The organism is Brevibacillus centrosporus, from assembly GCF_003710815.1.
In the GTDB taxonomy this organism is placed as follows: Bacteria; Bacillota; Bacilli; order Brevibacillales; family Brevibacillaceae; genus Brevibacillus; species Brevibacillus centrosporus.
On record NZ_RHHP01000013.1, the window covers coordinates 112,654 to 169,296 of the forward strand.

The 56,643-nt window shown below is 50.3% G+C and carries 59 protein-coding genes and 1 other RNA gene (2 of these 60 cut by a window edge); 24 read left to right on the forward strand and 36 right to left on the reverse strand.

What is annotated here, in order from left to right:
* From EDM55_RS13170 to EDM55_RS13190, 5 genes are all read right to left on the reverse strand, one after another.
* A protein-coding gene (locus EDM55_RS13170; RefSeq protein ID WP_373863264.1) for a solute symporter family protein crosses the window boundary here: on the reverse strand, positions 1-1,245 show its 5' portion. It extends 345 nt beyond the left edge of the window; 1,245 of the gene's 1,590 nt are visible here — the first part of the coding sequence; it begins with the start codon at positions 1,243-1,245; its stop codon lies beyond the left edge, outside the window.
* A 65-nt stretch (positions 1,246-1,310) separates the two neighbouring features.
* Positions 1,311-2,837 (reverse strand): solute symporter family protein, encoded by a 1,527-nt coding sequence (locus EDM55_RS13175; protein WP_092268007.1) that lies wholly within the window; start codon positions 2,835-2,837, stop codon positions 1,311-1,313.
* Positions 2,834-3,184: a DUF485 domain-containing protein gene (locus EDM55_RS13180; RefSeq protein WP_092268006.1), complete on the reverse strand. Its 351-nt coding sequence runs from the start codon at positions 3,182-3,184 to the stop codon at positions 2,834-2,836. Before EDM55_RS13180 ends, EDM55_RS13175 begins: the two co-directional genes overlap by 4 nt.
* A 145-nt stretch (positions 3,185-3,329) precedes the next feature.
* Positions 3,330-4,061, reverse strand: coding sequence for a LytR/AlgR family response regulator transcription factor (locus EDM55_RS13185; protein WP_092268005.1), 732 nt, complete (start codon positions 4,059-4,061; stop codon positions 3,330-3,332).
* Positions 4,061-5,812 (reverse strand): LytS/YhcK type 5TM receptor domain-containing protein, encoded by a 1,752-nt coding sequence (locus EDM55_RS13190; protein ID WP_092268004.1) that lies wholly within the window; start codon positions 5,810-5,812, stop codon positions 4,061-4,063. The genes EDM55_RS13185 and EDM55_RS13190 overlap by 1 nt, the downstream gene beginning before the upstream one ends.
* 132 nt (positions 5,813-5,944) lie before the next feature.
* Here EDM55_RS13190 and asnB point away from each other — a divergent pair, with 132 nt between their 5' ends.
* Positions 5,945-7,792, forward strand: a complete 1,848-nt coding sequence (gene asnB / locus EDM55_RS13195) for an asparagine synthase (glutamine-hydrolyzing) (protein WP_092268003.1) — start codon at positions 5,945-5,947, stop codon at positions 7,790-7,792.
* A gap of 42 nt (positions 7,793-7,834) precedes the next feature.
* On the opposite strand, the gene EDM55_RS13200 is transcribed toward asnB, so the two are convergent.
* The 3 genes from EDM55_RS13200 to rnpB all read right to left on the reverse strand — a co-directional run bounded on the left by EDM55_RS13200 (position 7,835) and on the right by rnpB (position 11,563).
* On the reverse strand, positions 7,835-8,443 hold the full coding sequence (locus EDM55_RS13200) for an IseA DL-endopeptidase inhibitor family protein (protein ID WP_246070820.1): 609 nt from the start codon (positions 8,441-8,443) through the stop codon (positions 7,835-7,837).
* A gap of 131 nt (positions 8,444-8,574) precedes the next feature.
* The gene (locus EDM55_RS13205) at positions 8,575-10,914 is read right to left on the reverse strand and encodes an S-layer homology domain-containing protein (protein ID WP_246070821.1); all 2,340 of its coding nucleotides are present in this window, start codon (positions 10,912-10,914) and stop codon (positions 8,575-8,577) included.
* 267 nt (positions 10,915-11,181) lie between these two features.
* Positions 11,182-11,563, reverse strand: an RNA gene (rnpB, locus tag EDM55_RS13210) — RNase P RNA component class B.
* A 137-nt stretch (positions 11,564-11,700) separates the two neighbouring features.
* Here rnpB and EDM55_RS13215 point away from each other — a divergent pair.
* Entirely contained in the window at positions 11,701-12,012 is a 312-nt protein-coding gene (locus EDM55_RS13215; RefSeq protein WP_092268000.1) for an iron-sulfur cluster biosynthesis family protein, read from the forward strand.
* 9 nt (positions 12,013-12,021) lie between these two features.
* Positions 12,022-12,555, forward strand: coding sequence for a gamma carbonic anhydrase (locus EDM55_RS13220; protein ID WP_092267999.1), 534 nt, complete (start codon positions 12,022-12,024; stop codon positions 12,553-12,555).
* A gap of 106 nt (positions 12,556-12,661) precedes the next feature.
* Here the strand turns inward: EDM55_RS13220 and EDM55_RS13225 are convergent, their stop codons facing one another.
* Positions 12,662-14,098: an aminotransferase-like domain-containing protein gene (locus tag EDM55_RS13225; protein WP_092267998.1), complete on the reverse strand. Its 1,437-nt coding sequence runs from the start codon at positions 14,096-14,098 to the stop codon at positions 12,662-12,664.
* Positions 14,099-14,210: 112 nt separating this feature from the next.
* On the opposite strand from EDM55_RS13225, the gene EDM55_RS13230 reads away from it, so the two are divergent.
* On the forward strand, positions 14,211-15,140 hold the full coding sequence (locus EDM55_RS13230) for a DMT family transporter (RefSeq protein WP_092267997.1): 930 nt from the start codon (positions 14,211-14,213) through the stop codon (positions 15,138-15,140).
* A gap of 212 nt (positions 15,141-15,352) precedes the next feature.
* Positions 15,353-16,243, forward strand: coding sequence for a GNAT family N-acetyltransferase (locus EDM55_RS13235; protein WP_092267996.1), 891 nt, complete (start codon positions 15,353-15,355; stop codon positions 16,241-16,243).
* 54 nt (positions 16,244-16,297) lie between these two features.
* On the opposite strand, the gene EDM55_RS13240 is transcribed toward EDM55_RS13235, so the two are convergent.
* The 3 genes from EDM55_RS13240 to EDM55_RS13250 all read right to left on the reverse strand — a co-directional run bounded on the left by EDM55_RS13240 (position 16,298) and on the right by EDM55_RS13250 (position 18,027).
* On the reverse strand, positions 16,298-16,813 hold the full coding sequence (locus tag EDM55_RS13240; protein WP_092267995.1) for an SRPBCC domain-containing protein: 516 nt from the start codon (positions 16,811-16,813) through the stop codon (positions 16,298-16,300).
* Between the two features lie 12 nt (positions 16,814-16,825).
* The gene (locus EDM55_RS13245) at positions 16,826-17,185 is read right to left on the reverse strand and encodes an ArsR/SmtB family transcription factor (protein ID WP_092267994.1); all 360 of its coding nucleotides are present in this window, start codon (positions 17,183-17,185) and stop codon (positions 16,826-16,828) included.
* 164 nt (positions 17,186-17,349) lie between these two features.
* Entirely contained in the window at positions 17,350-18,027 is a 678-nt protein-coding gene (locus EDM55_RS13250) for a DUF1385 domain-containing protein (protein WP_092267993.1), read from the reverse strand.
* A gap of 76 nt (positions 18,028-18,103) precedes the next feature.
* On the opposite strand from EDM55_RS13250, the gene yfkAB reads away from it, so the two are divergent.
* Positions 18,104-19,219 carry a radical SAM/CxCxxxxC motif protein YfkAB gene (yfkAB, locus tag EDM55_RS13255; protein ID WP_092267992.1) on the forward strand — a complete coding sequence of 372 codons (1,116 nt, stop codon included), beginning with the start codon at positions 18,104-18,106 and terminating at the stop codon, positions 19,217-19,219.
* Positions 19,220-19,250: 31 nt separating this feature from the next.
* Positions 19,251-19,511 (forward strand): small, acid-soluble spore protein, alpha/beta type, encoded by a 261-nt coding sequence (locus EDM55_RS13260; protein ID WP_092267991.1) that lies wholly within the window; start codon positions 19,251-19,253, stop codon positions 19,509-19,511.
* A gap of 79 nt (positions 19,512-19,590) precedes the next feature.
* Here the strand turns inward: EDM55_RS13260 and EDM55_RS13265 are convergent, their stop codons facing one another.
* The 3 genes from EDM55_RS13265 to EDM55_RS13275 form a co-directional block, all read right to left on the reverse strand.
* A complete protein-coding gene (locus EDM55_RS13265) occupies positions 19,591-19,779 on the reverse strand; it encodes a hypothetical protein (protein WP_092267990.1) in 189 nt (62 codons plus the stop codon).
* A gap of 137 nt (positions 19,780-19,916) precedes the next feature.
* Positions 19,917-20,294, reverse strand: a complete 378-nt coding sequence (locus EDM55_RS13270) for a LysM peptidoglycan-binding domain-containing protein (protein WP_092267989.1) — start codon at positions 20,292-20,294, stop codon at positions 19,917-19,919.
* Positions 20,295-20,490: 196 nt separating this feature from the next.
* Entirely contained in the window at positions 20,491-22,023 is a 1,533-nt protein-coding gene (locus tag EDM55_RS13275) for a fumarate hydratase (protein WP_092267988.1), read from the reverse strand.
* A gap of 179 nt (positions 22,024-22,202) precedes the next feature.
* Between EDM55_RS13275 and EDM55_RS13280 the strand changes: the two genes are divergently transcribed.
* The 3 genes from EDM55_RS13280 to EDM55_RS13290 all read left to right on the forward strand — a co-directional run bounded on the left by EDM55_RS13280 (position 22,203) and on the right by EDM55_RS13290 (position 25,735).
* Entirely contained in the window at positions 22,203-24,131 is a 1,929-nt protein-coding gene (locus EDM55_RS13280; protein WP_092267987.1) for a beta-propeller domain-containing protein, read from the forward strand.
* An 80-nt stretch (positions 24,132-24,211) separates the two neighbouring features.
* On the forward strand, positions 24,212-24,901 hold the full coding sequence (locus EDM55_RS13285; RefSeq protein WP_092267986.1) for a tetratricopeptide repeat protein: 690 nt from the start codon (positions 24,212-24,214) through the stop codon (positions 24,899-24,901).
* A gap of 207 nt (positions 24,902-25,108) precedes the next feature.
* A complete protein-coding gene (locus tag EDM55_RS13290; protein ID WP_092267985.1) occupies positions 25,109-25,735 on the forward strand; it encodes a SurA N-terminal domain-containing protein in 627 nt (208 codons plus the stop codon).
* Positions 25,736-25,797: 62 nt separating this feature from the next.
* Here the strand turns inward: EDM55_RS13290 and EDM55_RS13295 are convergent, their stop codons facing one another.
* The 9 genes from EDM55_RS13295 to EDM55_RS13330 all read right to left on the reverse strand — a co-directional run bounded on the left by EDM55_RS13295 (position 25,798) and on the right by EDM55_RS13330 (position 35,088).
* A complete protein-coding gene (locus EDM55_RS13295) occupies positions 25,798-26,487 on the reverse strand; it encodes an MBL fold metallo-hydrolase (protein WP_092267984.1) in 690 nt (229 codons plus the stop codon).
* An 84-nt stretch (positions 26,488-26,571) separates the two neighbouring features.
* Positions 26,572-27,363, reverse strand: a complete 792-nt coding sequence (locus EDM55_RS13300; RefSeq protein WP_092267983.1) for an ABC transporter ATP-binding protein — start codon at positions 27,361-27,363, stop codon at positions 26,572-26,574.
* A 230-nt stretch (positions 27,364-27,593) separates the two neighbouring features.
* Positions 27,594-28,031 carry a hypothetical protein gene (locus EDM55_RS13305; protein WP_092267982.1) on the reverse strand — a complete coding sequence of 146 codons (438 nt, stop codon included), beginning with the start codon at positions 28,029-28,031 and terminating at the stop codon, positions 27,594-27,596.
* Positions 28,028-28,855, reverse strand: coding sequence for a DUF3100 domain-containing protein (locus EDM55_RS13310; protein WP_092267981.1), 828 nt, complete (start codon positions 28,853-28,855; stop codon positions 28,028-28,030). Before EDM55_RS13310 ends, EDM55_RS13305 begins: the two co-directional genes overlap by 4 nt.
* 28 nt (positions 28,856-28,883) lie before the next feature.
* On the reverse strand, positions 28,884-30,059 hold the full coding sequence (locus EDM55_RS13315) for an amidohydrolase (RefSeq protein ID WP_170184314.1): 1,176 nt from the start codon (positions 30,057-30,059) through the stop codon (positions 28,884-28,886).
* 336 nt (positions 30,060-30,395) lie between these two features.
* Positions 30,396-30,815, reverse strand: coding sequence for a hypothetical protein (locus EDM55_RS13320; RefSeq protein WP_246070826.1), 420 nt, complete (start codon positions 30,813-30,815; stop codon positions 30,396-30,398).
* A 156-nt stretch (positions 30,816-30,971) separates the two neighbouring features.
* Positions 30,972-32,504, reverse strand: coding sequence for an amino acid permease (locus EDM55_RS13325; RefSeq protein WP_092267978.1), 1,533 nt, complete (start codon positions 32,502-32,504; stop codon positions 30,972-30,974).
* A gap of 17 nt (positions 32,505-32,521) precedes the next feature.
* A complete protein-coding gene (locus EDM55_RS30270; protein ID WP_170184315.1) occupies positions 32,522-32,659 on the reverse strand; it encodes a hypothetical protein in 138 nt (45 codons plus the stop codon).
* Between the two features lie 161 nt (positions 32,660-32,820).
* Positions 32,821-35,088 carry a bifunctional diguanylate cyclase/phosphodiesterase gene (locus tag EDM55_RS13330; protein ID WP_246070822.1) on the reverse strand — a complete coding sequence of 756 codons (2,268 nt, stop codon included), beginning with the start codon at positions 35,086-35,088 and terminating at the stop codon, positions 32,821-32,823.
* A gap of 354 nt (positions 35,089-35,442) precedes the next feature.
* On the opposite strand from EDM55_RS13330, the gene uvsE reads away from it, so the two are divergent.
* The 5 genes from uvsE (at position 35,443) to EDM55_RS13355 (ending at position 39,744) form a co-directional block, all read left to right on the forward strand.
* Entirely contained in the window at positions 35,443-36,375 is a 933-nt protein-coding gene (gene uvsE / locus EDM55_RS13335; RefSeq protein WP_092267976.1) for a UV DNA damage repair endonuclease UvsE, read from the forward strand.
* 493 nt (positions 36,376-36,868) lie between these two features.
* Complete coding sequence (locus EDM55_RS13340) at positions 36,869-37,075, forward strand: hypothetical protein (protein WP_141295143.1); 207 nt, start codon at positions 36,869-36,871, stop codon at positions 37,073-37,075.
* Complete coding sequence (locus EDM55_RS13345; protein ID WP_141295146.1) at positions 37,033-37,458, forward strand: hypothetical protein; 426 nt, start codon at positions 37,033-37,035, stop codon at positions 37,456-37,458. The genes EDM55_RS13340 and EDM55_RS13345 overlap by 43 nt, the downstream gene beginning before the upstream one ends.
* 256 nt (positions 37,459-37,714) lie before the next feature.
* A complete protein-coding gene (gene hutH / locus EDM55_RS13350) occupies positions 37,715-39,223 on the forward strand; it encodes a histidine ammonia-lyase (RefSeq protein ID WP_092267973.1) in 1,509 nt (502 codons plus the stop codon).
* Between the two features lie 98 nt (positions 39,224-39,321).
* Positions 39,322-39,744: a thiol-disulfide oxidoreductase DCC family protein gene (locus tag EDM55_RS13355; RefSeq protein ID WP_122960521.1), complete on the forward strand. Its 423-nt coding sequence runs from the start codon at positions 39,322-39,324 to the stop codon at positions 39,742-39,744.
* Between the two features lie 69 nt (positions 39,745-39,813).
* Here EDM55_RS13355 and EDM55_RS13360 read toward each other — a convergent pair whose 3' ends face one another.
* The 9 genes from EDM55_RS13360 to EDM55_RS13400 form a co-directional block, all read right to left on the reverse strand.
* Entirely contained in the window at positions 39,814-40,737 is a 924-nt protein-coding gene (locus tag EDM55_RS13360) for an aldo/keto reductase (RefSeq protein ID WP_092267971.1), read from the reverse strand.
* A 33-nt stretch (positions 40,738-40,770) separates the two neighbouring features.
* Positions 40,771-41,280 (reverse strand): acyl-CoA thioesterase, encoded by a 510-nt coding sequence (locus EDM55_RS13365; protein ID WP_092267970.1) that lies wholly within the window; start codon positions 41,278-41,280, stop codon positions 40,771-40,773.
* Positions 41,281-41,348: 68 nt separating this feature from the next.
* The gene (locus tag EDM55_RS13370; RefSeq protein WP_092267969.1) at positions 41,349-42,116 is read right to left on the reverse strand and encodes a DUF3109 family protein; all 768 of its coding nucleotides are present in this window, start codon (positions 42,114-42,116) and stop codon (positions 41,349-41,351) included.
* On the reverse strand, positions 42,113-42,436 hold the full coding sequence (locus EDM55_RS13375; RefSeq protein ID WP_092267968.1) for a hypothetical protein: 324 nt from the start codon (positions 42,434-42,436) through the stop codon (positions 42,113-42,115). Before EDM55_RS13375 ends, EDM55_RS13370 begins: the two co-directional genes overlap by 4 nt.
* Positions 42,437-42,540: 104 nt before the next feature.
* The gene (locus EDM55_RS13380) at positions 42,541-43,293 is read right to left on the reverse strand and encodes a class I SAM-dependent methyltransferase (RefSeq protein ID WP_092267967.1); all 753 of its coding nucleotides are present in this window, start codon (positions 43,291-43,293) and stop codon (positions 42,541-42,543) included.
* Positions 43,294-43,394: 101 nt separating this feature from the next.
* Entirely contained in the window at positions 43,395-44,081 is a 687-nt protein-coding gene (locus EDM55_RS13385) for a deoxynucleoside kinase (RefSeq protein ID WP_122960522.1), read from the reverse strand.
* Positions 44,082-44,126: 45 nt separating this feature from the next.
* Positions 44,127-44,768, reverse strand: a complete 642-nt coding sequence (locus EDM55_RS13390; RefSeq protein WP_092268205.1) for a deoxynucleoside kinase — start codon at positions 44,766-44,768, stop codon at positions 44,127-44,129.
* Positions 44,769-44,935: 167 nt separating this feature from the next.
* A complete protein-coding gene (gene splB, locus EDM55_RS13395; RefSeq protein ID WP_122960523.1) occupies positions 44,936-46,009 on the reverse strand; it encodes a spore photoproduct lyase in 1,074 nt (357 codons plus the stop codon).
* An 82-nt stretch (positions 46,010-46,091) separates the two neighbouring features.
* Entirely contained in the window at positions 46,092-46,307 is a 216-nt protein-coding gene (locus tag EDM55_RS13400) for a hypothetical protein (protein ID WP_122960524.1), read from the reverse strand.
* Positions 46,308-46,441: 134 nt separating this feature from the next.
* On the opposite strand from EDM55_RS13400, the gene EDM55_RS13405 reads away from it, so the two are divergent.
* Positions 46,442-46,966, forward strand: a complete 525-nt coding sequence (locus EDM55_RS13405; protein WP_092267963.1) for a sigma-70 family RNA polymerase sigma factor — start codon at positions 46,442-46,444, stop codon at positions 46,964-46,966.
* A gap of 3 nt (positions 46,967-46,969) precedes the next feature.
* The gene (locus tag EDM55_RS13410) at positions 46,970-48,370 is read left to right on the forward strand and encodes a DUF4179 domain-containing protein (RefSeq protein ID WP_122960525.1); all 1,401 of its coding nucleotides are present in this window, start codon (positions 46,970-46,972) and stop codon (positions 48,368-48,370) included.
* 31 nt (positions 48,371-48,401) lie between these two features.
* On the opposite strand, the gene thiD is transcribed toward EDM55_RS13410, so the two are convergent.
* Complete coding sequence (gene thiD / locus EDM55_RS13415) at positions 48,402-49,199, reverse strand: bifunctional hydroxymethylpyrimidine kinase/phosphomethylpyrimidine kinase (RefSeq protein WP_122960526.1); 798 nt, start codon at positions 49,197-49,199, stop codon at positions 48,402-48,404.
* A 108-nt stretch (positions 49,200-49,307) separates the two neighbouring features.
* Between thiD and EDM55_RS13420 the strand changes: the two genes are divergently transcribed.
* The 7 genes from EDM55_RS13420 (at position 49,308) to EDM55_RS13450 (ending at position 55,884) form a co-directional block, all read left to right on the forward strand.
* Positions 49,308-50,114, forward strand: coding sequence for a sensor histidine kinase (locus tag EDM55_RS13420; protein WP_092267960.1), 807 nt, complete (start codon positions 49,308-49,310; stop codon positions 50,112-50,114).
* On the forward strand, positions 50,111-50,761 hold the full coding sequence (locus EDM55_RS13425; protein WP_092267959.1) for a response regulator: 651 nt from the start codon (positions 50,111-50,113) through the stop codon (positions 50,759-50,761). The genes EDM55_RS13420 and EDM55_RS13425 overlap by 4 nt, the downstream gene beginning before the upstream one ends.
* Positions 50,762-50,966: 205 nt before the next feature.
* Positions 50,967-51,911, forward strand: a complete 945-nt coding sequence (locus tag EDM55_RS13430) for a metal ABC transporter solute-binding protein, Zn/Mn family (protein ID WP_092267958.1) — start codon at positions 50,967-50,969, stop codon at positions 51,909-51,911.
* A 34-nt stretch (positions 51,912-51,945) separates the two neighbouring features.
* Positions 51,946-52,731 (forward strand): metal ABC transporter ATP-binding protein, encoded by a 786-nt coding sequence (locus EDM55_RS13435; RefSeq protein ID WP_092268204.1) that lies wholly within the window; start codon positions 51,946-51,948, stop codon positions 52,729-52,731.
* Positions 52,728-54,080: a metal ABC transporter permease gene (locus EDM55_RS13440; RefSeq protein ID WP_092267957.1), complete on the forward strand. Its 1,353-nt coding sequence runs from the start codon at positions 52,728-52,730 to the stop codon at positions 54,078-54,080. The genes EDM55_RS13435 and EDM55_RS13440 overlap by 4 nt, the downstream gene beginning before the upstream one ends.
* Positions 54,077-54,958: a metal ABC transporter permease gene (locus tag EDM55_RS13445; protein WP_092267956.1), complete on the forward strand. Its 882-nt coding sequence runs from the start codon at positions 54,077-54,079 to the stop codon at positions 54,956-54,958. Before EDM55_RS13440 ends, EDM55_RS13445 begins: the two co-directional genes overlap by 4 nt.
* A gap of 137 nt (positions 54,959-55,095) precedes the next feature.
* Positions 55,096-55,884: an NUDIX domain-containing protein gene (locus EDM55_RS13450; RefSeq protein ID WP_092267955.1), complete on the forward strand. Its 789-nt coding sequence runs from the start codon at positions 55,096-55,098 to the stop codon at positions 55,882-55,884.
* 37 nt (positions 55,885-55,921) lie between these two features.
* Here EDM55_RS13450 and EDM55_RS30960 read toward each other — a convergent pair whose 3' ends face one another.
* Complete coding sequence (locus tag EDM55_RS30960) at positions 55,922-56,167, reverse strand: TIGR03943 family putative permease subunit (protein WP_246070823.1); 246 nt, start codon at positions 56,165-56,167, stop codon at positions 55,922-55,924.
* On the reverse strand, positions 56,062-56,643 hold the 3' portion of the coding sequence (locus EDM55_RS13460) for a permease (protein ID WP_246070827.1). Its footprint extends 453 nt past the window's final position; 582 of the gene's 1,035 nt are visible here — the last part of the coding sequence; its start codon lies beyond the right edge, outside the window — the gene reads right to left on this strand; its stop codon occupies positions 56,062-56,064. Before EDM55_RS13460 ends, EDM55_RS30960 begins: the two co-directional genes overlap by 106 nt.

Here is a 56,643-nt window from a genome sequence, read left to right on the forward strand (position 1 = left end):
AGCCGCGACAGCAAAGGTCAGCCCTACGAGGATGGCCACATTCATTTTTTCCGCCCCAATCGCAAGCCAGATGGAGATCAATCCTACCGCTACGGACGAAAATTTTGCGACCCTGACCTGCTCTCTCTCCGATGCCATCCCGCGCCGAATCAGATGGCTGTACACATCATGCGCAAAGGCAGAAGAAGCCGAAAGCACGAGACCTGTCACGACGGCGAGGATCGTCGCAAAGGCGACAGCTGCAATATACGCCATCAAAAACTCGCCACCCAGCGCATTTGCCAAAAGTGTCACCGTCAGATTTCCACCAAACCCGACGCCAGAAAGCGCCTCATAGCCGACGAACGCGCTGGCGCCAAAGCCGAGGAAAATGGTCATCAAGTAAAAAGCGCCGATGATCCAGGTGGCCGTATAGATCGAATATCGCGTCGTGATCGCGTCTTTTACCGTAAACAAACGTGAAATGATATGGGGCAAGCCAGCCGTGCCCAAAATGAGTGCCAAATGCAGCGAGATCGTTTCCAGTGGTTCATTCAAGTGATTGCCAGGCTGCAAAAACTTTTCTTGCAATGGCGTGATGGTACTGACGTGTGCAAACATTTCTGAGGGATTCCAGTGAAACCGCGATAGTACGATCAGGCTAAGAACAAGGGTACCGGTCAACAGCAGGATCGCTTTAATAATTTGCACCCAGGATGTAGCCACCATTCCACCGAAGACGACGTAAAAAGTCATCAAGCTCCCCACAACCAAGACAGCCTTGGTGTAATCCACGCCTAGCAGGTAATGCATGAGAGCGCCGGCCCCGACTAGCTGCGCGAGCATATAGAAAATAGTGATCATGAGAGTCGTCATAGCGACCACCCCACGCAGCCACAAGCTGCCAAACCTCACCGCGATCGCATCCGCAAGCGTATAACGCCCCAGATTGTGCAGCGGCTCTGCAATAATAAACAAAATGATCAAGTAAGAAACGAAAAAGCCAATCGCATAGACAAACCCGTCAAACCCGTACATCGCAATCGTACCGGCTATGCCGAGAAAAGAAGCTGCACTCATGTAGTCGCCAGCGATCGCTATGCCATTTTGCAACCCTGTCAGCCGATTTCCCGCTGCGTAAAAGTCTTTGGTCGTCCCTGTCTGCTTCGCCGCGGAATACGTGATGGCCATTGTTCCTATAATGACCGCTAAAAAAAAGATGATGGTAGTCAAAAGCACCACCTCCCAATCTGGCCAGCTCGGCATATAGAAAAGAGGCCGGGGATGACCCCAGCCTCCTGGTTGGCACGAGCTTCCTGTCTTACCTTTTTCTATGCGGACTCGGACATTCCTGTATTCGCTTTCACCAAAATTTCATCGTACTTGGCATCGTTGCGCGTGCTGGAGAGCATCGTACCGATCCAAGCAGCCAAAAAGCCCAGTGGGATGGAGACAATTCCCGGGTTCGGCAGCGGGAACAGGGCTTCCCCTACCAGGATCGCCTTTCCTGCCACCGGATTCCATACGTTCGGGCTCATCGCCACAAGGATCAGGGAGCTGAACAGTCCTACCAGCATCCCCGTAACCGCACCCGTGGTGTTAAACCGTCTCCAGAAGATCGTGAACAAAATCACGGGAAGATTGGCGCTGGCCGCTACCGCGAAAGCCAGGGACACCAGAAACGCTACGTTCAGCTTTTGAGCGAACAGGGCGAGGATGATCGAGACTACAGATACCCCGACGGATGCCCATTTCGCCATTTTCATCTGATCTTTTTCGGTCGCCTTGCCATGACGGAGTACGTGTCCATAGAAGTCATGGGCAAAAGCGGATGCGGCCGTGAGCACCAAGCCTGCCACTACGGCGAGGATCGTCGCAAAGGCTACTGCCGAAACAAACGCGAACAGGAAGTTGCCGCCGATCGACTGCGCCAAGAGCGGAGCGCCCATATTACCCGCTGCATCCATGTTGCTCGCACCCACGAAAGCTGCTGCCCCAAACCCGAGGAACACCGTCATGACGTAGAAAATACCGATAATCCACGTAGCGTAAACGACTGATTTGCGCGCTGTCGTCGCATCCTTCACGGTAAAGAAGCGAATGAGAATGTGCGGCAAGCCGGCTGTACCTAAAACCAACGCGAGATTCAGTGAAATCGTATCGAGACCAATCTTGAACTTGTTGCCCGGGTTCAGGAACTGCTCGCCTAGCGGTGTTGCTGTTTGCATATGAGTGAACATTTTCATGATGCTGAAATCGAATTTCGCAAAGACCATCATGGAGATGACAAAGGTACCCAGCATGAGCAGAACCGCTTTTACGATCTGCACCCACGATGTCGCCGTCATGCCGCCAAACACGACGTAGACTGTCATCAAAGCACCTACGATCAATACGGAGGTCGTATACTCGAGACCCAGCAGCAGCTTGATCAGAGCTCCTGCCCCTACGAGCTGCGCGATCATGTAGAAGATAGAGATCGCGATCGTGTTCAGTGCTGCCACACCGCGAATCTGTTTATTGTCAAACCGCGCGGCAATCATGTCTGCCATCGTATATTTTCCGAGGTTGCGCAGAGGCTCTGCCACCAGATACAGCACGACCAGATAAGCAACCAGAAACCCGATGCTGTAAAAGAAGCCGTCGAATCCGCTCAGTGCGATCATCCCTGCAATCCCCAGGAACGACGCTGCAGACATGTAATCGCCCGCAATCGCAAGCCCGTTTTGCCACCCTGTCAAGCCGCCGCCAGCCGTGTAAAACTCACTCGTCGTATTCGTTTTCTTGGATGCGTAATAGGTGATCACCAGTGTCATCAGGACAATCGCTAAAAAGAGTAAAAATGCGGTTACGTTCATTCTTTTCTACCCCCTGTCTCCTGCTTGATTTTCTCGACCAAATCGTCAAATTCTTTTGCCCGTTTGGTGTACAGGATACAGAGTCCCCACGTCATGATAAATTGTGCAAATGCGAAGACCCACGCCCATGAAATGGCTCCGAACGCTTTTGTATTCAAGACAGTGAAGTAGGAGGTAAGGATCGGGAGTGAAAAGTAAAAGACGAAGAAAAAGATAGATGAAGGCAAAATGAACGCTTTCTTTCTTTTTAGCAATTCTTGAAACGATGCAGATTTGATGACCGCTGCGTAGTGCGTAGCAGACTTGCCCGACGACCCGCCCTTTTGCGCGGAAACCGGATTGCCCATTGGAATCTCCCCTCTTCAAAGCAAATTGTAAGCGCTTCCTCTATTGTAGAGATTATGGCGATCCTATGGCGGTTTTCTGCGCCAAATGTCGTGGATGGTGCGCCAACGGTTTGCTTTGCCTCCCCATTTGCAAAAAAATGGAAGACTACTCCTCCAGCTTCCGCAGCAAATCCTTTGCGGAGGTGCGAGACACCGGGATCTTGGTTCGGGCATCTCCTTTGAGCGTCAAATTGTAGGCACCATTAAACCACGGGGTAAGCTCGCTGACAAATTGCAGATTGACGAGGTAGCTTTTATGGGTGCGGAAAAAATCGTACGCCTGCAGTTTTTCAGCGAGCTGCGTCAATGTCATTTTCGTCGTATACGTCTCTGTCTGTGTATGGATTTGAACAAAACGCTCCTCGCGAACGGCGTATACGATCGTGGCTGGATCGATAACGACAAGTCTGTTATTTTCTTCCACAAGGAGCTTCGAGCGCTTGCTTGGTGCTGTCTGTTCCGCTTTTGCTTTGACAAGCCGCTCGCGTACGCGCTGCATCGTCTCCTGGATGCGTTTTGGTTCAAAAGGCTTGAGCAAATAATCGACGGCGTACAGCTTGAAGGCATCGACCGCAAACTCTTCATGTGCGGTACAAAAGACGATCAGTGGCTGCTGCTTGCGCGATGCCAGCATGCGCGCTGCCTGAGTGCCTTCCAGCTCCGGCATTTTGATGTCGAGAAAGACCACATCCGGCTCATTGGCATCCACCTGCTCCAGAAGCTCTCTCCCGTTTGTCGCGGTTGCCAGCAGCTCTACATCCGTCTCCTGTTGGAGCAAGTAAACAAGCTCTTCACGCGCGAGCCTTTCATCTTCCGCGATCATAATGCGAATCTTCATCAGGCACTCTCCTCTTTTTGAATCGGAATGGAAAATGTAACGAGACACCCGCCCTCTGGCTTATTGCAAAAGTTCAGCTGCGCATCCGGTCCACGCAGGCTGACAAGTCTTTGATTGACGTTGTGGACGCCGATCCCATTTCCCTCTTTGCTCTCGGTCGGAACCCTGCCCAGCACCGGGAGTAGATCAGGAGCGACCCCGCAGCCGTTATCCTCCATATGGAAGCACACGAGGTTCCCCTCTTTTTTCACCGTAAGAGCGATCTCTCCTCCCGTTGGCATATGCCTTAGCCCATGCTGGATGCAATTTTCTACAAGAGGCTGCAATGTGCCTGGCGGGATGAGCGCATCCTCTACCCCTTCGCCAATATAGCAGCGTACAGCAAACTGCTCGGAAAAACGGACCTTGATGATCTCCAAATAAGCCAATAGATGATCCAGCTCCTGTTTGACAGAGACGAGTGGCGCTGCCGTCAGCTTCAGTGTCAGCCGCATAAAGGTACCGAGCTGAACGGTCATGTGCCGCGCCAGCTGTGGATCGATGCGAATCAACGTGACGATGGCATTGAGCGTGTTGAACAGAAAATGCGGGTGAATCTGGGCTTGAAGCATGCGCAGCTCCGCGTCCTTCATCAAGCCTTTCATTTTTTCTGTCAGCGCCACGGTAAGCTGGTTGGAAATCAGATTGCTCAAACCCTTTGCCAGCGCTTCCTGAACTTTTCCGATCTGCTGCGGCCTGCGAAAATAGAGCTTGATCAGCCCGACGACACTCCCGCCTTCACGGATCGGAACGAGAATCGCCGCTTGCAGCGTACAGTTTTTGACGCTGCATCCGAGCACTTCCCGGCCCAATCCCTTCTCGATCGCACCGCTGAAAAGAGCTCTTTTGTCCAGATCTCCTACGATCTCTGCACCCGGCAGGTGATGCTCCGCCCCTGCGCCGACATGTGCCAAGAGCTGCTCCCGATCGGTTACGGCCACTGCCGCCGCCTTCACTTCACGCTGGAGCAACAAGGCAGCAGCCTGCGCTGTCTGCGGGGTCAAGCCCATTTTCAGGTGGGGTAAAATTCTCTCTGCAATCGTAAAGGCACGCTCCGCCTCCAACGCTGCAGAGCGCTCCTGCTCCTGCAGGGCAACGCGGATCATCGTCGTAAAAATGGCAATCGAAATGCTATTCGTCAACACCATCGGAACCCCGATCACATTCACTACCGTTCGAACCAAATCAGGAGGCCCTGCCATAATCAGCATGAGCGACATCTGAATGACAGGTGCAAACATACCGATGAACAAGGCCTTGGACGGAGAGATGACCCGCTCCTGGGAGAAAAACCTCGCGACATACCCCGCCAGCAGCCCCGTCACCGGAATGGATATGCCAATCGGCAACGCGGCAAATCCCCCCATTCCGTATACATGGGCGCCAGCAATGAGTCCCGCTCCCAGCCCCACAAGCGGACCGCCCAATAGCCCGCCAATGACGACTCCTACCAGCGTCGAATTGGCAATGACATCTTCCGAGGAGAGAGCAAAGATCCAAAAAGCAGGCGAGAACGAGTCCTCTTTTATAACAACACCCGCATAAGTGCCCGCAATGCCGAACAGTCCAAACATCAACGAATACGATATGGATGTCCCCGCATGAACCTCCCGATCCAGCAGTTGGCGAAACAAGGGGATTCGCGTGAGGATAAATGCAAGCGTTAGCAAAATGCCCATTCTCTCGATGAGCAATAAAGTGAGATTGTCCACTGCGTCCTCCCAGCACGTTGAAATCTTCTATAAATTCCGCCTTTTGCTGCAAATTCCCTGCTGGACAGACAATCAAACTAGGCGACTTGCATACGCTGTGGGTGCAATGCTTCATGGGAAGGATGAATCGATATGTGTGGAATCGTAGGTTGGATTGATTGGGAAAAAGACCTTTCCCAGGAGCGTCCTGTTTTACATGCCATGACCCAGTGTTTGACGAATCGCGGCCCTGATGCAGAAGGCTTTTGGCTCACTCCTCGGGCAGCGTTTGGGCATCGTCGCTTAGTCGTTGTCGATCCGGCTGGAGGCCAACAGCCGATGGCGGCAATCCATAACGACTATGCATGTACCATGATCTACAATGGGGAGCTGTACAATACGGAAGATTTGCGCGCGGAGCTGCTAGCTGCCGGTCATACCTTCCAATCCCATTCCGATACGGAAGTCCTGCTGCACTCGTACCTCGAATGGGGTACGGAATGTGTAGCTCGCCTCAATGGCATTTTCGCCTTCGCCATCTGGGATGAACGCTACCAGCGCCTTTTTGTTGCACGTGACCGCATGGGCGTCAAGCCGTTGTTTTACGTACAGCGCGGGAGCTCTTTCCTGTTTGCCTCCGAGCTGAAATCCTTGCTCGCCCATCCCGATGTAAGGCCGGTGCTCTCGCGCGAAGGACTGGCTGAAGTTTTCGCGATTAGTCCTGCCCGTACTCCCGGCCATGGCGTCTTTCGGGATGTCCATGAAGTTCGCCCAGGCTATTCGTTCGTCGTCACTCGCGATGGCTTGAAAAAACAACGCTACTGGCAGCTGGAAAGCCACCCGCACACCGATGATGCAGAGGAAACCGCCCGAAAAGTAAGGGAGCTGGTAACCGATTCGATTCATCGTCAGCTCGTGGCAGATGTTCCTGTTTCGACCCTCCTGTCCGGTGGATTGGACTCAAGTGTTATTACGGCCGTGGCTGCACAATCCTTTCAAAAAGAAGGACGCGGGCAGCTGCACACGTATTCCATCGATTATGTAGACAATGCCCGTCACTTTCAGGCGAGTGCTTTTCAGCCCAATGAGGATGCTCCATTCGTCAAAGTGGTTTCCGACTTTTTAGGCACCCAGCATCACAACATCGTCTTTGACACCCACGAGCTGATCGATGCGCTCAAAACGGCCACCCTCGCCCGCGATTTGCCGGGGATGGCAGATGTAGATGCTTCGCTGTACCTGTTTTGCCGCGAAATCAAAAAAGAAACCACCGTCGTGCTCTCTGGTGAATGTGCAGATGAGGTATTTGGCGGCTATCCCTGGTTCCATCGGAAAGAGATGCTGAATGCCGGCACTTTCCCTTGGGCGAGAGCAACGAAAGAACGCGCCTCCTGGCTTTCTCCAGAGCTTCGGGACTGGGTGAATCCAGAAGAGTACGTAGCTATGCGCTATGAAGAAACACTCGATGAAGTCCCTCAGCTTCCTGGCGAAAGTCCCTTTGAAGCACGCCGCCGGGAGATGTTTTACCTGAATATTACCTGGTTCATGAATACCCTGCTGGACCGCAAAGACCGTATGAGCATGGCGGCAAGCCTTGAGGCTCGTGTGCCTTTTTGCGATCATCGCATCGTCGAATACGTATGGAACATCCCTTGGGCGCTGAAAACGTACGGAAACCGCGAGAAAGGCATCCTGCGAAAAGCCATGGAAGGCATTTTGCCTGATGAAGTGCTCTACCGCAAAAAAAGCCCGTACCCGAAAACGCACAATCCTTCCTATACAGAGGGAGTTCGCACCTGGCTATTGGATATATTAGGAGACCCTACCTCGCCCTTGCTCCCCTTGATCGATGTTCCTACCATTCGGCGGATCGCGGAATCGGATGCACAGGCGTCCAGTATCCCGTTTTTCGGTCAACTCATGAGTACTCCGCAGCTGTTTGCCTATCTGGGGCAGCTTGATTACTGGCTGCGGGAATATCACGTTTCCATCGAAGCATAATGGATGTGCGCCTTTCAAGAGCAAAGCTCCTCGACCCCAGGCTTACGGGGTTTTGAGGAGCTTTTGTCTTCCATTGGATTTGGATTTGGACTTGGACTTGGACTTTGGAGCTGCTGTCGAATTTACCAATGGCTTTGCCGGGGGCTTCGCTTTTGCTTTTGCCTTTGCATTTGTGTTTGTCGCAGCAGGTGGCCGATAGCGTCGATCGTACTCCTTGCCTGAACGCTTCATGATCATATACGGGGCAGTGGCTCCTACGCGAACAAAACGATACTCTACGCGTACCTTCCTATTGCCTCCTACTAATACCGCAGATACGACCTTCTGATTCGGCTGGTTTAATTTGAGCTGCAGAGTTTGGACATTCGTGGGAAAGACAGGGATCTCTCCGTACGGGATGCACAGCTTCCCTTTTACCAGACGCAGATTCAGATTTCGGATCAACGTTTCACTCAGCTGTCTTCCCCAATATCGGCGAAAGATACGGGAAATCTTTCGCTTCGAGTTGTACCTCTCGGGCAAAGGTGTAAAATCTACGCCATTGACCGTGTAAACAGGCTTTCCTCTCGGCGAGGTGGCTATCTGGGTCCAGACTTGTTCGGCCGCATGGATAAACTGTTTGAACATGCGCAATTCATCCAAGGAATTCACCTCCTCCATAAACCCTATGGAAAAGGGCTTATGCTAGTACGCCCTTTTGCTAACCATTTTTCCAAGGGGAAAAGAAGAGCGGGACAAATGCCGCAAAAAAGGCACCCACATGGTGGGCGCCTTCCTTCTTTTTATCGTTCTGCGACGACGATCACATATACCTGACCGTTTTCGTTGGTCCACAGGTCGATCTTGTCTGTGGTTTTGATATCCTCTTCGTCCAGTTCCGATCCATCGTAATATTTGATCTGTGCATCCTCTGTCAGCTTCAGGCTGCTGGATACATCTGTAAAAAAGACGTACTTGTCTCCGTTGACACGCGATTCAATCCCGACGAATTTCACTTCGCTCTGCGCCTTTTTCCCTTTGGCGGTAGCACCAGTTACTTCTCCGTCACGGTTCAAGGTCAGCGTAGCGTATTCGAACTGGTCCAGATCCGCTACGGCGTCCTCATCTGTTACATCGTACTTTTTACCGTTCAACTCTACTTCAGCAGATACCACTTTTCCATCCTCTTTGCGCACTTCTACGGAGTCGACTACCCCACTCACGGTTTTCGGCGCGCCGGAGACTGCTTTTACTTTTCCTGCATTATTCAGTGTCAGTGTATATTCCTTGTCATTGGACGCGGCATTGCTGTCAATGGTGACTCCCGAAGCCAGCTGATACACTTTACCGTTTACGGTGATCTTGTCTCCGGACTTTTTGGTTACGTAGCCTACTACCGTTTGTTTTTCCAAAGTCAGCTCCACGATGTCTTTGGTGCCGACGTTGTACTTCCATGTGATGATTTTATAGTCGTTCAATTGGTTGGCCCCAATCGAGGTTGGAGACACATTTTGTTTATCGATGGTCAGCTTTGCCGTTGTCAGGATCTGATAGGATTTCCCATCGACCTTGATGGTAGCGAGCTTCGCAGGATTGCCGGATTGATAAGCCGTCGTGCCCTCGATGAGCTTGTTGCTGGCTACGCCGACACCTTGCTCCACTTTGGTCAGGTTGCCGTTTTCATCAAAGGTCAGGATCGCCACTTGGCCGTCCTTCAAGTCATCCAGCTCGTTTACCTCGTCTTCATCGACGTACAGCTCCGTATCTTCCAGTACCTCGTACTCTACCCCATCAAAGCTGATCAGATTCTCATCCGTGTCGATCCGGATGGAGTCGGTGACGGAGAGCTTGGTTACAGTAACAGCAGTCACTTTTCCATCGACATCAAGTGTGAGTTCCACGAGATCGCCTTTTTCGATGTCTGCGAAGCTGCTCGATGCCGCTTTTGCTTGCGGGTGAGCTTTCTCCTTCACGGATGCAGCGGAAGTGAGCGTGTACGTCTCGCCATCGATTTTGATTTCCTTTTTCGCACTAGAGCCGCTCACGGACGATACTTTTTCTACGACCCCGGTTGTGGTGTTTTGCGAGAAGGTAATAGACGATACCTTGCCATCCTCATCGATGACAGCCACGAACTTTTGTCCAATCTGGCTGCGGGATACGTTTACCCCATTTTCTACCTCTAGCAGCACTTCCTTGCCGCCGACGATCGCTTTGAACTTTTCCTCGTCTCCTACGGCTGTGGTAGGGTTCAAGCCTGTCTTCACAACGCCCTCAACGATATTGGCATCTGCCGTCGATACGGTTAGAAACCCGACTTTTCCGCTTTTTACGATGTATTCGACCTGTGCCCCTACTACAATATTTCCGTAAACTTGTGCAGAATCAGGGATCGCCAGCTCACTGCTTTTGCCAACCAGCTTCAGCTTTTTGGAAGCTTTGTCATAGGAGGCAACTGTGCCTTTTTCTACAGGCAGCTTTTTGACCGTGCCCTCTGCATTGCCATCTTTGTCGTAATAGGCGCCATTTGCATATACCGGTGTTTCCATAAATCGATCTGTGTATTTCGCAACAATATCGCGTTTGGCTGAAATCGTCGGCGTTTCTTTTGCCTCGTAAATGCCCGCTTTGTCTGCCGCCAGCAGATACGGGTAATACCATTCACCTGTGCTAGCAGGGTTCACGCTGATTTTCAGGCCCTGAACGTACACGGTCAACGCTTCTGCAATTTTTACCTGATTGTCTGGCTTGAACGTTCCGTCTGGGTAGCCTTTAATAATACCTTGGGATACAGCCAGATTGATGTACCCAGTTGCCCAGTGACTAGCTGGCAGGTCTTTAAATGCGGTCTTGCCCTTCAAAAGATTTGCCTGTTCATCGGTATAACCCATTGCCAACACGGCGATCTTGGCAAACTCTGCGCGTGTCACTTCTTTGTCTGGTTTGAATGTTCCGTCTGTATAGCCTTTCAGTACACCTGCGTAGTTCAGCTTCAGGATCGCATCCTTGTTTGCGTTCTTGGCGATGTCAGACAGTGGCAGCGCACTTGCCGCAAAAGCAGAATGTGGGACCAGCAGCATGCTCGCAAGCATTGCCGTTGTCACTATTTTTTTTAGATCTTTCGCAGATCGTGATTGGTTCATTTTCAATTCAATCCCTCCATTGCAATTAGATAGCCCGTATATTTTCTCTGTCTTTTCTTGCCCTTGGTTCACTTTTTTTGATTTTTCTTTGAAAGAGGGGGCAAGTGATCTATTTGACGAGGATAATCTCTGAAATGTTGCATGTCGTCTCCCTGCCAACTTATGCCAGTCCAAAGCCCATTTCTTTTCGCTCTCTATCTTTCATAAACAAATCAAAAAAACCACCTGAAAAACTCAGGTGGTTTTATCTTTCATTCCAGCAGGAAATGCTATAAGCCAGGTTCTGTTTCTCTCGTGCTGCAAGCGGGTTGCCCCTCGCACATAGAGCGGTAGCCATCTATCTATGACGTCAATGACGCCATCCGTCCCTACGTTCAGTTCCTTCAGGACGGTTCCCCTACCAAATTTGGGTTTCTCGCTCGCAGGGTTTACCGCGTTCCATCTTTTCTGTCGCCAGAAAAGCTACGTTTCTGTGGCACTTTCAGCGTACTCAGGCCTCAGAGAGAGCCTTTTCCACGCCGTCAGCGAAGCGAACCTCGCTGCCCTGGTTTGCACCAGGTACGAACACTCCAAGCATCTCAGCTTGGGCGAGCCTGGACTTTCCTCTACTGCCGATCGAAAACGACCGCAGCAGCGACTACCCACATTTCCTGACATCAGAATCAGTAATAGTAACTTTATCATACGCCGCCTGATCGGTCAACTAAGCCAATTCTGGAATGCCAGCCAAATTGTTCATTCCTTGAAAGCTGTAGTACAATGAATAGGTGACAAGGAGGGTTGAACGTGATTACCATTACTTCACTCGCAGCAGCACGCCTCTCCCTGTTGATCGCGGAAGAACCGGATGCGCAGGATCTAGGAATCAAGCTCATTCCGACAACAACGGGTTGTGGAAGCTTCACCTACAGCATCGCGATCACAGAAGTGACGAGTCGTGATCATGTCCTGGATTTGAGTGGAATTCGCTTTTTGTACAGAGACGAAGAAGCGGAGCAACTGACAGGGACCGTCATCGACTTCGATGCGAACACCGGTCGCTTTTCCATTATTCATCCCCGGCCGTTGCAAAACGATTGCCCAACGTATATGAATTAGGAGGATATTATGTTACTGCTCTCATTTGAAGATATCAAACCGCGTATTCATCCATCTGTCTTCCTCGCAAAAGGAGTGGTCGTCTCTGGCGATGTAGAAATCGGCGAAGACTCCTCTATCTGGTACAACACCGTGATTCGCGGCGATATTGCCCCTACTGTGATCGGCCGCCGAGTCAGCGTACAGGATAACAGCACCTTGCATCAAAGCCCGAACAATCCACTGATCTTGGAAGATGAGGTTACAGTTGGACACAACGCTGTCTTGCACAGCTGCATCGTTCGCCGTGGTGCATTGATCGGTATGGGCTCCATCATTATGGATCGTGCAGAAATCGGTGAGGATGCTATGGTTGCAGCTGGCGCTCTCGTCCCGCCGGGCATGAAAGTCCCTCCCCGCTCCCTCGTTGTCGGAAATCCGGCAAAGGTCAAGCGCGAGCTGAACGAGGCCGATTACAAAGAGCTCGTCCGCATCCGCCAGTCGTATGTCGATAAAGGGAAAACCTACCGTCAGTTGGAGCAAACACCTTTAGAGCGTGAATAGCTTCCCTGCAAAAAAGCCGCTGCGGAGCGGCTTTTCTCCTTTCTTTTGATTTCGCTCCTTGCAAAAAGTGCGCTGCCCCCTTCCATAAAGCGGCAGTGTGTCGCCTCTACCGCTTCCTCGATCTTTCCTTTTCTGCGTCATATACGCGGATCAACTGCCTGATCCCTTCCCTCAGCTGTTGCTCACTCATGTAAGAATAGCTCAACCGAATCCACGACTTAAGCTCCCTCTGCGGATCACAGATCGACCCGGGCACAAAAGTGATCGACTTCTCCTTGCATTGCCCCAGCAGCCTTTCCATCCCGATCGTTGCCGGCAGCTTCACCCACAGATTAAACCCGCCAGCCGGGCTTGACCATTGCCAATCGGTGGCTCTCATTTCATCCTCCATGAGCTCTTTGCGCACCGACAGCGCGATTCGGAGCTTTTCCAGATGCTGCTGCATGCGTTCCGAAAAGAAATAGTGCAAAAAGATTTTTTGGTTCAGAAAAGGGGTTCCACTGTCAGAAAGCGATTTTGCACGCAGCAATAGCTTCATGATCGGCTCCCGGCAAGATACCGAAGCAATACTCAGCCCCGGAGCGATATACTTGCTAAAGCTGCGGATGTACACGACCACTCCGGAAGTATCGTACGAAAATAGCGGCAAAGGAGGCTCTTCTCCAAAATACATGTCCCGATAAGAATCGTCTTCCATGAGTAGGCAGTGATAGTGAGCGGCTAATTCCACGAGCCGTTTTCTTTGCTCTGTCGGCACCGTATAGCCTGTCGGATTGTGAAAGGTGGGATTCAGGTAGAATAGCCTTGGCTTGTGTATCTGCATAAGCTTTTCGATCTGCTCCAAATCATATCCGTTCTCTGTGATCTCAACAGGCAAAATGGTCGCACCTTGTCTCCGGAACACATCAATAGCCGGGCTGTAGGTCGGTCTCTCCAGCAGGACGACGTCACGCGGCTTAATCAGCACTCTTGCGGTCAGATCGATGGCTTCCTGTGAACCCGCTGTGATCAGCATTTCTTCCGCTGACAGATAGAAACGGAAGCGATGAACGAAATAGTGGCATAAGGCTTCTCGCAGCTCCAGATCTCCCTGTGTAGTGGAATAGGTTCCCAGAACTTTTGGATACAGATCAAACACTTTTTTCACGTATTCAGAGAAATAAAGATTGGGCAAAAGATTCGGTTCGAGCAACGCTTTTGAAAATTGATACGTTGCCTGGACTTGATGAATTTCCGAAAGATGGCTGTCCTGTACATAGGCAGTGATAATAGGGTCTTGCCGAGCCTCCACTGGCAACGAGCTGCCCGGCTGAACATAGTACCCTGATTTATCTTTTACATACACCTTTTGATTTTGCTTCAACAGCTGGTATGCTTTAAATACCGTAAGCCTGTGCACATTGAATTCCAGCGCTAGCGTACGCACCGATGGAAGCTTTTCGTGCTCCTTCCACTCTCCGCGCACAATCCGCTCCAGGATATAATCGTAAATTTGCTCAAACAGTTTGTCTGAATGATCATGGGAGAGAAAACCCCGTTTCATGTCAGCCCCACTCCTTTCCTTTCCATTATGCATGCATTCCATTCTATCTGTTCTGTTCTTCGCCATCTGTTCTATTCCCTTTCCTTTATGCTAGGGAAAAGGAGGAATTGTTATGGTGCTTTTCCAGTATGTCGTCATGTGTTTAATCTTTGGAACGACCTTTTTGGCCATTAAAGTGGGGATTGACGCAGGTGCAACTCCCTTCTTTTCCGCAGGCGTACGCTTTTTTCTGGCAGGCTTGATCTTGTTTGGGTGGATGTTCTGGAAAAAGAAAGCGAATCTTCGCCTGCTGCTGGGCAAAGAAATGTTTCTCACGGGTTTTTGCCTGACCTTTGGCGTTTTCGCTTCGTTATATTGGGCAGAACAGTACCTAAGCTCAGGCATTGCAGCTATCTTATCCGCTACAGCCCCTCTGATGATTCTGCTGCTTCAGTCCAGGACTTTTCGTCAGAAGCTGAATTTCACAGCCTGGGCAGGTTGTATCGTCGGCTTGGCGGGTGTGGTGATCCTGCTGCTACCCGGCCTGACCGTCAGCTTTAACAAGCTATGGTTAATCGCGTGCTTCGTAGTCTTGTTCGGTCAAATTTTTTATGCCAGTGGTACGGTGTACTCCCGAATCGTCATTCAGCGTTTTCGAGAAACCTCTCCCATTGCACTGAATGCTGCCCAGATGATGCATGGCGGGCTTCTCTTATTTCTGCTTTCTTTGTTTACCGAGGACGTACACATCGGGACGCTGTTCGCTCCCCAGGCTTCCCTCTCGCTGCTTTATTTGATTATCGCCGGCTCTATGATGGGGCACACGATCTTTTACTGGCTCGTGTCCAAAACGAATCCCGTATTTCCTTCTACGTGGCTGTATATCTCTCCATTAATTTCTCTTTGTCTGGGTCATTTTTTGTATAACGAGCCGCTTACCCTTTTGTCGTTGATCGGTGGGATTGCCATTATTGCAGGCATCATTCTGGTCAATCTGGACAATTTGAAAAAGGTGGTGAATCAAAGACAGCGCATGCTGCCAACAGTTGGTGATCACCGGTAGCGTCCCTTCATCCTCAAGCCATGTCTTTCGAGTGACAAGGATAAAGAATCAGGATACAATGATAAGGTTACCAACAGGCCATCTTTCGGGATCGTGTGGATTCCATCCGGAAATTTGACCATGAGAAGAGCTACTTCTTACGGTCTTTTTTGTCTAGAACGGGATCGCCTAATTTTGGAGGGGAAAACAACGACAGAAATGGAGGGTGCAGGATGAGGGACTATTTATTCATAAGCGACTACAGGCAAAACGAAACATGCAGGGAGAGCTTTAATCAGCTCGCTATGCAAGTATTTCAGCTGGATTTTCGCAAGTGGTACAACCAGGGATTCTGGACTGACGATTACATCTGTTACTCCTATATGGACAAGGATCGAATCATTGCGAATGCTTCAATAAATAAAATGGTCGTAACGGCATATGGCAAGGAGTATAAGGCACTCCAAATAGGCACGGTAATGACGCATCCAGACTATCGTCAGCAAGGACTGTCCGCCAAATTGATGCATCATATCATCGATCAATATGAGAGAGAGTATGATTTTCTTTATTTGTTTGCAAATGATACGGTCCTCGACTTTTATCCGAAATTCGGTTTTGAGAAGGTGCAAGAAAGTCGTTTTTTCCTAAATACAGCGGAGCTTACCAAGCATCCTCGCCAAAAATCCGCCCTGCGCAAGTTAGACGGCAGCAACGAGGCTGATCTTGCGTTGATGCAGGAATTTGCCCATGAAAGAATACCTGTATCGACACGATTGGGAATAAAGAATAACCCGTCCCTTTTGATGTTTTATTTCCTGCTGGCTTTTCCAGATGAAGTTTATTATGTAGAAGAAGAGGATGTGATTGTCCTCTTTTCTCAAACGGATCGTCATTTGAACATTTTCGATATCATCAGTAAACGGCCGTTCGATGTGGAGCAAGTCGTCAGCCATCTGATTCATGCAGATACGAATACCATCCAGTTTCACTTTATCCCTGATAATGACAATCAGAATATTGTGTCTGCCAGGATTACAGAGCCCCACGATACCCTGTTCGTCCGTCCATTCTTATTCGATGATCAGCAGCCGATTTTGTTTCCGCTAACATCCCATGCCTAATCCGAACGAAAAAGGCCGCCTGCTCTCGTCGCCAGGCGGCCGTATCTATTCGCGTTACTTTACTTCCTGCAGACGCTCTTCCAGACGATCCCATGTTTCGGTGATGCCTTGCAGCATTCCCATATCGATGACGGTCTTAAGCGACTCTGCGGACACATATTCCCCACGGTTGACCAGCTTGGTTTTGCCTTCAAGATCAATAAATTCCAAGGTGACCTTAGTCGATGGCAATTCCTCGTTCACATTTCCTTCGGCGTCCGCAAAGTAGTCCGTGTAGACGATCTTTTCCGGCTCTACTATTTCCGCATAAACGCCTTTCCCCCAGGACTCCATACCGAAAAAATCACCCTGGTTCTGATCGACGCACTTCATGCAGTAATGCCATACGCCACCTGGACGGAAATCGATGCTGCAGACGGGCACTTCCCAGCCTCTCGGTCCCCACCAGCGCTTGAGATGCTCAGGCACTTTAAACATCTGGAAGACAAGCTCACGCGGCGCATCGAATACGCGCTCCAGCACCAATACCCGTTCGTTCTCAACACGTGAAACCATTGAGCTGTTTGTCACTGTAATTCCTCCTCAAGGATTTGCTTGATTTTTATTTTCCTTGCCCTGCAATTCCCGCAAATACTCTTCCAAATTGTCAAATCTGCTTTCCATGACACTTTGGAAGGACTTAACCCAAGTATCCAGTGCTTGAAAAGGCTCCGACCTCAGCTTGTAAATACGCCTGTTGGCCTCTGCCTTCACTTCCAATATCCCGTTTTCACTCAGAACCTTCAAATGCTTGGAAGCCTGGGGCTGGCGCAACCCCAACCGGTCGGCGATTTCCCCTACCGTCAAAGGACCGTCGCGCAAGAGTTCAACGATCTGCATTCGATTTGGTTCGGCCAAAGCACTCAACGTCGCTACTTCCATGACAGGCTTATTCCCTGGCATGCTGCTCACCTCGTCATCCGATCTTCTTGGGTATCGTCCCCCTAATCGCACTTGTCGTCTATGTGTTACTTGCAATATACATCACAAGGAATATTCTTGTGAAGGAATATTTAAAAAACAGAAAAGGCACCGTCTCTGTGCCGATGCCCCAGCGCGCTCGCTTGTTATGCGGCCTGCCATTCTTTTTCCCGGATATGCTCGAATAAGATGTAGGAACGTAAGGCTGTCTCCAGGTGAATCCGATCCGGCTCCTTGGTCGTTAAATGCTTCTGGAAAAACTCTGAAAGCTTATACGCAAACCCGCAGTATTTGCGCAAATAGCGCTCACCGAACATTCCAGCGAGCAGAGTCGCTATACCGGCAGCCACACTCCATTCCAAAGGGAGCAACAAGACCGTGAGCAAAAAACCGACGAAAAACCAAACGACTAAATTTGTTGAGCAGCCTGCATTGACGATATTCGCCTGCGCAACCTCCTCGAGTGCACCCATTGATTTTTTCCCGTAGTGGCTAAATACTTTATGCTCCGCCCCATGAAACTTTTTCATGACACTGGGAAAGACGAAATGAAAGCCTCCTATGTAGACAGCCACCCACATGGGGTCAACGATCTCCAGGGAAGGGTACAAGAAAGCTGCAACCACATAAGCAGCCAACAGGAAATGAAATAGCTGATAGTACCAAGGAAAGGAGAAAAAAATCCGAAGCCATAGCTTGCCGATGGTTCGAATGGTTATTTTTTCCGCCCACAAATGGATAACTCCGTCTTTTACTTCCGCACAAGCCAGCACATTTCGATCGTGAAACAGCACTCCACGACTAAAAGACATCCCCATAATCATCTGTTAGCTATTCTCCTTCCGCTCGAATGTCGTTATAATAGGTTGAATGTACGCAGAATGAAGGAGGTTTCAACAATTGATCCGCATGGTTCCAACTACACCACTTACACCAAGGCAAGATCCATGGGAGCCGCTGTTCAATGCGACACCACCCAGTTACAAATTGACCAGCGTCGAATTTACTGTAACGAATCTGTGCAATCTCCGCTGTGAGCATTGTGCTGTTGGTGATACATTGCGTTACAAAGACGATCCTGCTCTCCCCGTCGACCTCATCCTTCGTCGATTGGATGAAGTCAGCGATTTGCTCACTCTCAGTATAACAGGCGGAGAACCGATGTACAGTGAACGTACGGTCAAAGAGGTCATCCTGCCCATCCTGAAGTACGCGACAAAACGCGGCTTGCGAACGCAAATCAACTCCAACATGACGATGCCCTTTTCTCGTTACGAGCTAATCCTGCCCTACATAGATGTCATGCATATTTCATGGAACTGGTCTACGCCAGAAGAATTCCATGATATTGTTTACGCAAAAGCGAGACAGTCGGTTTCATCCAAACAGGCAGAAGCCCTCTTTACAGGTATCATGGAGAGCTCGAAAAAGCTGGCGGAAGCTGGTGTCTTTGTCTCAGCGGAGACGATGCTGAACCATCGCACTTGGCCGAAGCTTGCGAAGCTTCATGAGCAAATCCAGCAGATGGGCGCTTGCCGTCACGAGGTTCACCCTATGTATGCGAGTGATTTCGCCCGTGAGCTGGATGTCCTTTCCCTGGATGAATTGCGGGCCGCCGTTCATCAGATGCTCGATATTCGCAACGAGGATTTGTGGATGCTCTTTGGCACTCTGCCCTTTTTCGCATGCAGCTCCCTAGAAGAGGATCGGCAGCTGATCAAGCGCCTGCGGGAAGCCCCCAATGTGACGACGCGCAACGACCCAGACGGACGTAATCGCTTGAACATCAACATCTTTACTGGCGAAGTCATCGTTACGGACTTTGGTGATGTGGAACCGCTTGGCAATATTTCGAGCGACCGCCTCCAGACCATGTTTGATAAATGGCAGGCCCATGCGCTAAACCAAAAAATCAACTGCTTCTGTCCAATCGCCAGCTGTGCGGGTCCGAACTTGCTCGTTGCCAATACCTACTATCCCGAAACAAACTTTACAGAACGCAAGGCTTTGGTCTAAACGGGCAACCTAAGGGTAGAGGTGATTGTACATGAGCAGACGCAGACGCCCTCTAGTCGCGAACTCCCAATCCGGCCTGGACGCCTTGAAAGCACGAGTTGCTCAGGTAGCCGACCCGAATGCGGCCAAATATGAAGTCGCCCGTGAGTTGGATGTCCCGTTGCAAAAAGGATATAACGGGCAGCTTAGCTCCCATGATGCGGGCCGGATTGGGGGAAGATTGGGTGGCGGCATGGTGAAAGAAATGGTCAAAATGGGCATGCAAGCGATGCAGAACAATCAGCACCCTTAAGGCTTGGTCCGTTTTTCTGATGAATATGACGAAAGAACCCCCTGCATTTTTTGGCAGCGGGGTTCTTTACGTGACTCGTTTAGCGAAGTCGATCCAGCTTTTTGGCACTAGGCTTACGTGGTCCAAGCATCGTCTTGCTGATCGAGTTCACCTTGTGGAAGGAATCAAAGACGTTATCCAGCACTTCCACCAGTTCACGAATCTGCACCACTTTTCCATAGACGCCCATGAAGTGGTGTTTCACCGTTTTCCCGTTCAGTCCAAACATGGCCGCACCTCCTCTTGGTCCTCTCCTATCACCCTATGCAGAAACCCGTATAAGGGAAATCGTGAATTCAGAAAAAAATAAAGGACACACAAAATGCCCGAAGGCAACTTTCGGGCATTTTCCGTACGAAGCTATCATTATGTCCTTGGACGAGGGGTCGGGGTTGTAGTCGGGCGTGGACGAGGTGGTGGTGCCGGTGGACGCTCCAGATTGGTTACTCGATTTTCCACACGTGTCATTCTCGTTTCCAGCCGATCTACGCGATCATTCAGCTTGGTGTAGTCATCGCGCAATGCATCTACTCGATACTCTACACGCGTCAAACGGCGGTCGAAATCACTCATGGGCGGCGGGGTTGGGGCAGGCGTCGCAGCTGTTGGGATGTAGATTGTCTGTCCGACGTAAATGTAATAAGGATATGCGATATTATTTACGCGGATCAATTCTTGTACAGGTACCCCAAAGCGGGCAGCGATGCTGTTGAGTGTATCACCCGCACGGACTACATAGTTCACTCGCGATCACTCCTTCTCGGTATCCTTTCGCTATTAACCTATGCCCGCCCGCAAACGCCGAACCTAAACCAATACCCATTTTTCAGAAGAATGGTCAAACACCCAGTATATACGCCGTGCCATTTTCACCTTGCACAGGCGCGCATACGAAAAAAGCCTCCAGCACCACACAGGTGCCAGAGGCTTTCCAATCTTCTTATTTAAATACCGGTGCAGCAAATTGCGCCAATTTTTCAAAGGAAGTCTTCTCTACGTCTGCGTGCAAGCTGTTGCCATGCGAATCCATCGTAACGATCGCAGCAAAGCCCTTCACGCGCAGATGCCACATGGCTTCTGGAATACCGAATTCCATAAAGTCTACACCTTCTACTTTTTCCAAGCATTCTGCGTAGTACTGTGCGGCTCCACCGATTGCATTGAGGTAAACAGCTCCATGCTCACCCAGTGCTTTCAGTGTTTTTGCACCCATACCGCCTTTTCCGATAACGGCACGGATACCAAACTTTTTAATGATGTCGCCTTGATATGGCTCCTCGCGAATGGAGGTAGTCGGACCAGCAGCTTTTACATGCCACTGGCCTGCTTCGTCTTTCAGCATAACCGGACCACAGTGGTAGATGATGCCACCGTTCAGGTCAACAGGGCAATCATTTTCCATCAAGTAGCTGTGCAGCGCATCGCGTCCTGTATGCATTTCGCCGTTGATGATTACCACGTCGCCCACTTTCAGGCTACGGATTTGCTCTTCGGAAATAGGAGCTTGCAGGACAACCTCTCTGCGCTCTTCTTTCTCTTCAGCTGCTACCACTGAAGTCAGGTCCATTTTTACTTCTTCGTCTTTGTACAGGTAACGGAGAATTTCGCCTGTTTCCGCGTTCAGGCGTACGCCTTGGCGACGGAATGCCCAGCAGTTGTATGCTACCGATACGAAGAAGCTTGCTGGCAGACGGTTTTCTACCCCTACTTTACAGCCAAGCAAGGTAGCGTTTCCACCAAAGCCCATAGTACCGATACCCAGCTGGTTTGCGGTTTCCATGATGTAGCTTTCCAGCTCAGCCAGTTCCGGAATCGGGTTCACATCATCCACTTTGCGGAACAGCTGGTGTTTTGCCAGAGCATAGCCGGATGTGCGGTCGCCACCGATCCCTACGCCAATGAAGCCTGCAGAGCAGCCTTGACCTTGGGCTTGGTATACCGCATGCAGAATGCATTTACGGATGCCATCCAGGTTGCGGCCTACTTTGCCGAGACCTTCGAGCTCACAAGGCAGGGAGTATTGAATGTTTTTGTTCTCACAGCCGCCGCCTTTGAGGATCAGCTTGATCTCAATTTCATCTTCTTCCCATTGCTCGAAGTGAATGACAGGAGTACCAGGTCCGAGGTTGTCCCCTGTGTTTGCTCCCGTCAAGGAATCTACGGAGTTGGAACGCAGCTTCCCTGTTCTGGTCGCCTCCGCGATCATTTCCTTGATAGCCTTTTTGATAATCAGCTGGTTCACGCCAACCGGTGTTTTCACTTCAAATGTCGGCATGCCAGTATCCTGACAGATTGGAGAAACGTTTTCTTCAGCCATGACTACGTTTTGTGCAATTGTCGACAAAGAAAGCGCTGCGCGAGTGCCCAAATCTTCTTGCACTTTTGCGGCATTGACCGCACGACGTACGTCCGGTGGCAGGTTTGTGGACGTATCCGTGATCAGCTCCAGGATGCTTTGCTTCAACTTTTCCATCTATGACGCCCCTTTTGACGAAGTGGTGTGATTGGTATCATAAACCGCCTATTATTATAGCACACGCTATCTCCCCTGTCCGTAGATTGTGCGGGAAGAAGTGTGAAACATTTGCTGAAGCTCTTCGTCTTATAGACAGTGAACTACAGAGAAACAAAAAAACGAATAGGGGGAATACGATGAAAAAAAGCTGGCGCGCTCTGCTCGTCGCTGCAAGCTTTACGCTGGCGATCATCCCGTTGTTCGGGGGAAATGGCGCGATGGGAGAAGAAGCACCACCCCATCCCAAGGAAGGCCTCCCCGTTGTCGGATCCTACACTCAGCTGAAAAAGCTGTTGGAGACTCAATGGCAAAACCAAAACACCATCGTTTACGCACCTGTCATGGAGTCAGCCGCGGTCTCTGCCGCTCCGCAAGCAAAGACAAGGGAGGCTTCCCTTGATTATTCGACGACCAACACGCAGGTGCAAGGAGTAGACGAAGCGGACATCGTCAAAACAGACGGTTCTCACATCTATCAAGCGACTGCCCAGGAAGTGCGAATCATCCAGGCGTACCCGGCCACCCGTATGAAAATCAGCAGCCGCATCACCTACGACAACGGACTCTTTCATCCTGTAGAGCTGTATGTAGATGGCGATCAGCTGGTCGTTATCGGTCAAAATAGGGAGTCCGTCAACCAGCCGGCTCCTTTCGTTTCCAAACGAAGACTTCCTACCTATCACGAAAAGCAAACGGTCAAAGCCATGATTTACGACATCCGTGACAAGTCCCACCCACAATTGACCCGTCAGGTGGAGGTAGAAGGCCAATACCTCACTTCTCGTAAAATTGGTCCGAACCTATACGTAACGGCCAATCAGTATGTAAACACGTACGAGATCTTCGAGGGCAAAGAGGAGTTTCCCGGCCCTCTCTATCGGGACAGTGCCCAGAGTGATCAGTATCAAACGGTTCCCTATTCGGACATCCGCTACTTCCCTGAAAACGTTCAGCCCGACTATTTAATGGTAGCTGGTGTCAATCTGGATCGCCCGCAGCAAAAAATGTACTTGCACACGTATCTGGGTGCTGGGGAAAATGTGTATGCTTCCACAGATCGTCTGTATGTAGCCGTCACAGAGTATGAAGCCCCCTCGAAAAATGCACAGACAGCTCAGTTCATGCCGGTACCGCTGAAGTCCGATACTACCGTCTATCGCTTTGGAATGGCAGACGGTTTGCTAACGTACTCAGGAAAAGGAACCGTTCCTGGCCGTATTCTCAACCAGTTTTCCCTCGACGAGCACGACGGGTACCTGCGCATCGCAACGACTACCGGGGACATGTGGCGTACGGATGAAAACACGTCCAAAAACAATCTGTACGTGCTAGACCAGAAGCTGCAGACATATGGGAAGCTGGAAGGCATCGCCCCCGGCGAGCGCATTTTCTCCGTTCGTTTCATAGGAAACCGCGCTTACATGGTCACCTTTAAAAAGGTAGATCCTCTGTTTGTCATCGATCTGGCGAAGCCGTCTTCTCCATCTATCCTTGGTGCTCTGAAAATTCCTGGATACAGTGATTACTTGCATCCGTATGATGAAAATCATATCATCGGCTTCGGGAAGGACGCGGAATCGGACAAGGATATGGCTTTCTATCAGGGGATGAAGATCGCGCTCTTCGATGTGACCGACGTCAAACATCCAAAAGAGCAGTACAAGACCGTCATCGGCGACCGCGGGACAGATTCTGAGCTTTTGGCGAACCACAAAGCTCTCCTCTTTTCCAAGGAAAAAGAGCTGCTCGCCTTCCCTGTGACCGTCATGGAATGGACTGCTGAGCAGAAGGCCCAAAACGACATTCACGCATATGGACAGTTTGCCTTCCAAGGAGCGTATGTCTACCAATTGAATCTGAAATCTGGCTTTACGCTCCAAAGTAAGATTACCCATCTGTCTGATGAAGAAATGAAAAAATCAGGCGACGGCTGGTATAACAGCCAGAACAATATCAATCGGATTCTCACCATCAACGACACGCTCTACACGGTCTCTGAAGGGAAAGTGATGGCCCAGGATCTATCTGGCAAACGCCAGCTCGCTACTCTTCCTCTGACGAAATAAAGGCAACTCTCTGTCATGCTGACAGGTTCTGTGCTAAGATGGATGAGTAGAAGCAGCTGGGAAGAGAGGGTGTCAACTCCGTGGATTATTTGAATCTGAATCTGACATCAACTTTGGCGGGGGTTGCGGTCGTGCTCGTGGTCATGTTTATCCGACTGCATTGGCCTTTCCGCTTTCAATATATGGCCAATCTGAACAAGCGGCGCGCAAATGTCAGGCTCCGCTGGCTGGATGCCTCGTACCGAAAAAATCGTTCGCGCGCAGTCGCTATGCTGGATAAATCCACCCATGAAATCATGACGGGCAATTATGAACTAGCGGAAAAGTTCATCGTACAGGGAATTCATGTTTGCAAAGATCAGCCCTCCCTGTTCAACCAAGCCATGATTCACTATTTGTTCTACAACCTGGCCATCGTCTACTATTCCTCCGGTCGCTACAGCGAAGCGCTGGAAGTCGCTTTTCGCATCTATCAGCGCGATCAAGGCATGACAGATTCGCTGGCGCTCATCGCTTGTTCGCACGCTCGTCTGGGAGAAGTTGAAAGTGCGTGGGAAGCCTATCAGCTGATCGCTTCCAAACGCTCTGGCCGTGAATGGAGACTATTTTGTCTGGCTGAGATCGAAGCAGCAAAAGGAAATTACGAACGCGCCCTCACCCACCTGCGTCAATTAATGGGCAAATCTTCATCCAGTTTTCTGCATTTGAACCGTACTGAGCTGGAGAAACGTTTGGAAGAATGGCAAAAAGCATCCACGCAAGCAGGATAGCAAATAGGAGTCAATTGGAATCACAAGCCGCACAATCGTTTTGGCTGTGCGGTTTTTCCTTTGTTTGGAGGCGAATTTTTGCTGCGTCAATGCGCTCCCATAAGTTCCTAGCAAATGTGGAATTCTTGTAAGAAGGGGTTACATATTTCTCCCGTATGTACACCCTATACTGTTTGGCAGATAAGCACGAAAGAGAGGGTCAACTCTATGAAAAAGTTCGATGTATCCATTCTCACTGTATCCGTATTAATCCTCGGCCTCGCTGTCATCGGCGTGTCTCAAGCAAAAGGTACTGGGACAGCTTCTTCCGATCCAGTGGTAGCCAAGATTGGTGATACCACGATTACTCAAAATCAAGTATATGATTCCATCAAGCTCAAATCGGGTCCGAACGCCATGACACAGCTGGTAGCTGCTGAGCTTTACCGACTCGAAGGAAAAGCCCAAGGCGTTACCGTGACTGATGAGGAACTGGACAAAGTCATTAACCCGATTAAGGAAAAGCTGGGCACGGCAGATAAATTCCAGGAGTACCTGGACGGAAAAGGCGCGACGGAAGCCGAGTTCCGTGAGAAGACGCGCTTGATCATCCTGCGTGACAAGCTGCTCGAGAAAGCTTTCCCTGTCACCGAGGACCAAATCAAGGCCTACTATGAGAAAAATAAGGACAAGTATGAAAAGCAAACACTGGAACAAGCTCGTCCTGACATTACCGAAAAAGTAAAAGATAAAAACAGAAGAGCCAACATCGACAAATGGCTGGAAGATCTGCACAAGAAATACAACGTCGAAATCCTCGATCCGGCTCTTGTAGAGAAAGAGAAGAAAAAATAAGCACCCACAATAAAAAGACTTGTGTCGGCGAGAAGTGTCAGCCGTCCAAGTCTTTTTGCTTGCTATCCGCGAACGATCGTCAGGATCTCTTGTATAAAAGGGACGATATTCCCTTTCAAAATCGGTCCGTGTCCTGTCGCCAATATTTCGATGGGCCAATCCAGCAAAATTTCCAGACCTTCCGCATACTCAACAGCGCGCTCCGGCTCTTTTGCCTTCCACATCTGAATATATTGCTTATACGCCTCGCGATCGTCGGGCAGATCCCCTTCCACGCTGCCAAGCTCCGCATCCGGAAAACAAAGGTGATCGCCTGTAAAGCAGACCTTCGATTGCGGGTCGAATAAGGCGACAGATCCTTCTGTGTGATAGGACAATTGTCGAAAACGAAGCGATGGAAGATCTCCCCCAGAACCGGTAAACGTATGGCCGAACATCGTTTGGGAAAAATCGTCCAGCTCGTAGTAATCATCCAGATGAATCCAGTTGATCCGGGATGGAAACAAGTCGGCGTTGCCGATATGATCAGGGTGGCGATGGGTAAAGTATACATACTCTATTTTTTCTGCCGATGCCCCGATATCCTCAAGCGATTTTTGAAAAAAGGCCCGATGCTTCCGCAATTGGGAATCAATCAACACAAACGCGTCACCCTGTTTGATCACATAGCTATTGATGTAGCTTTTCCATGCTTCTTCATAGGTGATGATCGCCCAGGTGGAGTCTGCGATCGGTGCAACCACATTGGTCATGCCTCCATCTCTCCTCTCCTCCCAGATTCAGTTCCTTACACCTATTATACACAATCATAAGCTCGCGTGCTTTCGCCAATAAACTTAGCGAACGATCGCCTCTTCGCCGAGACTGATCCAGGAACGTCCCTGCGAACGGTGGATATTTACGCTCACTCCGAAAAACCGTGACAGCTCGTCCGTTGTCAGAACCTGATCGTTCTCACCTGCCTGATACACTTTGCCATCCTTTAAGAGCAGGGTGTGGGTAAAGCAAGGCAAAATTTCTTCGATATGATGGGTGACGTACACCAGTGCCGGTCCGCCCGGTTGTTTTGCGATCTGCTCGATCATGGCGAGCAGCTGCTCTCGAGACAGCAAATCGAGTCCTGTACATGGCTCGTCCAAAATCAACAGACGAGGCTTGGCCATGAGCGCACGGGCGATCAGCACTTTTTGCCGCTCCCCTTGGGAGAGAGCGCCGTATGGCCGATTCTTCAAATGCACACAGCGAAACATCTCGAGCAGCTCCTGTGCCTGCTGCTTGTCCTCCACTGTTGGAGCTGTGTACAGGCCAATCGTCGCTTCCCTGCCGCTCAGAATCACGCGAAAGGCCGTCTCATGCTCGTGAAGCTGTGACATCAGCGACGTGCTCACCCACCCGATTGATTTGCGAACCTCCCGCAGGTCAACGGTTCCGTAGAGATTGTCCAGAACACTGACTTCCCCTTTTGTCGGCCATGTGTATCCACTGATAATTTTCAGTAGACTCGTTTTTCCGGAACCGTTTAACCCTACCAGACACCAGTGCTCCCCTTCACTGACCTGCCAGTTAATCTGGTCCAGGATAGTCGTCTCATCGCGCTGCCAGCTGACATTTTTCACATCGATAATCATGATTTCTCCACTCCTGTCTCTCTCTATGTGTCCCGTAATGTTCTGATTATTACGAGTATAACCGTCATTTCCTGATCGATCAATTCATTTTGTACCACGAGAGAGCTTGAATTCGACAAGCTTCTGCTTCAAATAGTAATGGTCCTGACTTGATTGATTGCACGTAAACACGGAATAAAGAAAACCTCCGTGCATAAACGCACATGGAGGCTTTCTGGTCATTCCTGAAATTAGAACTTCCCTTGGATCTTAAAGATAATTTCTGCAAAGAGGGTGGCGAAAAGGAATGTTCCCGTGAACACTACCAGGGAAACGACTACAATTCTCCAGCTGAGCTGTTTGAACAAGTGAATATCTTTCCCCAGAGACAGCCCTGCGTAGGCAAGGATCGGTGTCGCAAGCGCCAGCAGATTGATTTTACCGATAGCAGCGGCGGTGAATGCATTCCCCGGGAAGAAGGGAGACGTTGCAATCATCGCGAACAAGGAAATCCACACGATGACCGGCGACTTGAAGGGCAGAATTTTCGTGAAACCCATCCCAATCACTGTAATGAGTGCCAGCAAAAGAATACCTGGCAGCGATTCCATCGGAGGCACCTGATAGCCAATCCAGTTACCTATGAGTGCAATTACGCCAATGAGTAAGATCGTCAGTATTTGATTCATGCGCTTTTTTGCCCCCCTACGTTGCTGTTTTTACTCTTGCGTCCGATGATTGGCTCGAGCCATGCATACAGGCGCTGGGTGAGTGGGAGAGAAACAAAAATACACACATACGTACCGATGATGCTCATCATCAGATTGGCAGCGCCGGAATAGAAAGCAATGTCCTTTGCCGCGTCTGGGAAAATAACCGCCAGAGAGCCTGTCGCTGCTGCCATCATACTACCGGAACCAACAGCTGCTCCCATCGCGAGTGAGATCGGATGGAACAACCCGCTGCTTCCTAGCAAGCTGGCCAGAATGGACATGTAGATCGCACCGAACAGCGTACCGCAGATGTAGACCCCGAGCGCACCACGGGCTTCTGCAGAGTTCGCGCCGAACTTTTCAACCACGATTGCGAGATTCGGTTCACGGTCGAGCGAGTAGGTTGCCCCGATCGCTTCCCGTTTCAATCCGAGCCACAGGGCAATCGGCAGCCCCAGGGCAATTGTTCCGACGATATGACCTACTTCTTGGAACAAAAGCGATACGCCAGAGCCCATCAGCTTCGGCAGCTCAGGACCGATATTTGCCCCCAGTTTGCAAATAAAAAGGAAGAAAGAAAGTCCCAAAATATTTGCTGCCACATTCATTTCGTTTTCTTTGAGCCATTTGAATTTCGGCCAGCTGATAAAGCCCCCGAGAACCAGTGCATAAAGCATCGGGAACAGAGCGATCACGCCAATTCCGATGTTGATTTTTTTCGTACCGATAAACTCGGTTAGAGCTACCAGTACGAGTACAATGAAGTGCAGCTTGAATACATTAACGCGTTGCTCCATCATGATGTACCCCCCAGTACGATCTTTGTTGTTATTTCATTACCACTTTCTCAGCTGCACGAAGGAATAGCTCTACTCCTCGAGCGAGGCAATCTTCATCGAAGTCAAAGCGCGGATGATGATGGGGATAAGTGAATCCCTTTTCCGGGTTGCCCGCTCCCAATTGAATGAAGCAGCCTGGTGCTTTTTCCAAATAGGCTGAAAAATCTTCTCCCGGCATAAGCGGGTCAATATAAATGATTTCTTCTTCGCCCCAGCCCTCACGGATGGTCTCTTCCATCAGCTTCGTGACGGCAGCGTCATTGATGACGGACGAATAGCCCAATGAATAGTGGAACTCGTAGGAAGCTCCATGCGCATCCGTTACGCCTTTGACGATTCGTTCGATCCACATCGGAATGTTCTTGCGGATTTCTGCGTCAAAACAGCGCGTAGATCCGGTTAACGTCAAAGTATCCGGAATAATGTTGTAAGCGGTCCCTGCATTCAGCATCGTTACGGAAATGACCACTTTCTCCAAGGCACTCACATGGCGGGAAACAATTTGCTGCAAATGGTTGATGACTTGCGCCCCGATCACGATAGGATCTACGGTCATTTCAGGTTGGGAGGAATGCCCGCCCACTCCTTTGATCGTGATATCGAAACGGTCTGTGGATGATGTCAACGCCCCGTAGAGAACACCGAATTTCCCCACAGGCATGTAAGACGCCAAATGGATACCGATGATGGAATCCAAGCCGTCGGCAGCGCCTGCCTTGACGATCTCCGCAGCTCCACCTGGCGGCAGCTCCTCTGCATGCTGGAAAAAGAATCGAACTTCACCCTTGATCTGTTCCTTGTATTGAGACAAAATCTTGGCCGTCCCTAAAAGCATAGCGGTATGGCCGTCATGGCCACATGCATGCATCACACCCGCTTCGGAGGAAGCATATGGCACTTGATTTTCTTCCTGAATCGGCAAAGCATCGATATCGGCGCGAATTCCAAGTACAGGACCAGGCTGTGCACCGATAAGACGTGCCACAACACTCGTAGCAGTGGGACGACTAATCTCCAGATTTCCAAAGGACGATAATGTTTCGTAAATATACTGAGATGTTTTATTTTCCTGAAAAGAGAGCTCAGGGTTTTGATGCAGAAAGCGGCGCCATGCGACGACTTGATCCGCGACTTCCGCTGCCAATGACTCTGCATTCCAATTCAAGGTCAACCACTCCTTTTTGTCGATCATTCACAATAGTTAAGTATAATTAAAAATAATAACCTTTTGTGAATATACCATGATTACATAGAAATGACAAATGTCCTTTTTAGGTGGACACTTTTTTTAGTGAGCCTCCTATTCTTTCCGATTTATTAGATAGTTTAGTCAATTTAGCTGAACATGTCCACGCTAAACAAACATTATGAATGATAAAATAAATTTAACTGAAGTTTTTACTAAACTAAACACTCGTGAAACCCCATTCAAGATCTGAGCACAAAAAAACCAGCCAATTATATTTTCCTTCTCTGGAAGAGGCTGGTTCTCGATTTGATTTCATTGATTGACTGCCACGATGACAAACTTCTTTTCTTTTTCCCTCAGCCAAAGCTCTCCGTTTCCCACCATGACTCCCTGATAATTGACAAACGTATTCTTTACATCCTGCTGTAAGAGTGCCTGCTTCACTTTCTCCGTCATAATCCGGTCATACTCGGCAAGAAATTGCTTCTCTGTCGCAATCAATCGACTCTGTCCATCCTTGTTCACGCGAAGCGGATATTGCACATGGTTCGCGATAGCAGCCTTATTCCCTTTTGCCACCCAGACCTGGAGCTTTCTATAGAAAGCTTCAAATGCTTGCGGATTCGTGATGCCGGCTACCTCATATCGATTCGCCGTCTCCTGTGCAGCCACGACGAAGACTCCCCACTTCCCCCAAGCTGGTCCATACAACAGCCCAGATACGATGCCCATCACCAATAGTGCTCTCCTTGCTTTTTGCATTCACTTGCTCCTTTTTTGCGATAGTCTATTTCTTTTGATAGGTTCCCCGCTTCTCGCTCCTCTCTATACAAAAAAGCACTCTGCCGGATCGCCCCGACAAAGTGCTGGATCGTTTATCGCGCTTGATTAGGAGTCGCGAAACCTGGCTTCCTGACTTTTTATTTCTTCCTCCGACTTGCTCAGAGCTGCTTGTGGACCAGGGAAGTGATTCTTGTAATAGGCCAAATCCATGATCAACAGCACGACAAACATGGCGATCAAGGCGTAGCCAGCCGTCTGGTTAGGGGGAATCACCATCATGATCGAGATGAAAATGATCCATAGCAAGCTGAGCACATTGATCGTTTTACTCCAATTCCCCAAATTCCATGGGCCATAATGCTTGCGCTGGAATACTCCTTTCGCCTCAGCACGCAGCTTGAGATAGAGCGGAATGCCGTACGCTACGTACAGGCCGACAACGCTTACTGCCGTCAAAAAGGCTAACGTCGTATACGTCGCCTCCGGATTGACTCTTTTGACAATGTAGTCAAACAAGGCAAGGGCAAAAGACAAAATGATAACCAGCCAGATGGCTTTCGCTGGCGTTCTGTATTTCGTGGAGATTTCAGCCCAATGACGGCTCCAGGGCATCCCTTTGTCGCGGGAAAATGCGTAGAGCATCCGCGAAAACGATGTGATCGATGCCAAGCCGCAGAACCACATCGCAAAGGTCACCAGCCACAACACCACCGAACCGAAAGTACCGCCTAATGCTTCGCTGATGACGTAGATGAACGCATTAGGCGCTTCACTAGCCGCCGCCGCATTTTTGATGGACAGGGTAACGAAGGCGAGCATGATAAAACCGAAAATAAAAGAAAAGGCCACCGATGTAAAAATGCCCCACGCCGCACGAACTCGCGGATTAATCGTCTCTTCGATGGTGTGCGCAGATGCATCATATCCGGTAAACGTCCACTGCGCCTGCAAAAGTCCAATCAGAAAAGCAAGGGCGTAGGGCTTGTCAGAAAACGTCTGCCCCACCTGGAACAAATAGTCGAGCGGCTGCAGCTCATGACGCGAAAAGAAAACTAAGCTGCCGACGAGGATGACTACCACGCCGATGTGATACCAAGCGGAAAAATCGTTCAGGCGCGCTACCAGACGAATCCCGATGTGATTGAAGGCACCGTGGAGCAAAAGGGTAATCCCGAAAAGAATCAGCGTGGTTGTTTCTGTCGAGGTATAGCCAAATGCGCTTGCCAAGAGCGGATCGGCAAACAACGAAAAGGAATAGTCAATCCCGGCTACAATCCCGATTTGTCCGATGAGGTTGATCCAAGCCGTGTACCAGCCCCATCTTTTACTCCCCAGGATCGCCGCCCAGTGATACAGTGCCCCAGCTGTCGGAATCGCTGATGCAAGCTCCGACATCGAAGCTGCAATCAAGATAACGAAGAGTGCGACGATCGTCCAACCAAAGCCCATCATCCCGGAACCACCGTATAGCAAACCGTGTCCGTACAAAGAAACAGCGCCAGTCAAAATGGAAATGATGGAAAAGGAAATGGCGAAATTGGAGAATCCCCCCATATCCCGCAAAAGCTCCTGCGCGTACCCAAACTTGTTTAAGTCTCTTTTGTCTTCTAACAACTGATCTTCTCTTTTGTGCTGCATTCCGTCCCCTCCTTTGCTCATGAATTGTTCTTCGATCCGATAAAGCTTTCGTGCTCTTCCTCGTCAAAACGACGCACGCTTTCGTTTGCCCGATACCCGATCGCCACTGCTACTCCAATCGTCACGACAACCAACAAGATCCCCAACCCGAGCATTGCATCTCCTCCTTCCTCTTAGATGAGGCAAATGGCATGTCAGCAAGATTAGTACATTGTACGTTTGAAAAGAGCAGCTATACCAGTTTCTGGATCTCTCTGAAGGAGCTGATCTACACAAAAAAACGCAGGAGCTTTTCCTGCGTTCTACCATAGTAGCCTTATGAAATTTTTTGCTTTCGCTTCTGCATATAGGTAGTGATTTCATCCTGAGGAAGCGGCTTACTGAACAGGTACCCCTGCACCTCTTCACATAGATGCTCCTGCAAAAATGCGAGCTCATCGTCTGTTTCGACGCCTTCCGCAATGACTCGCAGCTCCAGATTGTGCGCCATGGCAATGATCGTGGAGACAATCGCTCTGTTGCTGGGACTTTGCTTCATGTCCCTGACAAACGAACGATCAATTTTCAGGCGGTTTAAGGGAAATTCCTTCAAATAGGACAAAGAGCTATAGCCCGTCCCAAAATCATCGATGGCGATATGTACACCCAGCTGCTTCAGCTCAGCCAGTGTGCTGCTCGCCCGGTGTACGTCGATCATAGTGCTCTCCGTGATTTCCAGCTCCAGATAGTGAGGCGCGAGCCCCGTTTGCTCGAGTATATCCGCAACCAACTGGGTAAAGTCTTTTTTCAAAAACTGGCGTGCTGACAAATTCACTGCCATGCGAATGGGAGGTAGGCCTTGGCTTTGCCATTCCATGTTTTGCTTGCACGCCGTCTGCAGAACCCACTCACCAATTGGCACAATCAAGCCGGTCTCTTCTGCAACAGCAATGAACTGGTCGGGTGACACTAGCCCTCGCTCCGGATGATTCCAGCGCAGCAATGCCTCCATGCCTACGATGTCCCCATTGCTGACACTGATCTGCGGCTGATAGTACAAATCCAGCTCGCCCAATGCCAATGCCCGATTTAATTCATTTTGAATGAACATTTTATCGCTGGTTATTTGCTGCAGATCGGGGGCGTACATGTGATAGCTGTTTTTTCCCCGCTCCTTGGCAGAGTACATGGCCGTATCCGCCGTTTTCATCAACCCGTGGCGGTCAACCCCGTCCAGTGGGTAGCGAGATATTCCAATGCTCGTGGTAATGTACAGCTCATGACCATTGATGAGGAAGGACTGCTCGATGGTCCGATTCAAGGAATCCCCTACCTGTGCAACCGTTTCCTCTGGAACATCTGCCAGTATTACCATAAATTCGTCCCCACCCAGCCTGCTCACAACGCCTCTTTGCCCAATACAGTTGCTCAGGCGCATAGCTGCTTCCTTTAACAACAGATCGCCATAATCGTGTCCGAGGGAATCGTTAACGAGCTTGAAGCGATCCAGATCGAGAAACATCACGTACACGCTATATCCACCTTGGCGTGCCTCTTCAATCATGACATCCAGCTTTTCTTCCACGTATCTGCGGTTCGGCAGACCAGTAAGCGCGTCATGAAAAGCCAAATAATTGATTTTCGCCTCTGCCTGCTTTTGATTCGAAACATCGCGTGCAATGATAAAAACGCCAGCAACGGCATCGTCTACAAAAACAGGAACATTGGTTAAATTCAAATGAACTTGCTTTTTATTGGTCGTCATACAAACTTCGTAGTTATTGGAGTTTCCCCTTACAGCTTCCTCGAAAAACTTCGTTACCTGCTCTGCATCCTGCGTACTGCACAGAGCCCTCAACGAATCCAGCGGCAGCCGCTCTGCTCCTGTCAAATCCTTCGCTGCCGGATTTAAAACGTTTTCTTTTCCATCGATGGAATAAAACATGACGCCGTCGTAATTATGCTCAAACAAGGATTTGTATCGCTGGTTGCTTACCATGACACGCAGTGTATTTCGGGCAAAGAGCTTGTCCATGTAAATGGAGAACAGTGTCACTCCGAGAATAAACAGGGTGACGACCCCAACTGCATAAGCAATCAGCCTCATATCAGCTGCCATGAACTCTGCCTGATGGCCTGACAGGTGGTCCCCTCCTACGAAAGTCGTTGCGTACATTCCTGTGTAATGCATGAAGGCAACAGCAGCGCCCATGAGCAGTCCAGCAGCCAGCTTGAGTCCGACTCCTTTTGCATCCGACGCATAACGCAAGCGAAACGTCAACAGAAGTGCAACTACGGAGACGACGATCGCCACCAGGATCGACAGTCCGAAAAAGAACCAGTTATACTCGATGACTGCATCCATTTTCATGGCAGCCATTCCCGTATAGTGCATGGAAGCGATCCCCACTCCCATAAAAAGAGCACCGATGACAAGCCTTTTTCTCGTCATGGTTTTGGTATTGATCACCCATAAAGCGATGCCGGAAGCAACCATGGCAAAAAGGATCGACAAAATAACGATCGCCACATCGTACTCAACCTCAACCGGCAGATGGAGTGCTAGCATGGCGACAAAATGCATGGCCCAAATGCCGAACCCCATAGAAATTGCTCCCGCGCAGAGCCAGAAAATCCGTCCCTTTTTTTGAGAGTCATGGATGCGCGTACTCAAACTCAATGCCGTGTAAGACGCCATTACCGCAAGGAGATAAGAAAAAATGACGAGGGCAAAATTATATGAATAACTGAGCGTGTTCATTAAACTCCCCTTTTTTGTTCGGAGTCAAGCTCGGACGCGGTATGGTAATATTCCCCTATCTTATCCGTTTTGTTTTCAACTGACAAGAACTCAGTCGGCTGGTGTGACTGGTTTTGTTGGGAACTTTTCAGCCCGCTAAATCTCGGTTTGCACGGGGATACTACAGCGTAGACACGCCGTATAAAGGGAGGGAGTTCCTTGATTCGTTTGGGTTATGCCTGCATCAGTGTAAAAACGAAAAACAACCCGAACAAGAAAACGACTGTCGCCCAGCTGAACAAGCTTGAACCACAAGCACGCCTAAAGAAATTGAGACAGATCCTGCAGACCAACTTTTTCAATTTGATGGATTTGCTTGCCTACAATGTGGATAACCATATTTTTTTGTATCGCTTGCCCTCGGAGTTTGTCCCATTAGCTACCCATGCAGTAGCCGAAAGTTGGGACTGGGCAAAGGAATTCGCCTGGGATTTTCAAAAAGCAGGCGAGTTTATCCGCAGCAACGGCATTCGTATGACAGCTCATCCCGGTCATTTCAGCATATTAAACAGTGACAAGCCATCCGTAGTTGCGTCCACGATCAAAGATTTTCAATATCACGCCCGTGTATTTGATCTGCTGGGATTGGATGACAACTCCGTTCTGGTTACACATGTTGGCGGCATCATCGATGATAAGCCCTCGGCTACTGAACGATTCGCAGCCCATTTCGAACAGCTCCCGGAGGAAGTAAAAAAACGGCTTGTGGTCGAAAACGACGATTCTTCCTTTTCCATGGTCGATGTACTCACGCTATGCGAACGACTTGGCATTCCGATGGTTTTTGATTACCACCATCACAAATGCCTCAACGACGGAGAGAATTGGGTCGATTATGTGCCGCGCATCATTCAGACGTGGGGAACGCGAACGCCGAAAATGCATATGTCCTCGCCGAAATCAGAAAAAGACTTTCGTGCCCACGCGGACAACATCGACCCAGATCAATTTATCGAATTTATTTCTCCGCTCGCCCATTACCATGTGGATATTATCTTGGAATGCAAAAACAAGGATGACGCCCTCTTCACACTGCGTCGCGAATTACAAAAGCGCGGAATGGACGTTGAAGTGACGGCTTCTCTTTCCTGAATCACATAACAAAACAGACGCCACTGTCCAAGCGGCGTCTGTTGCACTTTCTAATCGGAACAACCACAACCACAGCCGCATCCAGAAGATGATCCTCTATGGCCATGGGAGGAAGAACCTCTGCTTGCTGAGCTGCTTCCCCGATGATCCCATGTCTGGCATCGATCGTGGTAATGCTTCATCCTGCGCTGGTGGTGTTTATAATGCTTGCGATATTCACTGTACTTGCGGCGGTTCTCGCGGTGTTGCTCGCATTTGTGATGATAGTATTGCATCCGATCCATATGGAACTGGAATTTGAACAGATACAGCTCAATGTCTACACCGCCATGAGCTTGCGGCGGACGATTGTTAGGAGATCCCCAGTTCGGCGGCATATTGTTGGCAGAGGAATTCGGTGGTCTCCTGTTTGGCAGCGGCATCCGATTTGGCGAGGAATTTGGTCTTCTGTGCGGCATGTTAGGAGAAACGTTCGGCGGCCGGTGATTTGGCATTGGCATACCCATATTTGGCGGCATTGGGTTGGCCGGCATCCGGTTCGGCGGCATTGGATTGGCTGGCATCCGATTGGGGGCCATTGGGTTGGCTGGCATCCGGTTTGGAGGCATTGGATTGGCTGGCATCCGGTTCGGTGTATTGGGAAGCGACTGATTCGGCTTGGGCAGGATCGGTCTTTGCGGCATTGGTCGAAGTGGCTTGATTGGCTTCGGTTTTGGTGCCTCCATTTTCGGCGATGGCAAATTGGGGGATGGACGATTCGGCGATGGCAGGTTTGGCGATGGGATATTGGGAGATGGCAAATTCGGCGAAGGAACATTCGGTGACGGGACGTTTGGCGATGGCAAATTTGGCGACGGCACGTTCGGCGATGGCACGTTCGGCGATGGCATCATCGAAGGCGGTTTCGGCATTTCTTTCGGTCTGCGCGGCAATGCGGGAGGCATTGGAGCCATGCTTGGAGGGACTCTACGTCGTCTTTCCACGGAATGGAACACGTCCTTTCAAGTGAAATCACACAGTACATGGTATGACATTTATCCCAATCGAGAAACGACACTCGCCTATATCAGGAAAATGGACTAAGCCCGTTTTTTCGAAAATAGTGTAGTCGCCGTGACAATGTACCACTTGACTATGCGCATGCATACGCTACAATTGAGGTACTTCTTAAAATAATCAGACAGCCGCATTTGAACGAAAGTGAGGAAGACATATGCCGGGAAATAAGGCTTCAACGGTCTGCCAATCACATAGATGCCCAGGAAGAGGGGTTAGGATCTAGTATCCTAACCCCTCTTTCTTTTCGTTCTCTGCTAAGCTAAAGGAGGAAAATGAGGACATGAATCAGCAAGCAAACGGAATGAAAATGGATGGGAATCACTTGCGAATTGAAGATGTAGTCGCAATCGCAAGAGGTGGTGCGCGCATTGAATTAACGAAGGAAGCGATCGAAAACGTGCGCCGTTCCAGGTCCATGGTAGACCGAATGGTGGAAGAACAGCGCGTTATCTACGGGATCACTACCGGATTCGGCAAATTCTCTGATGTGATGATCTCTGGGGAAGACGTGAGCAAGCTTCAGGAAAATCTCATCATGAGTCACGCGTGCGGTATGGGTGATCCCTACCCAGTAGAGGTCGTACGCGGGATCATGGCCTTGCGGATCAACGCATTGGCAAAAGGCTACTCCGGCATTCGGGAGGAAACGCTCCTGCATCTCGTGGAGCTTTGCAACCGCGGCGTTCATCCCATCATCCCTCAGCAAGGCTCTCTTGGAGCCAGCGGAGATCTCGCTCCCCTCGCGCATATGGTACTCGTCATGCTGGGCAAAGGGGAAGCGGAGGTAAACGGTCAAAGGCTTTCCGGAAAAGACGCTCTCGAACAGGTAGGGCTTGCTCCGATACGTCTGCAGGCAAAGGAAGGTCTCGCCCTTATCAATGGCACGCAGGCCATGACGGCACAGCTTTGCCTTGCTCTGTACGACGCTAGAGTTGTCCTGGAAAGTGCTGAGGTCATTTCTGCCATGACCGTAGAGGCTCTGCGCGGCATTCCCAAAGCCTTTGATCCGCAGCTGCATCTCGTGCGCCCTCATCCGGGCCAGCAGGAATCTGCTCGCAAGCTTTTGCTCCATCTGGCAGGCAGCGAGCGCACCTCCTCCCAAGGTGAGCTGCGGGTACAAGATCCGTACAGCCTGCGCTGCATCCCGCAAGTCCATGGCGCAACCCGCGACACACTCGAGTACGTATGGCAAACCGTCACACGGGAATGCAACAGCGTAACGGATAATCCGATTCTGTTCTCCGAAACGGGCGATGTCATCTCCGGTGGAAACTTCCACGGTCAGCCGATGGCCTTCGCTGCCGATTTCATGGCGATTGCGATAGCCGAGCTCGCCAACATCTCGGAGCGTCGTACGGAGAGACTGGTGAATCCACAGCTAAGCGGGCTCCCTGGCTTTTTGACAGAGAACGGCGGCCTCCACTCTGGCTTCATGATTACACAATACGTAGCAGCATCCATCGTCTCCGAAAACAAAGTTCTGTGCCATCCAGCTTCCGTCGACTCCATCCCTTCTTCTGCCAATCAGGAGGATCACGTGAGTATGGGGACGACAGCCACTCGAAAGCTGCGAACCGTCGTTGGCAATACAGCGAAGGTACTCGCCATCGAATATTTGGCGGCAGCCCAAGCTATCGAGTTTGGTACAGGTGAACTCGGTGCGGGTACGGGGCGCGCTTATCAGCAGCTGCGCAATGTCATTCCTCGCCTCACGGAAGATCGGGAAATGCACCCGGATCTTGCGAGAGCGGAGCAGCTCGTTCGCGAGGGAACTCTTTTTTGGGAATAGGAGCGAGCAGCGAGTATGCTCCCCATTCTTTTTCCAACGTGTGTTTGATATGATGGAGGCGTAACGATTATTCTCATGGAACTGGGAGGGCTGCGTCTATGAAACCGATCCACGCTTCAGGCGAGCCTGCATCGATCCTGCTCTTCGATGGCGTTTGTCATTTGTGTCACGGCGCCGTCCAATTTATTTTGCAGCGCGATCCAAAAGGGTGCATCCATTTCGCTTCTTTGCAATCGGAGAAGGGACGCGAGCTGCTGGCAGCTTTTCATCATGAGAATCACCTGCAATCCGTAGTACTGATTGAAAACGGCACCCTTTACACGAAATCTGATGCCATTTTACGCGTCGGACGCAAGCTTCGTGGTGGATGGCCTGCTTTGTCCTTCGTGGCGGGGCTGCTTCCTAGGAGCCTGCGCGACATGGGATATGATTTTATCGCACGGAATCGATACCGCTGGATGGGCAAGGCCGAGCATTGTATGCTGCCTACCCCTGACATCCGCTCTCGTTTTTTAGAGTAACCGTACGCTTCGCCCATAGAAAGGGGCCGTATCCTTTGATACGGCCCCTTTACCACGATTCCTATTCCGTTATGAGAGATGAACCGCTAGTGGATGATCGTCACTCACGAATTCCGCCGCTTTGGCATTCGCTTCGACCTGAGCAGGGCTCTTGCTTCCCGGGATCACGGTAGTTACCGCAGGATGCTTGAGGCACCATGCCAATGCCCACTGAGCCATGTCCATTCCTTCTGGCACTTCGTTTTGCTTGATATCCTCCACCTGCTTCAGCAGATTCGCCACGTGCTGCTGATCGTGTCTGTGGCGCACGTCATTTCCGGCAAAAACAGAGCCTGGCTTGTATTTCCCGCTCAAATATCCGCTCGCCAGAGGAACACGTGCCAAAACTCCAAGATCTTGCTCTTCGCAGGAAGCAAACACACCTTCTTCTGGAATGCGATCCAGACGGTTGTAAACAGCCTGAATGGTCTTGGCATTGATAGACGATGCTTTGCTCGTCTGATACAGATTGCCGTTTTTCGAAATGGAAAGACCCAGATGCCTGATCTTTCCGGCCTGTACCTGTTTATCGAGCATGGTCCACAGAGCGTCGTTATCAAATGCCGAATCAGGACCCGAGTGGAATTGATACAGGTCAATGTAATCCGTTTGCAGAGCAGCCAGGGATTGATCCAGCTGCTGCAGTACCTCTGCTGCACCGTACTGATCGGTTCGGGAAAACTTGTCATGAAATTGATGACCGAATTTGGTAGCGACGATCCAGTCCTCTCGGCGGTCCTTTTGCAGATAGCCGCCGATCAAACGCTCGGACAGGTGATCTCCATAGCATTCCGCCGTATCAATCAGGTTGATCCCGAGTTCCTTTGCCTTATCGAGAATCTGGTCGACTTCCTGCTGGGTAAAGTCCATTCCCCATTCTCCACCAAACTGCCACGTACCTACTCCCACTACAGATACTTTCAGTTCTGTTTTCCCCAGTCTGCGGTACTTCATGCCTGTCCCTCCTCTTCTCAATAGCCACTTTGATCAAATGGTTTTCTCAATCGTCAACTCGCTGATAAACGCTTGCGTATTCGCCTTGCGCTCTTTGCGCATTTTCTTTCGTTCCTCGGCGGATGCCATCAGACGTTTTTCTTCATCTGTTTCGGCTACGATGCCCGGCACCTCAGTAGGGTTGCCCGCTTCATCCAGCGCAACGAACGTCAGGAAGGAGGTGGCCGTCAAAATACGCTCACCCGTTTGCAAATTTTCGGAAATGACTTTTACAAATACTTCCATCGAGGTGCGTCCCGTAGAGGTTACAATGGCTTCCAAACAAATGGAATGTCCCATTTTTACGGGAGCCAAAAAGTCGATGGAGTCTATAGAAGCGGTCACGACAGGGCGGCGTGAATGACGCATCGCGGCGATGGCAGCGACCTCATCGATGTACGCCATCATGGAGCCCCCGAAGATCGTACCGTGATAGTTCGTATCGGATGGTTGAACCAGAGAAGCCTGGATCGTACGCGAATCTTGCATTGTCTTGATATTCATAGCTGATACTCCTTTGCGAATCTACTACATGCCGTACCCATCATAACACAAGGGGTCTCGCGTTCCAATTAGCAAGGCACATTCACAGAACGTTCTGCCAGAAGGGCTTCGATCTGCTCTGCATGCTCCTTCAGCAAATAGCGCAGCAAAGGCATATTCCATTCATAAGCCGGGCGATAGCCATCCAGCGAAAACAGCTCAGCGTTTACATGGTCCGCCTGCTGCCTGCGTTCCTTGCTCGCACAATAGAAATGCTCCAAATAATCTGTTCCCCAGCGTGAAAAGGAAGAAGTATCTGGCGTCACGGCGGTGAGTAAGATGGCATCTCCTGTATCGATGAGATCTAGCGGATACAGCTGACAGCTAAATGGCTTGAGGGGAAACAGCTCTTTCCCCGTCCTTTCAGCATAGGCGTGGATCGCACATCCACGTCTGCCATCCAGTTCCTGATAGAACAGGCAGTTTCCATGTCGCATGCGAATCGTGCCGGGTGGCTGCGCAATATCCCAGATCCCGTATTCCATCCAGTGAGTGCGTTCCTTTTCTTCCCCCAGCTGTGCGGCGACCAAAGCCAGTTCTTCTTCCAAGATCGACATCTGCTGTTTTTGCACGGCGTACGGCTGTCCCCCTTCACAACAGGTTTCGCCGTGCACGGAACGACAATTCCAGCAATCCAGGTGAAACAAGGACAACAGCGCAGGCACATCCACCAGATACTCTCCGGCTCTCACCAGACTATCCCGATTTTTCTTCACGTATTTCTCGCATTGATACGCCTCTTTTTGCGTCATAGGGTCTGGCGTACCCACGTACCTGTATCGTTGCTGCCGTCTCATTTTTCCAGAACAACTTCTGCTTCTGTACCAAAAATGGCGAGGCGTCCATTTTCGAAGGTAGCCAGATCGACTTCTTCCCCTGGAATTTCCATCAAGATTTCAACCGATTCCGCTTCTTCATCTGCAAACAACAGCAGCAAATCTTTCTCTTCAAATTCATTATCGGTCAGCTTGTAGCCAACGAGCTTGCCCGCAAACTGGGTTTCTTCTTCTTCGTCCTCGCTGTCTGTGTCCCACTGTGTAAACGTGACTGTTGCCATTTTATTCTCGAATTCGTCTGTCAAAAGACGGAGCAAACGCTCGTGTTGTTGGATATCCATTTTCATCCCTCCGATGTGATGTTACTGCCCATCATATCAAACTAGCCGCAGAATGCCAAAAGAAATACCGCTTCCAGCATCGAAGCGGCAGGCTGGGCAGCCCTTTATTGAATAAGAACCGGCTGCTTGATAGCATAGAAAATCATTCGCTCAGAATTTGCAGCATGGAATGGCTCAAACTCGTAGTTTCCAAATATCTGGATTGGAGATATGCCTGCCATCTGAAGCATTTCGATCATCTGCTCCACTGTGAACAAGCGCACCTGCTCCTCATACTCACGAGGATCGGAAGCCGCAGGATCATGAATGAGAATTCGTTTTTTGACGAAGCCATCTTCAATCCAACGCTCTTCTTGAATCCGCATGCCATCTTCCTCTTTTTCCGAGTAAGGCACCAGATTCTCTGCTACATGGTTAGGACTCAGGTAGTCTATGACCACCTCTCCCCCTGCTTTCAATGCCTGTGCCATATTATGAACGACTATCGCGTTTTCCTGATCCGTGGCGAAGTAACCAAAGCTTGTAAACAGATTGACCACGATATCGAATTCGTCGTGAAACGGCAGATAGCGCATGTCATAACGCTTGAATGTCAGATGCGGATCACTGTTTTGTTCTGCTGCCTGCTTGAGGAGTACAGCAGACAGGTCGACTCCGACAACTTCATAGCCCCGGCGAGCCAGAGCTCTTGAATGACGCCCGTTGCCACAGCAAAGATCAAGCACTCGCCCCGAGTCTCGGATCGGCAAATGCCTCAAGAGATTGACAACCTCCGAGTCGGCTGTGGAATCATCCCGATGCCGGTACACCAGCATGTAATCTTCTTGAAAGCTGCGCTCAAACCATTCTTCTGCCATGTCTGCGCTCCTTTATGGGAAGAGTACGTGTATTATGCCTCGCCAGCGCAGAACAAAAACCCCCTTTCTCAGCCCATAGCCGCAAAGGGGGATCAACACACTTATAAACGAGTCTCTCGCCCGAGACGAATTTTTTCGGCAACGCGAGCGATGATGCTCTCTACCGAAGCAGGGTCATCCACGACGTCGTATTCGTTGATGTTAACACGCAGGATCGGACATGCATTGAACGAGCTGATCCATTTTTCATAACGGCCAAACAAGTCCTGCCAATAATCGACCGGTGTCTGCTGCTCCATCGGACGTCCTCGCTCTTTTACGCGATCGATGATGTCGTCAAAGCTTCCTTCCAGGTAAATCAAGACATCCGGGTGCGGGAAGTAAGGGGTCATGACCATCGCTTCAAATAGCTCCGTATACGTACGATAGTCCTCTTCCGTCATGTTTCCTTGGTCGTACAGCATGCGGGCAAAAATGCCCGTGTCTTCATAAATCGAGCGATCCTGGACAAACCCGCCTCCGTAATCAAACATCCGCTTTTGCTCCTTGAAGCGCTCAGCCAAGAAAAAGACTTGCAGATGAAAGCCCCAACGCGACAAATCACCATAGTAGCGGCTCAAATACGGGTTGTTGTCCACTTTTTCAACGGACACTCGAAAGCCCAGCTGATCGGCAAGTGCATGTGTGAAAGTCGACTTGCCTACGCCGACCGTCCCCCCGATTGTGATGACCGCGTTATTTGGTATTCCGTATTTTTCTCGGATTTGGCTGTTTTGAAACCTAGACATGTACGCAACTCCTTATTCACAGTTCTCGCTATAGCTCGTCCCTTTTTACCCCTGCTTCGCCTGCAGCTCCAAAACGCGAGGAGCAATCGTCTCCAGAACTTTGCGCAAATCTTCAGGACGATGCACAAAGTCCAAATCATCACAGTTGAACTTAATGACGGGTGTGGCAGGGTGATGTTTTTCAAATGCTTCCATAAATTCGTTGTAATCCGCAATCAGGTTTTCCATGTACGTGACGTCCATGCTTCTTTCGATCTCCCGGTCACGCAAGGCAATTCGTTTCATGACAGTATCGATAGAGGCCGTCAAATAAATGACCAAATCTGCCTGTGGTAAATCCTCGGTCAAAATATCATAGATCTTGAGATACTTGGGCAGGTTATCTCCAGTCAGCGTACGTTTAGCAAAAATTGTATTTTTGAAAATATTGTAATCGGCAACGACAGAAGTCCCTTTGTTCAAATACTGGGAATGAATGTCTTGAAGCTGCTTGTATCGGTTGCACAAGAAAAACATTTCGAGTTGAAAGCTCCACTCCGCAATGTTTTCATAAAATTTGCCCAAAAACGGATTTTCGTAAACGATCTCTTCGAGCAGCTCCAGCTGAAACGCACGGCTCAATTCCCGAGACAGGGATGTTTTGCCGATTCCAATGGGCCCCTCAACTGTAATCAATATGGACTTCATGTATCCTTCGTTTCCTTTCACGAAAATGAGAGCACTCCATATTGTAGCACGCACATAATCTTTTGTCGAAAAAAATCATTTGATGTTAGAAAACCTCTATCGTGGCCTGTCTATACGTTCAAAAAAGAAAAAACTGCCATTTTTTCTGGCAGCTTTTCCTTTTTCCGCTAGGTAAAATATTCTATTTTTGCACGTGGGAACAAGCGGCTGATTTCGTTTTCCATATGAGCCTGCAAAGCCTTCGCCTGCACATCCGGGTACACATACTTTCCCTTTCCGTACTTGCCCCATTTGTATTTGCGTTCCTCTTCGTTCATCTCCAGCTTTGTTTTAGGGTAGCGTTGCAGAATCAGATTTTTCGCGATCTTGGTAAATCGATGCGAAATGAGCTCAAACGTCAGATCCTCCAAAGCCTCCGGCACGAGCTGGCTGCGCAGTCTCTCCAGCAAGTCGGTATAGCCTTCTTCCCATCCATCAAACCAGTATAACGGCGCCAGAATAAAACCAAGTGGATAGCCTGCCCTCGCCACTTTGCCGGCCGCCTCGATTCGCTGCGCGAAGGTGGATGTACCGGGTTCAAAGTTTTTAATCACATAATCGGCGTTCATGCTGAAACGAAACCGTGTGTGCTTGTTGTGCTTCGCATCCAGCAACGAATCCACGTGATGAAATTTCGTAACGAATCGAAGTCTGCCAAATTCTTGGGTGCCCATAAACTCGATGGCTCGCTTCAGGTTCCCGGTGATATGCTCAATGCTGACGGGATCTGATGTACAGGCTGCTTCAAAGCGAGTCATTTCCCCTGGTCTTTCCAGGATGTACTTTTGCGCCTGCGCAAGGATATCGTCCGTATTGACATAAACACGAATGTACGGCTTGGTCCCCACGTTTGTGTTCAAATAACAATAATGGCAATGGGCCGCGCAGCCTGTTGCGAGTGGAATCGCATATTCAGCTGATGGTTTGGAGGTTTCAAATTTGAGCGTTTTCCGTACGCCGATCACAAGCGTTCGCTTGGCATTGCGGTATTTTTCCAAATCTGTCTCGCCGGGAATCCCACGCACCTGATTGTGACTGGTTGTCATTTGAATCGGGATGCCTTCCCGGGAAAAGCGCTCGTACAGCTCCCGTCCGAGCGGATAATCCAAGGCATGCGGCTCGACAAATACGTAGTCCGGGACAAAGAGCTGCGAGCTTTTTGCTGCCGTCTGCTTCGGTGGTTCCTTCACGCTGGTGGCCATGTCTCACTCCCCCTCCTACTAGTATGACCCGTCCTTTGCTGAGGCCGACAGGGGGCAGCTGGCAGTCTTCCTTTTCATCCCGCTACGAAATGGCATCTTTAAAAGCCTGTAAACAGATCCGCGCTAGCTCTTCTTGATCGGCTGGCACTTGCAGCATGTATACATGTCCGGCTCGTTTCGTTTGCTTGAAATAAATCCGTACGCGGATGCCCTGACTTTCCAAATATCTGCGGCACTCCTGCGCTACTCGCGGCAATCCATACGACTCATGAATCGTTACCCATTTGATCCACCACATTCACTTCGCCTCACCTTTTCTTTCTATAAAGTAAGCGCTAGCTGGGCGTTCGGTTCTCATCTGAAGCATAATGTTTTGATTTTAGGAAAACCGTTTGCCCTCCTCGCGCGTCTAATCGACTAGGAGGGGTGAACGTGAATCTCGAACATCTGGTAAAGGAAGCCCGAAGCGGTAATGACGAGGCTTTTTACCAACTTATGAGGCTACACAAGGATAAACTGTACAAAGTCGCCTATGCGTTCCTGCGAAATGAGACGGATGCTCTAGAAGCCATACAAGAAGCGACCTGCAGAGCCTATCTCAAGCTGTCACAGGTAAAGCATCCTGCTTATGTGTCTACTTGGCTGACGCGCATCGTGATTCATATTTGTACGGATGAACAAAGACGAAAGAAACGTCTGATCCTGCGCTCCACACAACCAGAAACGGGAGCAGGAGAAATCATCGGAGAATCTGACCAAGCGGCTATCCGTCTCCATTTGGAAGAAGCTCTCGCCAAGCTCGCTCCCCTCTACCGCCACGTTGTCATTCTGAAGTATTTCGAGGATTTGACAATTCGGGAAATTGCCACGGTCCTCGGCCAGCCAGAAGGAACGATCAAGACGTGGCTGCACAAGGGGCTAAACATGCTTCGGCACGATCTGGGAAAGGAGTGGTAGGCAATGCATGAGGATCAATCGTGGGAACAGCTGGAGCAGGAATTGTGGAAAGACAAACAGAGGGTGGAGAGCATCCCCGTTCCTGAGAAAATCGACTTGTCCATCCTGATGGGCATGCAACAGGCCAAGCAGCAGCTTGCCCAAAGACAACGCCGCTCACATTTTCGCTGGGCAACCAGTGGAATCGCTTGCCTTATCCTGCTAGGGCTGTTCTTTTCCATTCGTCTCTCACCTGCTGTAGCCGCTTATGTCAGCCACCTGCCTGGCATGGAGAAGCTGGTTGAGCTAATACGGGATGACAAAGGCCTGCAGATGGCCGCTGAGCACAACATGATACAACCTATTGGCGCCAGCGCTGAGCATGATGGTGTCCGCTTTACGGTTGATCAGGTTCTGATGGATCAAAAGCGGATGCTGCTTTTTTATACCATTCGCCACGAACAGCCTGGTCATCATGTGGAGCTGAATCAAGTCAAATTTTACAATCAGAACGGTGAACAAACGACTGCCGGATACTCCTGGTCGTCTCGGGGAGATAACGAAGAAAGCCGATCCAGCCTGGAACAAAATCGTCTGGATGTTTATTGGCAGGATACGACCCACATTCCGGATGCACTGGTTGCAAACGTTACCCTTACAGTAGATCAGAAGCAGCTGGATACGCCCTTTCAAGTTTCCTTTCCGATCGATAAGAGAAAGTACGAGTCGCTAAAAGAAACCGTTTATCCGCTTAATCAGAAGGTTACCGTAGATGACCAGCAATTTACCATTACCAAGATCGTCGTTTACCCTACCCAGACCGAGGTGTCTATTCAGTTTGATCCAGCCAATTCCAAGCGCATATTCGGATTTGACCAGCTGCGGCTGGAGGATGAAAAAGGACGGACGTACTCTTTCTGGGGCATCGGGATTGTCTCCACGCCAGATGGGGAAACCGGCGTCACCTACAACCTGGAGAGCGTTTATTTTGAACAGCCCAAACAGCTTGTGCTGAAAGCAGACGGGATCCGTGCTCTGGACAAACACAAGCTGCAGGTCGTCATTGATGCCAAAACAGGCAAACTGATCAAAGCACCCGACTCCCGTCTCACTCTGTCAGCCATTCGGCAAAATCAAGACGTTGTGGGCATCGACCTCTCCCTTCAGGTGGGAAGTCAAGACGAAAATCGAATGCTTTCGGTCGGGAATGATCTGACGGATGATCGCGGAAATCAATATGAGTACGCCAGTGGTTCCACTTCATCCCGTCCTGCCGAAGAGCCAAATAAGGGGTATCTGCAAAACAGCAGCATTCTCTATAAGCGCAAAACCGACAAAGGAGCTCCACAAGAGTACCGCTTCACGCTGGAGGATTATACCTCCCGACTCTCCACTGGATTTTCCGTGCCGATTACCGGCCAATGAAAAAGAGAGCCCCTCAAAAGGGCTCTCTTTTCTATTCATCAATCACAGCCCAATGGTTTGTCGGACCATGCCCTCCACCCAGCTGTGGAGCGGTTTTGATGGCTTCAAAGATAAAGCGGTTCGCCTTCTCTACTGCCGTTACCAATGGGGTGCCTTTCGCCAGCTCAGCGGTCAGTGCCGCCGAAAAGGTGCAGCCTGTCCCATGGGTATGTCGCGTCTGTATCCGCTCATGGGAAATCTCGTAAAAGGCTTGTCCATCGAACAGCATATCGACGACGATGTCTCCCTCCAGATGTCCGCCTTTCATAAGCACATTCCGTACACCGAGTGCGTGAATCGCTCGGGCGCCCTCTCGCATGTCTTCTGGTGTGCGAATTTGCATGCCTGTCAAGCACTCCGCCTCTGGCAGATTCGGGGTCACGACTTCGGATACCGGCAGCAAATGCTTTTGCAAGGCTACGATCGCTTCATCAAGCAATAGCTTGGCACCGCCTTTTGCCACCATGACAGGATCAACCACCAGCTTTTGAATACCGAATGCTTTCACTTCCTCTGCCACGGCCGAAATGATGGCGGCATCAAACAGCATCCCTGTCTTGGCTGCATCCGCCCCAATATCTCGCAGGACTTCGCGAATTTGCAGGGATACGGCCTCCACAGAAAGTGGATAAACGCCTGCTACCCCTAATGTATTTTGAGCCGTTACGGCTGTTATTGCACTCATTCCGTAAACACCCAGCTGATGAAAGGTCTTTAGATCCGCCTGAATCCCTGCTCCTCCACCGCTGTCGGAACCTGCTATCGTTAACGCTGTTGCCACTTTACCCAATGTTCTCCCTCCTGCTCCTGACGCTTGCTCTGATACCGAGTATATCATCCAGCCGCCTGCTTCGGTATACTAGGATTGATTGATACAGGTAAGGAAGGGATTGCCACAATGAGCTACCGCATTTTTTACTGGTTGACTGTTCTGATCCCCACCATCATCATTGGTGGCTTTGAGTTTGTCCGGCATGACTTTTTGCTGCCCTACATGTCCATGGAGACTGGCAACGTATATATCACCCTGCTGACCCTGCTCCTGTCCTTTTTGTTTGCCACCTGGATGTTTAGAACCATCGAACGAATGAACGCGAAAATCGTGGAAGAACAAGCCCGGCGAGCGGTTTACGAAGAAAGAGAGCGTCTCGCTCGCGAGCTGCACGACGGGATTGCCCAATCTCTGTTTTTTTTGAATGTCAAATTGAAGCAGGGCCAGCTCGACGATGCTCGCGTCGCCGTTTCCGCCATAGACAATCATGTGCGCCAAGCTATTTTTAACCTGCGCTCTCTCCCGGAGGAAGGCAGCCTGGAGCAGCGCCTGGAAAAATGGCTGACGCAATGGAGTGCGCTATCCGGTGTCGATGTTACCCCGCAGCTGCAAATAAAGGAAAACTTCTATACACCAGCTGAGGAGGTTCAGCTTTTTGGGATCATCCAGGAAGCGTTTGCCAACATCCGGAAGCATGCGCAAGCAAAGCACGCCTGGATTCAGCTCACGACAAACGAACCGCGGGGCTGGACACTTGCCATCGAGGATGATGGTATCGGCTTGTCTGGGCTCAGTGAAACATCAAAGAAATACGGCTTGTCCATGATGAAGGACCGCGCGAGGCAGCTGCAGGCCTCACTGGATATTTGCACACGCTCGAGTGGCGGCACCATCATTACCTTGACATCTCACACTGGAGGTTTTGCCAAATGAACGGCTATCGAGTATTAATCGCAGACGACCATCCGATGGCACGATCCGCCATACGCAGCTTGCTCGATCCTGACCCTTCTTTTGAAGTGATCGGCGAGGCTGAAAACGGCGAGCAGGCTTTCCACTTATGTGGAGAGCTGCAGCCGGATCTCGTGCTGATGGATATCAATATGCCAAAGTGGAGCGGGCTGGAAGCCACGCGTGAAGTCAAAAAAGCATACCCCCACATTAAAGTCGTTATTTTAAGTGTTTCTGATGATGTCGGCGACCTGATCACCGCGATCCAGTTTGGCGCTCAGGGGTATTTGCTAAAAAATCTGGAGCCAGACGACTGGATCAATTACTTGCATGCTTTACTGGGAGAAGACAGCGAGCTTTCCCGTGAAATGGCAAACCGGCTCCTCCACCGCTTCCGTCAAGAAGATCAACCGACTGGCACAGGACCCGAGATCCTCACCCCTCGTGAGCGAGAAATCGTGATGTACGTCGGAGCGGGGAAAACCAATCGAGAAATCAGCGAGACACTCATCATCGCGGAAAACACGGTAAAAAATCATGTGAAAAACATTTTGGACAAGCTGCAGCTAGCAAACCGGGTGCAGCTGGCCGCTTACGCTGTAAGGCATCATCTCATCGCACGTGAATAGGAGTTAAATGGGCAGGTGACACACTCACCTGCCTTTTGCATATGCTGATTCACAAAAACAGCAGATTCGTCTCCTAAAATTTTGCGCGAAGGAAACATTTTTGTGATAAGCGAATACTGTTGCATCAAGGAATCATTATGTGCTAAAGTTGCCCTAAGGAAACATTCATGCATAAACTAAAAAGAATTGAAGGGAGACAAACTTGATGTCTACATACTTTACACGTTGGAAAAAAGGGCTGTTGAGTCTCATTCTGGGTACTACACTCGTATTTGCCGGTTGCTCCGGGAGTACTGCACCTGAGGAAGGAAACGGTGCCTGGAAGGTTACGGCAACGACTGGCATGGTCGCTGACATCGTCAAGCAAGTAGGTGGTGAGCACGTCGAAGTGACCCAGCTGATGGGCGCAGGCGTCGACCCGCATTTATACAAAGCATCAGAAGGCGACATCAAACGAATCGATCAAGCTGATATCATCTTTTACTCTGGACTTCACCTCGAAGGAAAAATGGTCGAAATCTTCGAGAAAATCGGAAAAACAAAACCAGTGAAGCCCGTTACTGCCAAATTGACAAAGGAAGATTTGCTGGCTGATCCCGCTTCCCCTGATAATCCTGACCCTCATGTCTGGTTCGACGTCTCCTTGTGGATGAAAGCGGTCGAGCAGGTCCGGGATGATCTGATCGCATTTGACGCCGCCAACCAAGCTGATTATTCGGCGAATGCTGAGAAGTATTTGGCAGAGCTAAAGGAGCTCGACGCCTATGCAAAAGCGCAGCTGGCTTCCATCCCGAAGGAACAGCGGGTACTGGTTACCGCTCATGATGCCTTCCAATATTTTGGTCGCGCCTACGAAGTGGAGGTACTTGGTTTGCAAGGCATCAGCACCGCATCCGAGTATGGGCTCAAGGATGTACAGAAGCTCGTTGACACCCTCGTCGATCGCCGAATTAAAGCCGTCTTCGTCGAGTCTTCCGTCCCGAAACGCTCGATCGAAGCAGTCGTTCAAGGGGCTGCCGCCAAAAACCACTCAGTCTCGATCGGCGGTGAATTGTTCTCGGATGCCATGGGAGCGCCTGGAACTCCAGAGGGCAATTACCTGGGTATGGTGAAGCACAACGTCGATACAATCGTTGGGGCGTTGAAATAGACAACGCGGAGAAAGGAAGGGTTTTGGTATGACAATGACATCGCAAAAAGCTCCCTTGGTGGTCAAAGACTTGACGGTTGCCTATCAGAAGAAGCCTGTGCTAAGAAGCGTGCACATAGAAGTGCCTGAGGGCAAGCTCATTGGCATTATCGGGCCAAACGGTGCGGGGAAATCCACATTTATCAAAGCGGTACAGGGTCTGATCCCCATCGCTTCGGGTGAAACCGAAATATACGGGAAGCCTTACAAGCAGCAGCGAAAGCTAGTCGGATACGTCCCTCAGCGTGAATCCGTGGATTGGGATTTCCCCACGGATGCGCTGGATGTCGTTTTGATGGGTAGATACGGAAGACTGGGCTGGTTTCGTCGCCCTGGAAAAGCGGACCGCGACTTTGCCTTGGAGTGCCTGTCAAAGGTAGGAATGGCAGACTACGCAAACCGGCAAATCAGCCAGCTATCCGGCGGTCAGCAGCAGCGGGTATTTCTGGCACGCGCATTGGCTCAAGAGGCACAATTGTACTTCATGGATGAACCATTTGCTGGAGTAGATGCTGCCACCGAGAGGGCCATCATTCAGCTCCTCAACGAGCTAAAGCAGCAGAAAAAAACCGTTCTCGTCGTCCATCATGACCTGCAAACAGTGGAAGAATACTTTGACTGGACCATCCTGCTCAATCGTCGTGTGATCGCGGCTGGCCCCACCCACGAGGCCTTTACCCCTGAAAATTTGCAGAAGACCTATGGCGGCCGGCTGCATGTCTTGGGCAATCAGGTACTACTGACCGGCTCTGCTGCAACGGAGGAGGCATCCGCGCAATGAATATTTGGCTTGCATTGCAGGATCCCAATACACAGTGGGTCCTCATGGGTTGCGTGTTGCTCGGAATTAGCAGCGGCGTTCTCGGTTGCTTTGCTTTCCTGCGAGGGCGGTCTCTGGTAGGCGATGCCCTCGCCCATGCCGCTTTGCCTGGGGTCTGCCTAGTCTATTTGCTCACAGGGTCCAAGTCCATCGGTCTCTTTCTGATCGGAGCGGGTGTCGCTGGACTTTTAGCCACCTACTGCATCACGGCCATTTCGCGCCATACACGAATCAAGGAAGATACCTCTCTGGCCCTCACCCTCTCTGTCTTTTTCGGGGTCGGGATCGTGCTCTTGACTCACATCCAGCACAGCGCAAGCGGAAATCAGAGCGGTCTGGATAAGTTCCTGTTTGGGCAGGCAGCTTCTCTTGTTTTTACCGATGTCATTACGATCATGCTCGTTGCGGCTGTCCTGATTGTCATCACTGCCCTTTTGTTCAAAGAATTTACCCTGCTCTCCTTTGACCCCGGCTTTGGGCGCGGACTGGGCTTCCCTATGGGCTTGCTCGATGGTCTGCTCATGCTGATGCTGCTTATGTCTGTCGTCATTGGCCTGCAAGCCGTTGGGGTCGTGCTGGTAGCCGCCATGCTGATTGCTCCTGCTGTCACAGCCCGCTATTGGACAGATAAGCTCAGCAAAATGGTGTTGCTGTCCGGATTCTTTGGAGCCTTGAGCGGTGTACTCGGAACCTTGATCAGTACCCAGCAGGAAAATTTGCCAACAGGTCCGACCATTGTGCTATCCGCTACCGCCTTCTTCCTGTTTTCCCTTTTATTCTCCCCTCGCCGTGGCGTGCTAGCCCGGATGGCTCGTTTCTTGCGCATGCGTAAAAAAGTCCTGCGCGAGGATGTCATGCAAGCCTTGTACGAGCGTTTGGAGGAACAGACAAAAAGCCGCCCTACCAGCGTGTATCACGGTTTTGGAGCGGAACAACTGGCACAGAAATGCGGAAAACGGGCCACAGCTGTTCGCAAAGCTCTGTACGATTTACAAAAGCTAGCTTTCGTCTCAGAGCCTTCACGTACGGAAGTGGAAACACTGTGGACCTTCACGCCTGAAGGACTGAAGGAAGCTCACCGGCTCGTGCTGAATCAGCGTCTTTGGGATTTGTATCATATGAACCAGAACCAATACCACAGCCTGGAGATTGATGTAAACCAAGAGGAATTGGCCCCTCAGCTGTCGGACGCAACGCTGTCACTCATGCTCGCGCAGCTTAACGCCTACGATTTGACTCCGAGGCTGTCCGACCATCACAGCGTTTCTCACCTTCTTCACCCTTCCAAACAAGGAGGGCTCTCGCTATGAACTCGTTCTGGATCATTCTAACCGGGTCACTCGTGGCTGCCTCTTGCGGGTTTCTCGGCTGCTTCCTCATCTTGCGCCGAATGGCCATGCTCGGTGATGCGATCAGCCATGCCATCCTCCCTGGTATCGTACTCGCCTTCCTTTTCAGCGGAAGCCGGGAAATCCTGCCTATGCTCATGGGGGCTGCCATCATTGGCTTGATCACGGTCTTCATCGTTCAGATGCTGCATCAAAGCGGGGTCAAATCAGACGCTGCCATAGGCGTTACCTTTACCGCCCTCTTCTCTGTCGGGGTCGTGCTGGTTTCCCTGTATACCCAACAGGTCGATCTAGATCTGGATTGCGTTTTGTACGGGGAGATTGCCTATGTTCCATGGGACACCTGGCAGTTTGGCGGAATGGACATGGGACCGCGTGCTCTGTGGGGGGTAGGAGGCGTGTTTTTGTTCAGTCTTCTCATCATCGGATTGTTTTTCAAGCAATTCAAGCTGTGCGCTTTTGACCCTGCGCTCGCTGCTGCCATCGGGATTCCTGTTGTCCTTTTCCACTACCTTCTGATGACACTCGTCTCCCTGACGACAGTCGCTGCTTTCGAAAGTGTTGGCGCGATTCTGGTCGTCGCGATGCTGGTGGTTCCGAGCGCTACGGCCTACCTGCTGACGGACCGTCTCCACATCATGCTCTTTATCAGCATGGCAGTCGGTGTCCTCTCCGCCATCCTTGGCTACTTTTTCGCCTCCTGGCTGGACAGTTCGATTGCTGGCGCGATGACAGCGGTAGCTGGGCTGCTCTTTTTCCTGGCTTTCCTGTTCTCCCCTCGCCACGGCATGATCAGCAAGATGGTGGCGAGAAGAAAGATCCACATCGGCGAAGCATAAGAAAAGCGGAAACGCTGACGTTCAAAAAAGAGCGTCAGCGTTTTTGTGTCACGCACAATGGTTTGATTGCCTGGAGGATTTCACGGTTCCCCTATGGAAGTAAAAGGAAAATGATAGGAGATAAGGGAGGGACGCACTTGATCTACCGTAGAAAAACGTATCGTATCAGCCCAGAGGTGCTAGAGGTTTTTACCGATTTTTTTCACATGTATCTGTACCCGAATCAAATTCAGCATGGAGCCAGATTGGTCGGGCGCTGGGTCAATGAATCCAAAGACGAGATCGTTGCCATATGGGAATACGACAGCATGGAGCACTACGAACAAATCGAGCGAATGATCAAACAGAGTGACTTGCACACCAAGGCAATGAGCAAGCGTAAAGAATTAGGTGAGTTGTATCTGGACTTCACTCAAGACTTTTTGACATCTACTACGCATTCGCAAAAAGGATCACAGACTCCTCGGCACATTACTGCCGTCAGCGGTTTCATCACCAATCAGGATGGGGAAGTATTACTTGTTCGCAATTTGCATCGCCCTGACACACTCGAAATGCCAGGTGGGCAAGTCGAGGAAGGCGAAACCCTCGAAGAAGCTTTGCATCGCGAAATTGCGGAGGAAACCGGTGCGACCGTACGGCTGATCGGGATGACAGGCATCTACCAAAATGTCACCTCAGGCATTCTCTGTGTAGTCTTCCGTGGTGAGTATCTCAGTGGAGAGCTGCAGCCAGCTGAAGGCGAGACCTCAGAGGTCGTATTCAAGAACATTACCAAAGAAAATGCGGAAGCCTGGATTACCCGCCCCCATTTCAGGAGTAGATTGCTCGATGCACTGGAGCCCAACTACTTGCCTTATGAAGCTTTTCGCTTGCGGCCTTATGAGCTTCTCTGTCGTTATGAAGCAAAAAAAGAATTCAGCTGACTCGGTAGGCGCGGTCAGCTGAATTGGTTGTGTACGCTCATCCATTCGATTCTGGTAGATCATAATTGTAATACACATACGGATCTTTTGGCGCCTTGGCTTGCTCGACTTTGCTCGCCCGAAGGACTAGCATGTCATACCCGTCCACACTTCTTGCCTCCAGCTTACCTCGTACTTTTACCCAGCTGTCCTTTGCCCATTTGCTCGCCTGCCCGTCTTCCACCAGCACGCCAAACACACTAGCATCTGCTGTGCAGCATGTGACGGAGAAACGGGCGACCACAAATTGTTGGGAGGTAAAATCGGGCTGTCGATAAACGAAGCCAAATAGAGCATGGGACCAAAAACAAGAAACGCTAATAGGGACCCACTATGAAAGGACTGGGAAAAGGACGCGGCGATAAAGGCGTCTGCCTCGGAGCATAAAGAAAAGAGATACGCCATACCCATCATGACCAGATGAGAAGCATACGGCGCCTGTCCGACTTCAACAAGTGTCTCCCTGCTTACGTACACTTGAAGAATGGCGCTGATAAAGGCACCCAGCAGCAAATATTTCCCCATGTCAAAAAATTCATCGATGGCGTGGCCAAAGGTGGCAGACAGCCTCCCTCTGATCGCTTCTGAATGCGCTGCCTCATGACGGATTTGCGATTCCATGCCTAGACGTAAAGGATTTTTACGCACAAACAGATAAACGAGAGCACCTATCAAGATCGCAACGACAAAAGCGGCTGCCGCTCGATGGAACGCCATATC

Excerpts from the sequence above, each read along its gene's own strand:
- EDM55_RS13275 (WP_092267988.1), bottom strand. The coding sequence starts at position 22,023 with ATGGAAAAGTTGAAGCAAAGCATCCTGGAGCTGATCACGGATACGTCC.
- EDM55_RS13180 (WP_092268006.1), bottom strand. The coding sequence starts at position 3,184 with ATGGGCAATCCGGTTTCCGCGCAAAAGGGCGGGTCGTCGGGCAAGTCT.
- splB (WP_122960523.1), bottom strand. The coding sequence starts at position 46,009 with ATGGCCACCAGCGTGAAGGAACCACCGAAGCAGACGGCAGCAAAAAGC.
- EDM55_RS13385 (WP_122960522.1), bottom strand. The coding sequence starts at position 44,081 with ATGTCTAGGTTTCAAAACAGCCAAATCCGAGAAAAATACGGAATACCA.
- EDM55_RS13430 (WP_092267958.1), top strand. The coding sequence starts at position 50,967 with ATGTCTACATACTTTACACGTTGGAAAAAAGGGCTGTTGAGTCTCATT.
- EDM55_RS13230 (WP_092267997.1), top strand. The coding sequence starts at position 14,211 with ATGGTGCTTTTCCAGTATGTCGTCATGTGTTTAATCTTTGGAACGACC.
- EDM55_RS13310 (WP_092267981.1), bottom strand. The coding sequence starts at position 28,855 with ATGATGGAGCAACGCGTTAATGTATTCAAGCTGCACTTCATTGTACTC.
- EDM55_RS30270 (WP_170184315.1), bottom strand. The coding sequence starts at position 32,659 with ATGCTCGGGTTGGGGATCTTGTTGGTTGTCGTGACGATTGGAGTAGCA.
- EDM55_RS13420 (WP_092267960.1), top strand. The coding sequence starts at position 49,308 with ATGAGCTACCGCATTTTTTACTGGTTGACTGTTCTGATCCCCACCATC.
- EDM55_RS13305 (WP_092267982.1), bottom strand. The coding sequence starts at position 28,031 with ATGAATCAAATACTGACGATCTTACTCATTGGCGTAATTGCACTCATA.
- EDM55_RS13205 (WP_246070821.1), bottom strand. The coding sequence starts at position 10,914 with ATGAACCAATCACGATCTGCGAAAGATCTAAAAAAAATAGTGACAACG.
- EDM55_RS13380 (WP_092267967.1), bottom strand. The coding sequence starts at position 43,293 with ATGGCAGAAGAATGGTTTGAGCGCAGCTTTCAAGAAGATTACATGCTG.
- EDM55_RS13400 (WP_122960524.1), bottom strand. The coding sequence starts at position 46,307 with ATGTGGTGGATCAAATGGGTAACGATTCATGAGTCGTATGGATTGCCG.
- EDM55_RS13375 (WP_092267968.1), bottom strand. The coding sequence starts at position 42,436 with ATGGATATCCAACAACACGAGCGTTTGCTCCGTCTTTTGACAGACGAA.
- EDM55_RS13175 (WP_092268007.1), bottom strand. The coding sequence starts at position 2,837 with ATGAACGTAACCGCATTTTTACTCTTTTTAGCGATTGTCCTGATGACA.
- EDM55_RS13425 (WP_092267959.1), top strand. The coding sequence starts at position 50,111 with ATGAACGGCTATCGAGTATTAATCGCAGACGACCATCCGATGGCACGA.
- EDM55_RS13365 (WP_092267970.1), bottom strand. The coding sequence starts at position 41,280 with ATGAATATCAAGACAATGCAAGATTCGCGTACGATCCAGGCTTCTCTG.
- EDM55_RS13185 (WP_092268005.1), bottom strand. The coding sequence starts at position 4,061 with ATGAAGATTCGCATTATGATCGCGGAAGATGAAAGGCTCGCGCGTGAA.
- EDM55_RS13235 (WP_092267996.1), top strand. The coding sequence starts at position 15,353 with ATGAGGGACTATTTATTCATAAGCGACTACAGGCAAAACGAAACATGC.
- EDM55_RS13440 (WP_092267957.1), top strand. The coding sequence starts at position 52,728 with ATGAATATTTGGCTTGCATTGCAGGATCCCAATACACAGTGGGTCCTC.
- EDM55_RS13360 (WP_092267971.1), bottom strand. The coding sequence starts at position 40,737 with ATGAAGTACCGCAGACTGGGGAAAACAGAACTGAAAGTATCTGTAGTG.
- EDM55_RS13320 (WP_246070826.1), bottom strand. The coding sequence starts at position 30,815 with ATGGGCATCGTATCTGGGCTGTTGTATGGACCAGCTTGGGGGAAGTGG.
- EDM55_RS13355 (WP_122960521.1), top strand. The coding sequence starts at position 39,322 with ATGAAACCGATCCACGCTTCAGGCGAGCCTGCATCGATCCTGCTCTTC.
- EDM55_RS13300 (WP_092267983.1), bottom strand. The coding sequence starts at position 27,363 with ATGATTATCGATGTGAAAAATGTCAGCTGGCAGCGCGATGAGACGACT.
- EDM55_RS13295 (WP_092267984.1), bottom strand. The coding sequence starts at position 26,487 with ATGACCAATGTGGTTGCACCGATCGCAGACTCCACCTGGGCGATCATC.
- EDM55_RS13435 (WP_092268204.1), top strand. The coding sequence starts at position 51,946 with ATGACATCGCAAAAAGCTCCCTTGGTGGTCAAAGACTTGACGGTTGCC.
- EDM55_RS13410 (WP_122960525.1), top strand. The coding sequence starts at position 46,970 with ATGCATGAGGATCAATCGTGGGAACAGCTGGAGCAGGAATTGTGGAAA.
- EDM55_RS13225 (WP_092267998.1), bottom strand. The coding sequence starts at position 14,098 with ATGAAACGGGGTTTTCTCTCCCATGATCATTCAGACAAACTGTTTGAG.
- EDM55_RS13290 (WP_092267985.1), top strand. The coding sequence starts at position 25,109 with ATGAAAAAGTTCGATGTATCCATTCTCACTGTATCCGTATTAATCCTC.
- EDM55_RS13220 (WP_092267999.1), top strand. The coding sequence starts at position 12,022 with ATGTTACTGCTCTCATTTGAAGATATCAAACCGCGTATTCATCCATCT.
- EDM55_RS13390 (WP_092268205.1), bottom strand. The coding sequence starts at position 44,768 with ATGAAGTCCATATTGATTACAGTTGAGGGGCCCATTGGAATCGGCAAA.
- EDM55_RS13330 (WP_246070822.1), bottom strand. The coding sequence starts at position 35,088 with ATGGGGTTCGGCATTTGGGCCATGCATTTTGTCGCCATGCTAGCACTC.
- EDM55_RS13250 (WP_092267993.1), bottom strand. The coding sequence starts at position 18,027 with ATGATTATGGGGATGTCTTTTAGTCGTGGAGTGCTGTTTCACGATCGA.
- asnB (WP_092268003.1), top strand. The coding sequence starts at position 5,945 with ATGTGTGGAATCGTAGGTTGGATTGATTGGGAAAAAGACCTTTCCCAG.
- EDM55_RS13280 (WP_092267987.1), top strand. The coding sequence starts at position 22,203 with ATGAAAAAAAGCTGGCGCGCTCTGCTCGTCGCTGCAAGCTTTACGCTG.
- EDM55_RS13245 (WP_092267994.1), bottom strand. The coding sequence starts at position 17,185 with ATGCCAGGGAATAAGCCTGTCATGGAAGTAGCGACGTTGAGTGCTTTG.
- EDM55_RS13325 (WP_092267978.1), bottom strand. The coding sequence starts at position 32,504 with ATGCAGCACAAAAGAGAAGATCAGTTGTTAGAAGACAAAAGAGACTTA.
- EDM55_RS13265 (WP_092267990.1), bottom strand. The coding sequence starts at position 19,779 with ATGTTTGGACTGAACGGGAAAACGGTGAAACACCACTTCATGGGCGTC.
- EDM55_RS13260 (WP_092267991.1), top strand. The coding sequence starts at position 19,251 with ATGAGCAGACGCAGACGCCCTCTAGTCGCGAACTCCCAATCCGGCCTG.
- EDM55_RS13370 (WP_092267969.1), bottom strand. The coding sequence starts at position 42,116 with ATGAGACGGCAGCAACGATACAGGTACGTGGGTACGCCAGACCCTATG.
- hutH (WP_092267973.1), top strand. The coding sequence starts at position 37,715 with ATGAATCAGCAAGCAAACGGAATGAAAATGGATGGGAATCACTTGCGA.
- EDM55_RS13445 (WP_092267956.1), top strand. The coding sequence starts at position 54,077 with ATGAACTCGTTCTGGATCATTCTAACCGGGTCACTCGTGGCTGCCTCT.